A 55,284-nucleotide genomic window follows, 5' to 3' on the forward strand; every position below is an offset into this window, starting at 1 on the left:
GGGGCGGTCTCCTAGAGGCGGTAGGTGCGCTCGGCGGCGCCGCGGAACACGTCGTCCTCGGCGGCGACCGGCCGCGGTTCGAGGGGTGGTGGAGCACCGAGCCGTCGACCCGGTTCGAGATGGCGCCGGAGTCGCGCCCGCCCGCGTCCGCGGACGCCTGGCAGGTCTCGAACCCGCCGATCTTCTCGATGAGCCCGGTCCGGACCTCGCTGGAGCTCTTCGACCGGGTCGGCATGGGCGCGCTGCGCGAGCGCAGTCTGCGGCTGACGGCGTACCTGGAGAAGCTGCTGGCCGGGGTGACGATCGGGCGGGTGATCACGCCGAGCGACCCCACGCGGCGTGGCGCACAGCTGTCGTTGCGGATCAATGCTGCGATGACGGCCGGTGAGCTGGCGAAGCGACTTCGGTTCGAGTACGGCGTGATCGCGGACGCCCGCGAGCCCGACGTGCTGCGGCTGGCCCCGGTGCCGCTGTACTCGACCCACCACGACTGCTGGCGCGCGGCGTCGGCACTGAACCAGGTGGAGCCCGAGTGAAGATCGCGATCGTGGGAGCCGGGCTGACCGGGAGCCTGCTCGCCTGCTTCCTGGCCCGGCGCGGCCTGGAGGTGACGCTGTACGAGCGCCGGCCGGACCCGCGGACCGGCGCACCCGAGCGCGGCCGGTCCATCAACCTGGCCATCTCCGAACGCGGCCTGGATGCGCTGCGCCGGATCGGGCTGGTCGACCAGGTGATGGCGGACGCGCTGCCGATGAAGGGCCGGATGATCCATCCGGTCGACGGGCCGCTGGACTTCCAGCAGTACTCGGCCGACGGCGACCGGGCGATCAACTCGATCAGCCGCGGCGCGCTGAACAACGCGCTGCTGTCGGCGGCCGCGGCCGCTCCCGGGGTGTCGGTGGTCTTCGAGCACCGGCTGGTCGAGCTCGACTCGGCCGCCGGGCGGATGGTGTTCGCGACCCCGTCCGGGAAGGTGGCGGCCGAGGCGGACGTCGTCCTGGGCGCCGACGGCGCCGGCTCGGCGGTCCGCGAGCAGATGCTTGCCGAGGGCATCGTTGCCGAGGACGTGGACTTCCTGGACTACGGCTACAAGGAGCTGTCGATCCCGGCCGCCGGCGGCGACTTCGCGCTGGACCCGGGCGCACTGCACATCTGGCCGCGCGGGACCTCGATGATGATCGCGCTGCCGAACCCGGACAAGTCGTTCACCTGCACGCTGTTCTGGCCGGCCGGCTCCTTCGACGCGCTGACCGACGCCGCGGAGATCGAGGCGCACTTCCGCGAGCACTACCCGGACCTGTTGCCGTTGGCGCCGGATCTGGTCGGCGACTACCTGAACAACCCGGTCGGCGTGCTCGGGACCGTGCACACCCTGCCGTGGCAGGCGCACGGCCGGACCGCGCTGATCGGCGACGCCGCGCACGCGATCGTGCCCTTCTACGGCCAGGGCGCGAACTGCGCCTTCGAGGACGTGGTCGAGCTGGACCGCTGCCTCGGCGACACCGGTGGTTCGTGGGCCCGGGCGCTGCCGCTGTTCGAGGCACGCCGGCGGGAGAACACCGAGGCGATCGCCGACATGGCGCTGGCGAACTTCGTCGAGATGCGCGACAAGGTGGCGTCCCCGGTCTTCCGGCTGACCAAGCGGATCGAGCACGCGCTCGAGCGAGCCTTCCCGGGCCGGTACGTCTCCCGCTACGAGCTGGTGTCGTTCTCCACGACGCCGTACGCCGAGGTCCAGCAGCGGGTGCGGCGTCAGCACCAGGTCCTGGGCGTCGGAGTCGCGTTCGCCGCCGGTCTGCTCGCCGGGCTGGTCAGAAGGAGACGGCGATGAACCTCTGGAGTCCCGATCTGCTGGCCGGGAGGGTGTCGCAGCCCGGATTGTTGCGGAACTTCGTCGACGGCTCGTTTGTCGAGGGTGGATCGACGTTCGCGAAGCTCAGCCCGGTCACCGGCGAGCAGATCTTCGATGTCTGTGAGGCCTCCGAGGAGACCGTGGACGCGGCCGTGCAGGCTGCGCGGGCCGCGTTGCGTGGTCCCTGGGGACGGATGAGCGAGCAGGAGCGGGCCGTCGTCCTGCGCCGGGTCGCGGACGGGCTCGAGCGGCGGTTCGAGGACCTGGTCGCGGCCGAGGTCGGCGACACCGGCAAGTCGATCAGCCAGGCGCGGACGCTCGACATCCCGCGGGGTGCGGCGAACTTCCGGGCCTTCGCCGACTTCGCGACGACTGCGCCGACCGAGTCGTACACGACCGTGCTGCCGGATGGGCGGCGGGCTCTGAACTACGCCGTACGCAAGCCGGTCGGTGTGGTCGCGATCATCGTGCCCTGGAACCTGCCGTTGCTGCTACTCACCTGGAAGGTCGCCCCGGCGCTTGCCTGCGGCAACGCAGTGGTCGTCAAGCCGTCCGAGGAGACGCCGGCCTCGGCGACCGTGCTGGCCGAGGTGATGGCGGAGGCCGGCGTACCGGCCGGGGTGTTCAACCTCGTGCACGGGTTCGGTCCGTCGTCGGCAGGGGAGTACCTCACCCGGCATCCGGGCATCGACGCGATCACCTTCACCGGCGAGTCCGCGACCGGTACGGCGATCGCCAAGGTGGCCGCGGACCGGGTGAAACCGGTGTCGTTCGAGCTCGGCGGGAAGAACGCCGGCCTGATCTTCGCCGACAGTGATCTCGACGCGGCGATCGAGGGATCGGTGCGGTCGGTCTTCACCAACGGCGGCCAGGTATGCCTGTGCACGGAACGCTTGTACGTCGAGCGGCCGGTGTTCGACAGGTTCTGCACCCGGTTGGCGGAGCGGGCGACCGAGCTGACCTACGGCTGGCCCGCCGACGAGGCGACGATGAACATGCCGCTGATCTCGAAGCAGCACCGAGACAAGGTCCTGTCGTACTACGACCTCGCCCGGGCCGAAGGCGCACAGATCCTGACCGGTGGCGGCGTACCGAGCTTCGGCGATGCCCGGGACGGCGGTTGCTACATCCAGCCGACTGTGGTGACCGGGCTGCCGCCCGAGGCCCGGACCAACACCGAGGAGATCTTCGGCCCGATCTGCCATATCGCGCCGTTCGACACCGAGGACGAGGCGTACGCGCTGGCCAACGGCTCCGACTACGGGCTCGCGGCAACCGTCTGGACCCGCGACGTCGGCCGCGCCCACCGCGCCGGCTCGGCCCTGGAGGTCGGCCTGGTCTGGGTCAACACCTGGTTCCTCCGCGACCTCCGCACGCCGTTCGGCGGCATGAAACTCTCCGGCATCGGCCGCGAAGGCGGCCGCCACTCCCTCGATTTCTACTCCGAACCCACCAACGTCTGCGTGGAGCTGTCGTGACCGTCGTACCGGGGAAGGCAGTGCCGCGGGGGCGGTTTCCGCACGTGAAGGTGGCCGGCGGGTTCGCCTACGTCTCGGGTACGTCGAGCCGGCGGCCGGACAACTCGATCGCGGGGGCCTCGGTGGACGAGCTGGGCACCGTGTCGCTGGACATCCGGGAGCAGACGCGGGCCGTGCTGGAGAACATCCGGGACATCCTGGCAGCGGTCGGCGCCGGACTCGAGGACCTGGTGAGCGTCACGACGTACCTGGTGTCGATGAACGACTTCGGAGGGTACAACGAGGTGTACGCCGAGTTCTTCGACGAGTCCGGACCGGCCCGGACGACTGTCGCAGTACATCAGCTGCCGCATCCCCAGCTGCTGATCGAGATATCTGCCGTAGCGGCGATCCCGCAAAGGAGCGAGTGATGGTCAACCTGGAGTCGACGAACTTTCCGCAGTGGATCGAGGAGAACAAGCACCTGCTGAAGCCGCCGGTCGGCAACAAGCAGATGTTCCCGACCGGTGACGACTTCATCACCATGGTGGTCGGCGGGCCGAACCAGCGCACCGACTTCCACGTCGACCCGTACGAGGAGTTCTTCTACCAGATCAAGGGACACCTGCACGTCAACGTGATGACCGAGGACGGGCCGGCCCGGGTCGACATCGACGAGGGCCAGATGTGGGTGCTGCCGCGGAACATGCCGCACTCGCCGCAGCGCGGCCCGGACTCGATCGGCCTGGTGATCGAGCGCGTCCGCGAGCAGGGCACGCTGGAGAAGTTCCGCTGGTACTGCGAGAGCTGCAACGCGATCGTGCACGAGGTCGAGCTCCAGGTGAACGACATCGTCGCCGACCTGCCGCCGGTCTTCAACGCCTTCTACGACAGCGAAGAGGCGCGCACCTGCCCGAAGTGCGGCACGATGCACCCAGGCAAGGGCTGATGGCCGTTGATGTCCACACCCACCTGGTGCCGAAGGGCTGGCCGGATCTCTCGGTAGCGTGCGGCGGCTCCGGCTGGCCGTGGCTGCGGATCGACTCCGAGCGGGCCGCGATGATCATGGTCGGCGAGTCCGAGTTCCGCCCGATCGGCCCGCAGACCTGGGATCCGGCCGTCCGTCGGGCCGATATGGATGCCGACGGCATCGATGTCCAGGTGGTCTCGCCGACCCCGGTGTTCTTCGCCTACGACCGGCCGGCCGGCCAGGCGGTGAAGGTGGCCCGGATCTTCAACGACCTCACCGTGGAGACACTTGCCGGGGACAACCGGTTCGTGCCGTTCTGCCAGGTGCCGTTGCAGGACCCGGACGCCGCGTGCGCCGAGCTGGACCGGTGTCTCGAGGCCGGGCACGTGGGCGTGGAGATCGGCAACCACGTCGGGGACAAGGATCTCGACGACGCCGGGATCGTTGCTTTTCTCAACCACTGTGCCGAGACCGGGACGCCGGTGCTGGTGCATCCGTGGGACATGCCGGGCGGGCCGCGGCTGGACCGCTGGATGGCCCGCTGGCTGACCGGGATGCCGGCCGAGACGCATCTTTCGCTGCTGGCGATGATCCTGGGCGGCGCCTTCGACGTGCTGCCGCCGTCGCTGCGGATCTGTTTCGCCCACGGGGGCGGGAGTTTCGCGTTCTGGCTGGGCCGGGTGGAGAACGCCTGGCACCGGCGCGGAGACATCGTGCGTGGTTGCTCGGAGCATCCACCGTCGTACTACCTGGATCGGTTCTTCGTCGACACGGTGGTGTTCGAATCGGCCCCATTACGGCTACTTGTGGATACCGTGGGGGAAGACCGCGTTCTGGTCGGCAGTGACTATCCCTATCCACTGGGTGAGCGGCCGGTCGGGGAGGTGGTACGGAAGGCCGGCTTCCTGACCGCGGACCAGCAGCACAAGCTGCTGTCCACGAACGCCCTGCGTTATCTCGGGAGGTCTGAATGAGCGAGGACCGATCGGTGCTCACGCGCGAGGCGCGCGAGCCGGACGAGGAACTGCGGTACGGCGACCACGAGGACCAGGTGATCGACTACTGGCACGCCAAGGAGTACCGCCCGCTGGTCGTCTTCGTGCACGGCGGGTTCTGGCGGCCGGAGTACGACCGGATGCACGCCCGCCCGCTCGGCGAGGCGCTCGCCGACCTCGGCTGGCCGGTGCTGTCGCTCGAGTACCGGCGCGAGCCGGGCGATCCCGACGCCACCACCACAGACGTGCGTACGGCGCTGGACAGCCTGCCCGACCTGGTCGACGTGCACGCCGGGTACGTGCTGATCGGCCATTCAGCCGGCGGCCAGCTCGCGCTGTGGGCGGCCGCGACGCTCAACCCGGTCCGGCTGCGCGGGGTGATCGCGCTGGCCCCGGTCGCCGATCTCTTGATGGCGGACCGCCTGGGGCTCGACGAGGGCGCCGTACAGGACTTCATCGGCAGCGGGGTGCGCAACGACCTGGACCCCGTGCACCTGCCGGCCTCGATCGCCCCCGTCAGCCTGATCCACGGCACCGCCGACCTGCGGGTCCCGATCACCGTCACCGAGTCGTACTTCGCCGCCCACCCGACGGCCCATTTCACCCGAGTCGACGGCGCCGGCCACTACGAGCTCATCGATCCCCAGTCCGAAGCGTTCCACGAGGTCACAGCCGAGCTCACCCGCCTCATCGGCTGACGTCCGGGGCGCCTCACGTGATCGCGGTGCCGGCGATGTGGGTGTTGAAGGGCAGGAGCGGCGAGTGGATCCGGTATCGCTGCATGTTCACACTGGCGAAGCCCGCCGACTCGATCGCGCTCGCCAGGTCACGCTCACACGAGCAGCCCTCGAACACCCACGCCCATGGCCGGCGCAGCGCACGCTGTACCCAGCGGGTCGGCGTGTGCTCCCTCGCCACGACGTGTTCGGCGAAGCTGAACCGTCCACCCGGCCGCAGTACGCGCCGCACCTCGGCGAGCACGGCGTCCAGGTCTGCCACGGTGCACAGGACAAGGCTGGAGATGACGGCGTCAGCACTCGCGTCCGGCAGGTCGATGCGCTCAGCGACGACATCGCGGATCTCGAGCTCGAGTCCTTGCCCGGCCGCCGCACGCCGGAGCCGGGCGTGCATGAACGGGTTCGGCTCGATCGCGATGAGTCGCGCCCCCGGAGGCAGGTAGCGCAGGTTCGCGCCCACGCCCGATCCCAGTTCGACCACGGTCTGCGGCAGTCCGGCGAACACCGCCCTCTTCCGCCGGCGCAGGTGCAGGTCGATGTAGCCACCCAGCGCTGCGAAGAACGCTGAGTTGAACCGGCCGCGAACTGGATGCGGGTCGAAACCGTCGACCGCAGCGCGGTGGACCGCGGAACTCGTCATGGCTCGATCCTGACGCCGGCACAGCCGCCGGGTCAGCCGTGGAAATACCGCACTTCAGCCCGTCGGGTGCGCGGCTGCGTACCAGGCCGCGATCTGTGCCCGAGAGCGGAAACCCATCCGCAACCGGATCCGCTCGACATGCGACTCGGCCGAACGTTCGGTGATGACCAACTCCTCGGCGATCTGACGATTCGACAGACCTTGGGCCACGAGCGCCGCGACCTGGCCCTGCCGCGTGGTCAAGGTGGGCCGCGCGGTTCGCCGCAGCCGTGGTAACCCGAGACCGGAGCGGATCTCGTTGACGAGACCTTCCACATCGCCGACGAACGGCAGGTGCGTGCGGCCCGGCAACACTTTCAGGGTCGCGCCGGTGATCCCGTCGGCCAACCGCTTGCCCTCGGCGAGCGGCGCCGCGCGATCATCAGCACGGTGGATCACGGTGGTCCGCGCACGGATGCTGCCGAGATCCTCGCTCACATCGATCTCGTAGCAGGTGGCGAGCAGCCGCCGTGCTGTCGCGGCGGACGCCGACTCGCGTTGATAGGTGGAGAAGACGGCGCGGAAACCGGCGTCGGCGTCGGGCGCGAAGATTTCGGTGAGGACATCCGACGCGAATCCCCAGTGCTGCTCGACGAGCCCGAGCACGTGCTGGCGAACAGCCGGCGCCGCCACCTCGTTGCCCTGCACCCAGCCGCCGTACAGCACCAGCCGGTTGACCGACTCAGGGTGGCGAGCCGCGAATTTCACCGCCAGCGGCGCTCCGAACGAAACACCGATCAGATCGAGCGCGTCGGTGCCGACCGCTTCGGCGACCGCGCGGATCACCTGGACTTCGAGTTCGATGACATCCGGACGGTCCGTGGTCTCCGACAGCCCGACCCCAGGACGGTCGTAACGGACGAGCGTGCGCCCGCTGGCCAGGCCCTCGTAGAACAGTCGCTCCGCGGGTATCGCCCAACCGAGCTCGAGATGTGATACCCACCCCGGCACGCAGAGCGCGAACGGACCCGAGCCGACCACCGCGAACCGGATCGCGGTGCCGTCGTCCAGCCTCGCCGTGCCGAGTCGTTGCTCCACGGTGAGATTGTGGCACCACGCGCCAGGTCGGTGGCCGCGTCTTCCCGCTGCTCCGGGGCGACCTGGGACACCCTCAGCTGAGGCGTTTGGCGGCGGTGAGGAGGCCTTCGGAGGTGGGGAGGAGGGCGGAGACCAGGTCGTCGTCGTCGCGGACGGCGCGGATCAGGTCGCGGAGGGCGGTGGTGTCGGGGTCGCGGTGGGCCGGGTCGGCGACGCGGCCGCCGGCGAGGATGCCGGCGAAGGCGACGACGCCGCCGGGGCGGAGCAGCCGGAGGGCCTCGTGCAGGTACGCCGTGTTCTCGCGCCGGTCGGCGTCACAGAAGACCAGGTCGTAGTGGCCGTCGGTGAGCCGGGTGACCACGTCCAGCCCGGCGCCGGCGATCAGGCGGAACCGGTTCGACGGGACGCCGGCGTCCAGGAACGTCTTGCGGGCCAGCCGCTGGTTCTCGGCGTCGATGTCGACCGTGGTGAGGGTGCCGTCGGTGCGCATGCCGCGCAGCAGCGCCAGCCCGGACACGCCGGTGCCGGTGCCGATCTCGACGACCGCCTTCGCGCCCACGCTGGCGGCCAGCATGCTGAGCGCGGCGGCCGCGCCCGGCCCGATCGCGGCGATCCCGCTGTCCTGGGCGCTCGCCCGCGCACCGGTGACGACTTCGTCCTCACCGGTGTAGTCCTCGGCGTACGCCCAGGACGTCGGGTCGATGCCGGTGGCGATGATGCCCTCCCAAAGATCTGCGGGGTGTTCCGCGGCTGCGCTACTCATCCTGAGACCGAAGCCTAGCGGCACCAGGTCCTGGTTCCGTGTCTCCCACGCAGAGACTGCGCACTCTTGCTCATAAGATGCACCGAAGGATCAGATATGATCGTCTACAGGAGGCAATGCGCGGCCCAGAGAGGGGAGGTACGGCGGGATGTGGTGTGAACCGAACCTGGATTCAGGCCTGGATGACGTCGATGCCGGCTTCCTTGAAGATCGCCAGCTGGGTGTCGTCGGCCTGGGCGTCGGTCACGAGTGTGTCGATCTCGCTCAGCTCGCAGATCCGGGCGAAGGCGCGCTGGCCCAGCTTGGAGGAGTCGGCGACCACCACGACCTTGGCGGCCCGGCTGACGATCAGCTGGTTGATGTTCGCCTCGCCCTCGTGGTGGGCGGTGGCGCCGGTCTCGTCGATCCCGTCGACGCCGATGAACGCGATGTCCAGCGACAGGTCGGACAGGATCCGGTGCGACAGCGGGCCGATCATCTCGTAGGACTGCGGCCGGGCCACGCCGCCGGTGAGCACCATCTTCACGTGCGGCCGGACGATCAGCTCGTTGGCGATGTTCAGCGCGTTGGTGACCAGGGTGAACGCGGGCTCGCCGTGCTCGGCGGACAGCTCCGGCCGGGTCGCCAGCGTGCGCGCCACCTCGGAGATCGTGGTGCCGCCGTTCATGCCGATCACCATGCCGCGCCGGACCAGGGTGGCCGCGGCTTGCGCGATCCGCTGCTTCTCCGAGGCGAAACGCGCAGTCTTGTAGCGCAGCGGCAGGTCGTACGACACCGCGTTGGCGACCGCGCCGCCGCGGGTCCGGGTGAGGAGCTGCTGCTTGCCCAGGTGGTCCAGGTCGCGCCGGATCGTCGCCGCGGACACGTGCAGCTGCTCGGCGAGCTCGTCGACGTCGATGGCGCCCTTCTCGGCGAGCGACTCGAGCAAGGTGTTCAGGCGTTCGTAACGCTTCACCCGGGGCTCCTCCTTCACACAATCGGTCAGCCGGATGGCGGCTGGTTGGACCATTCGATCACGTTTTGAGCAGTTTCGACCATGACAAGTGCGGAGACGACATGACCAACACGCCTTATGTGAGCACTGAGATCGCCACTCAGCCAGACCTCTGGCGGCAGGTCTCGGACGGTTTCGCGCAGTACGGTGGCGCATTGCCCAAGCCCGGTCAACGGGTTGCGGCGGTGGGCTGCGGCACGTCGTGGTTCATGGCGATGGCGTACGCCGCCCTCCGCGAGGACAACGGTCAGGGCGAGACGGACGCGTTCGCCGGTTCGGAGTTCCCGGCCGGCCGTGCGTACGACGTCGTGGTGGTGATCAGCCGGTCCGGTACGACGACCGAGGTGCTGGACCTGATCCGGGCGACCGACCTGCCGACCGTGGCGATCACCGCGACCGCGGGCTCGCCGATCGTCGACCTGGCCGACCACACCATCCTGCTGGACTTCGCCGACGAGCAGTCCGTCGTCCAGACCCGGTTCGCCACGACCACTCTGGCGCTGCTGCGCGCATCGCTGGGGGAGGACCTCCAGCAGGCCGCGGCCGACGCGGAGACCGCGCTCACGGTGGATGTGGACGAGCTGGCGAAGCTGGAGCAGGTCACGTACGTCGGCGCCCGCTGGACCGTCGGCCTGGCGCACGAGGCGGCGCTGAAGCAGCGTGAGGCCGCGTCGGCCTGGACCGAGGCCTACCCGGCGATGGACTACCGGCACGGCCCGATCGCCATCGCCCAGCCCGGGCGCGGCGTCTGGATCTTCGGCGAGTCGCCGGCCGGCCTGCGCGAGGATGTCACCGCCACCGGCGCCACGATCGTCCACCACGCCGACCTCGACCCGATGGCGTCCCTGGTGATCGCCCAGCGGGTCGCAGTCGCCAAGTCCCTCGCGCTGGGCCTCAACCCGGACCAGCCGCGCAGCCTGAGCCGCTCCGTCATCCTCGACTGACCGCAGCGGTCATGAGCGAGCTGAGCGTCCACCCCAGGGCGCTGTAGAGCGCCCGCCCGTCTTCGGTCGCCACCAGTACGCCGGTCCTCGCGCCGGCGTGCTGGGCTGCGGCCGACAGCGCCCCCATCACAGCCCGCCCGAGCCCACGCCGCCGGTGTCCCCGGTCGGTCTCGATCTGGTCGAACACAGCGCAACCGCCCGCGAGCCCCGCCTTCCCGCGAGCAGCCACTGAGTCGTCATCAGCTCTCACGACCACCTGAATCACGCTGCCCTGCAGTGCAGTCTCCAACCGGTACGGGCTGCCCACACGCGCTGCCGCCTGAGTCAGCTCGGTCGTCATCAGGTACTCCGGCGGCTGCACTTGCCACGGCGGATCCAGCGCGACGTCGCCGCAGATCTTCAGCCAGGTGTCCGGCTGATGCGCTCCGCCGACCAGTTCAGCGTCGTACGTCGGCAGCACGTAGCGCACCTGGTGGCCGGGGAGACCGACATCGATGCGATAGCCGCCGCGGAACTCGACCGGTGCAGGGGTGTTGCGGCAGATGGCCCAGCCGTGGACCCAGGTGTCAAGCGGTGTGTGCATGAGCGGGGGCTTTCAGTGAGAGGCGGCCGAGGGTTGCGGCTGTTATGACGGTCAGGGCTATGACGAGCAGGGCTTTGTGGGTGCCGATGAGCGGCACGAGCAGGCCGGCGGTGACTTGGCCCAGTGCTGAGGTGCCGACGCGGAGGCTGGCGGCTGTGGTGCTGACGCGACCCTGCAAAGCGTCCGGGCTGTACTGCTGCCGAGCAGCGAACATCGCCGGCAGCATCGGCCCCTCGGCCAGCCCGGCGAGAACAGCGAGCAGCAGCAGTACGGCGAAGTTGGTCGCGAGCGGCCACGTGGTCATCACCAGGCCGGAGGCGGCTGCGGCAACGATGACGACGTACTCGGGCCGCCAGCGTGTCTGCAGGCGGCCGAGCAGGAGCGCAGTGACGACGCCGCCGATCTCCAGCGCGGTCCAGAGGTAGCCGGCTGCGGACTTCGGCATGCCGACCGAAGCCATGTGCAGCGGCAGCGTGATAAGCAGCAGGCCGGAAGCGCCCAGGACCAGCGTGGTCGTGACTGTGGACGCGCGGAGCCGAGGCGTCCGGAATAGGTGGGTCAGCCCGCCGACAACCGATGGCAGGAAGGGCTCCGCCGCGGCCTGCGTCGGCGGCAGGGAGGGCAACCGGGTGATCGCCAGGATGCTGAGCGCAGTCGCGACGACGATGACCAGCGCCGCAGCCTCGACAGAGACGATGGACGCGATCGTCGCCGCCGCTGCGGGACCGGTGATCGTGGCAGCGCCGAAACTGGCCGCCTCCAGCGAGTTCGCCCGGGCCAGCCGGTCCGCGGGGACCAGGCTGGGCAGCATGCTGGTGAACCCGCCGCTCACCATCGGCAGCGTGGCCCCGGCGACGGCTGCGAGCGCAGGAGTGATCCAGTGCGCGCTGTGCCCAACCACAGCCAGCAGGCTGACCATGACGACGCCGAGCACCGCCTGGTTGAGCGCCAGCGCACTCCGACGGTACGGCGTCCGGTCGAGCCAGGCACCGAGTAGCGGCCCGGTGGCGACTGCAGGCAGTGCGTACGCCGCTCCGGTGATTCCAGCCAGCGCTGGGCTGTCAGTCCGCTCCAGCACCAGCAGGACGAGCGTGAACGCGACCATCTCGTCGGCAAGCCTGGCTAGGGTCGCCGCCAAGTAGTAGCTGGGCACGCAGGCCTCCTGTAACGCGGATCAAGCTGTTACGCGTTACGCTATCAAATACGTTACGAGAGGAGCGGTGTGGAGCTTCAGGCACCGGACCGGCTGGTCCGGCTGGCGGTGGATCTGGTCAACACCCGGACCCGCGACCCCGAGCAGCTGAACGCGCCCGGGGACGTCCGCACGTTCCTGCTCGAGCACGGCGAGTCCGAGCCGATCACGCTGGACGAGGACGACCTGGCCGAGGTGCGGGCCGTCCGGGAGCGGATCCGTCCGGTCTTCCACGCCTCGGCCCGGGACGCCGCGGCCGTCCTCAACGGGTTGCTCGAGGAGTACGCCGTACGGCCGTATCTGTCCGACCACGACGGGTCGCCTTGGCACCTGCATGTGGCCAAGCCGGGCGCTACGTGGAGCGACTGGCTGGCGGCGACCACTGCGCTCGGGCTGGCGAGTTTCGCGGCCGCGCACGGTTTTGACGCCATCGGCACCTGTGCCGCGGTCGACTGCGAGCGGGTGTACGTGAACGCGGCCGAGCGCCGTCCGCGGCGGTTCTGCTCACCGACCTGCGCGAGCCGCACCCGGGTCGCGTCGTACCGGGCCCGCAAGGCCGCGAACCCCAGCGCCTAGGATCGAGGCAGACGTCCGGGACTGAGGAGCGCGAGTTGAGTCACACCGTGGTGGCGGAGCTGGTCGCGAATGTGCTGAAGGTCACCGCCAAGGCAGGCGACACGGTGGGGCCGGAGGACACCCTGGTCATCCTGGAGTCGATGAAGATGGAGATTCCGGTGCTGGCCGAGGTGGCCGGCACCGTCACCGAGCTGAAGGTCACCGAGGGTGAGGTCGTCCGCGACGGCGACCCGATCGCGGTGATCGAGGAGAAATAGGGCTGCAACAAAAGTGGCTGCCAAGGCGTCTGGTCATCGGAAGGCTTCGGCCGGGAACTTCCGGCCGGGGCGCCGCGTTGAGCCGTCGTACCAGAAACTCAGGGTCGAACCCGGGTGTTCCCGACGTGCGCAGAGGACGGTGACCGCGGCACCATGGCCTTCACGCTCATTGCCGAGAGGACCCAGGGAGGCGTTGCGGTGAAGCCGGCCGACACCTCCGTGGCGCCTGCGCCGCAGCCGGTCCCGGACGCGCTGCCGTCCTGGGACGAGATCGTCCGGACGCACTCCGCCCGGGTCTACCGGCTCGCGTACCGGCTCACCGGCAACAAGCACGACGCCGAGGACCTGACCCAGGAGGTCTTCGTCCGGGTCTTCCGCTCGCTGTCGTCGTACACCCCCGGCACCTTCGAGGGCTGGCTGTACCGGATCACCACGAACCTGTTCCTGGACGGCGCCCGGCGCAAGCAGCGGATCCGGTTCGACGGGCTGCCCGAGGACGCGCACGACCGGCTGCCGGCCAAGGGCGAGGGCCCGGCCGAGAAGCTGGACTCCGACCAGTTCGACCACGACGTGCAGGGCGCCCTGGACGCGCTGCCGGAGGACTTCCGCGCCGCCGTGGTGCTCTGCGACATCGAGGGCATGACCTACGACGAGATCGCCGACGTGCTGGACGTCAAGCTCGGCACCGTCCGCAGCCGGATCCACCGGGGCCGCTCGATGTTGCGCAAGCACCTCGAGCACCGCGCGCCGCGGTCCGGCCAGACCAGGGTCGGCGGTCCGCCGACCGACGGGTCGTTCGGCGCCGGAGGTGAGTTCCGGTGACTCTGCAGCACCCCCTGGACAAGCTCAGCGCGGTCGTCGACGGCGCGCTCGACCACGACTCGCGCGACCGGGTCCTGAGCCACCTGGTCGGCTGTGACACCTGCCGGGCCGAGGTGGACGCTCAGCGCCGCCTCAAGGCCCGGATGGCCGCTCTGGAGACCCCGGACCCGTCCACCGACCTGATGCAGCGCCTGATGGGCGTCTCGTCGTTCTCGCCGGAGCCGCGCGAGGAGGTCCGCCCGGTGCTGACGCCGGCCGTGTCGCTCTTCCCGCAGCGCTCCGCCTTCCCAGCCGGCCGCACAGGCGCCAGCCGGCCTGGTGCACCCCGGACCACGCGCTCCCGTCGCCGCACCGGCGTGCTGGGCGCCGCCGGCTCGGCAGCGGCCGTCGCTTCGTTGCTCGGTACGGCGTTCATCGTCGGCGACCCGTCCCGGGAGGAGCAGCCGCCGACGCTGCAGCCGCCGGTGGCGAGCTTCTCGTCCGACCACGCGACCACGTCGGGCGGAGCGCCGTTCACCGACCCGGTGGCGCTGCTGAACTCCTACAACGGGGCTGGGTATGCAGGGCTGAGCCCGACGCTGCAGCCGGTGGCCCTGACAGGACGCTGACCCGTGAGCCTCACCCGGCTCGCCGTACTGGTCAGCACCGCACTGATCGGCTTCGGCCTGCCCGCACCCGCCGTCGCCGCCCCACCGACCTCCTCGCGTGAGGACTCGCCACTGGCGATCAGCTGGCTGGCGCGCGCTGCCACGGCGCCGAACACCGTCTCGTACCACGGCACGCAGATCATCACCTCGTGGGGACCGCAGGGCGCGAGCTCGGCGATGCTGGACATCGTCCACGCGGCCTCACAGGGCTCCGAGATCAGTGTGGTCGGATCGTCGTCGTCACCGGGCGCCAAGGCGTTCGTGCAGCGTGCGACCAACGCCGGCGCCGCAGTCGACGGTGGACCGCTGGCTCTGCTCCGGGCGACGTACCAGCTCGTCTACAAGTGCTGCACGGACACGATCGGACGGGCCGCTGTCCTGGTGGAGGCGCTGCGGGACGACCAGACGCTGGCGGCTCGGTTCTGGATCGACAAGGCGACCGGACTGCTGCTGCAGCGGCAGCTGTTCAGCGTGGACGGCAAGACGATGGTCCGGGCGACGGTGTTCACCGAGCTGGAGATCGAGGAGTCGGAGTTCCTCGGGCACCTGCCGCCGATGGCGCCGAGCGGAGACGAGTCGCTGGGCCTCGGCAAGGTCGACGGGCTGCGCTCGGAGGGCTGGGTGTGCGCACCGGAGCTGCCGGCCTCGCTGAAGCTGTACGACGTCCACCAGGACACCACCAACGGGTCGCTGCAGTTCTCGTACTCCGACGGGCTGTTCAACGTCTCGCTGTTCGAGCAGCGCGGGGCGCTCGACCCGGCCGCCGTCGCGGGCTTCACCACCACCGAGACGCCCGGCGTCTACCTGCGCTACGGGATGCCGTCGTACGTCGTCTGGTCGTCCGGTGGGATCGTGTACACGCTGATCGGCGACCTGCCGCCGGACATGCTCGGCCAGGTGGTCCGCTCGTTCCCCCACGACGTGCCGGTGCAGCTCACCGCGGTCCAGCGGATGGGCGCCGGGCTGGCGAAAATCGCGACGTGGCTCACTCCGATGGGTGCGCTTTCGGGGAAGCTGGGATAATCGATTCCGGTAGTCCCTCCCGAGACCCGGGCGGCGGCCGCCGACCGACGACCACGACCACGTGAGGCGGGCACCGTGACCAGCGACGACGCCGAGCCGACAGTACCGACTCCCAGCGCGGACCCAACCCGCATCCTCCCGGCCGAGTCCCCTGCCGCTTCGCAGACCCCGCCCAGCTCGCCCGACGCCACGACGCCGCTGACGGCCCTCAAACCACCTTCCGTGGATGGCGCCACCGCCCCACTGCCGTCGCCTGGCGTAGATGCGGCGTACCGGCAGTCGAACGGGCCGACCACCAACCAGCGTTCGGTGACGCAGCGCAGTTTCGGGCGGCCGCAGCCGCAGGAGCCGAGCTTCCGGCCGGTGTACCCGGGCCAGGCCTGGCCGACGCAGCGACCGGCGTACCAGCCGTCGTACACGCCGCCCCCGCCGCCGGACTGGCACAACCAGCAGGCCCACGCGTACACGCCGGATCCGCCGCAGAAGGGCAACCGGATCATCGCCATCGCGGCCGCCGTGGCCCTGATCATCGGCATCGTCGCCGGGGCGGGGGCCGCCGCGACCGTCGTCGCGATCGACAACAACAACCCGGTCGCCGAGCAGCCCGGACCGCCGGTCGGCACCGGCGCGGACCCGAAGATCCGCAGCGGATCGGTCTCCGCGGTCGCCTCGACCCTGCTGCCGAGCGTGGTCCAGCTCAAGGTCGAGGGCTCCGACAACACCAACGCGACCGGCTCCGGGTTCGTCATCGACAACGCCGGCCACATCCTGACCAACAACCACGTCGTCGCGTCCGCGGCCCAGGGCGGATCGATCCAGGTGCTCAGCGAGAAGGGCAAGACCCTGACCGCGCGGCTGGTCGGGCGTTCCCCGGTCTACGACCTGGCCGTCGTCCACGTCAGCGGCCTGGAGGCGCCGTCGGTTCAGTTCGGCCGCTCCGACCTGGCCATCGTCGGGCAGGACGTGGTCGCGATCGGGTCGCCGCTCGGCCTGGCCGGCACGGTCACCTCGGGCATCATCTCGGCCAAGAACCGGCCAGTCACGACCGGCGACGAAGCCTCCGGCGAGACCTCGTTCATCAGCGCGCTGCAGACCGATGCGGCGATCAACCCGGGCAACTCCGGTGGTCCGCTGGTCGACATGAACGCGCGCGTGATCGGGGTGAACTCGGCGATCGCCACCGTCCGCGGCAGCGAGCAGAGCGGCAACATCGGGCTCGGCTTCGCGATCCCGATCGACCAGGCCCGGCGGACCGCGCAGCAGCTGATCGCGACCGGCAAAGCGTCGTACCCGGTGATCGGGGCGCAGGTCGACATGCAGTTCGAGGGCGGGGCAAGGGTGAGCCGGGTCGAGCCGGCGTCCCCGGCGCTGCGGGCCGGGCTGCGGGTCGGTGACGTGATCACCTCGATCAACAACCTGGCCGTCGCCAGCGCCGAGGAGCTGATCGTGGCGATCCGGACTCATCAGCCGGGGGAGAGCGTCCGGCTGGTGTACGAGCGCGGCGGCAAGGCGCGGTCCGTGACGGTGACGCTCGGCCAGCAGACCGGCTGAGTTTCTTGGTCCGGCGGGACGCCGCGGGTTGTCCGGAATCGGCTGACCCGGCAGGCGGTATCACCATGGTGCGGCTACGCTGGTCGCCGTCGCAGACGACCTGCAGAGAGGTGGGGACATGTTCGGCATCGGGCCACTCGAGCTGGTGGTGATCGCGATCGTCGCCGTGCTCGTCTTCGGCCCGGATCGGCTGCCGGAGTTCGCCCGGACGGCCGGCCGGTTGCTGCGCCAGGTGCGGCAGATGGTCACCAACGCGCAGAACGACCTGCGCAACGAGCTCGGCCCGGAGTTCGCCGACCTGGAGCTGCAGGACCTGAACCCGCGCAACTTCGTCCGCAAGCACCTGCTCGAGGGCACCGACGACTACGACGACGACAAGCCGGTCAGCAACCCGGATTTCTCCGACGCACCGCAGCGCCTCCCGGCCGGCCAGCGCGCGCCTTTCGACCCCGAGTCCACCTGACCCTGTCTCACTCCAGGGCGCGGGTGTAGCGGGCTGCCAGTTTGCGAACCTCGTCGGCCAGCTCGGGCGCCTCGGCGACGGAGAAGTCCAGGTCGAGCATGCTCAGGTAGCGCAGCAGCATGCCGGGATCGTCGGAGCCGGCGTCGAGGTAGCACGAGGACTCGTCGATCTCGGTCAGCTGTCCTGCGGTCGCGGGCAGCCGGGCCGCGACGACGGCCAGCGGAGCGAACACCCGGATCCGGGCCCGGAACTCCCACATCGCCGTCGACACCCCTTGATCGACGTACGACGCAACGCCCTCGGACGGCAGGTCGCGCGGCTCGAAGCGCGGGCCGGTCGGGATCCTCGGCGTCAGCCGGTCCACGCGGAACGTGCGCCAGTCCGCACGGTCCAGGTCGAACGCGACCAGGTACCACCGGCCACGCAGGTGCGCGAGCCGGTACGGCTCCACGGTCCGCACGGACGCCGTACCCGCGTGCGACGCGTAGTCGAACCGCAGCCGCTCATGGTCGCGGCAGACCGTGGTCAGTGTCGTCAGCACCGACGGATCCACCACCGGTCCCGACCCCGGAACCTGCACCGTGTAGCTGTGCAGAGTGCTGACCCGGTGCCGTAGCCGCGACGGCAGGACCTGCTCTAGCTTCGCCAGCGCTCGCACGGAGGTCTCCTCGATGCCCGCGACCGAGCCGCCCGCCGCCGTACGGAGTCCGACCGCGACCGCCACGGCCTCGTCGTCGTCGAGCAGCAACGGCGGCAGCGCGGCCCCGGCGCCGAGCCGGTAGCCGCCCGCGACGCCGGGAGTCGCCTCCACCGGGTATCCGAGCGACCGCAGCCGTTCGACGTCGTTGCGCACGGTGCGCGTCGTCACGCCCAGCCGCGTCGCCAGCTCCGGGCCGGTCCAGTGCTGGTGCGCCTGCAACAAGGAGAGCAGCCGCAGCAGTCGTGCCGAGGTCTCCAACATTTCTCCAGGATAGTTTCAAACGCGGAACGAACCTTTCCGCATTGGTTCCTAGAGTTGTGGGCATGACGACGAACACAGCAGTGGACAGCCGGATCCGCCCGTTCCGCATCGACGTGCCGCAGGCCGAGCTCGACGACCTCCGCGCGCGGCTCGCGAACACCCGGTGGCCTCGCGAGCTTCCCGGCCTCGGCTGGAGCCGCGGTGTCCCGACCAGCTACCTGCGGCGGATCGCGGAGTACTGGCAGAACACCTACGACTGGCGCAAGGCCGAGGCCCGGCTGAACGAGTTGCCGCAGTTCCTGACCGAGGTCGACGGCCAGCCGGTCCACTTCGTCCACGTCCGGTCGAAGGAGCCGGCTGCCCGGCCGATGCTGATGGTGCACGGCTGGCCGAGCTCGTACACCGAGTTCCTCCGGGTCGTCGGCCCGCTGACCGACCCGGTCGCGCACGGCGGCAAGGCCGAGGACGCCGTCCACCTGGTGCTGCCGTCGATTCCCGGGTACGGCTTCTCGCCCGTCTCCGAAGCCGGCTGGGGCAACCTGTTCCGGGTTGCCGGGGCGTTCGCCGAGATCATGACGCGGCTCGGGTACGAGCGCTTCCTGGCGCAGGGCACCGACGTCGGCTCCGGCATCGTCGGAATGCTCGGCATGGTCGCTCCCGGTCGCGTGATCGCCGCGCACATCAACGGACCGGCGCCGTTCCCGTTCGGCCCCGAGCTCTCGCTGGACGGGCTCGAGGGATCGCAACGCGAGCGCGCCGAGCGGTTCAACGCGTGGCGCGAGGACGGCGTCGGCTACCTGTCCCTGCAGGCGACCCGCCCGCAGACGCTCGCGTACGGGCTCACCGACTCACCGGTCGCCCAGCTCGCCTGGATCATCGAGAAGTTCAAGGAGTGGACCGATCCCGCGCACGAGCTGCCCGAGGACGCGGTCGACCTCGACCAGCTGCTGACCAACGTGAGCATCTACTGGTTCAACCAGGTCGGTGCGTCCGCGGCGCACTCGGTGTACGAGGGCATGCAGGCCTACCGCGAGTTCGCCACGAAGTCGGACGAGCCGTCGGACGGCGGCTGGGAAGCCCCGCCATTGCCGCCGACCGGTGTCGCGGTCTTCGCCGCCGACATGTCAGTCCGCCGCGAGGTCGATCCGTACGGCGCCTACACCTCGTGGAACGAGTACAACGCCGGCGGCCACTTCCCGGCGATGGAGGTCCCCGACGTGCTGGTCGACGACATCCGGGCTTTCTTCCGCGACCACCGCTGACGCGGCGAGCGTCAGCGGCCGACCGGGGAGAGGCCGAGCTGGCGGCCGAGGAGGCCGCGCGGGCGGCCGCCCAGTTTGGCGGCGATCTGGTCGAGGACCTGGGCGGCGGCGGTGTCGGGGGCGGCTTCGGTGAGCGGGGTGCCCAGGTCGCCGCCGCTGCGCAGGCGCTCGTCGAGGGGGATCTCGCCGAGCAGGGGGATCTGGTAGCCCAGGCGGGCGCTCAGGGTCTCGGCCACCCGGGTGCCGCCGCCGGTGCCGAAGATCTCGATCCGGTGCTCGGGGCCGCAGTGCGGACAGGGCAGGAACGACATGTTCTCGATCACCCCGGCGACGCGCTGGTGCACCATCTGCGCCATCGTGCCGGCCCGCTCGGCCACCTCGGCGGCGGCCTCCTGCGGCGTCGTCACGACGATGACCTCGGCGCTGGTCAGCCGCTGGCCGACCGAGATCGCGATGTCACCGGTGCCCGGCGGCAGGTCCAGCAGCAGCACGTCGAGGTCGCCCCAGTACACGTCCGCCAGCATCTGCACCAGCGCGCGGTCCAGGATCGGGCCGCGCCAGGCGACCACCTGGTCGCGCTTCGGCTTCAGCATGCCGATCGAGATCACCTTCACGCCGTGCGCGGGCACCGGCATGATCATGTCGTCCACCGCGGTCGGCCGCTCGTCGGCGACCCCGAACATGGCCGGCACCGAGTGCCCGTAGATGTCCGCGTCCAGGACGCCGACCGACAGCCCCTGCCGGGCCATCGCGACCGCGAGGTTGACCGTCACCGACGACTTGCCGACGCCGCCCTTGCCGGAGGCGATCGCGAACACCTTGGTCAGCGAGTCCGGCCGGGAGAACGGGATCTCCTTCTCTGCCACGCCGCCGCGCAACTGCGTCTGCAGGGCGGCGCGCTGCTCGGCCGACATCACGCCGAGGTCGACCTCGACCCCGGTGACGCCGTCGAGTTTGCTGACCGCTGCTGTGGTGTCGCGCCTGAGCGTGTCCTTCATCGGACAGCCCGCGACGGTCAGCAGGATCCGTACGGCGACCACGCCGTCGTCACGGACGACGACAGACTCGACCATGCCGAGGTCCGTGATCGGCTTCTTGATCTCCGGATCCAGCACACCACCGAGCGCGGCGGTCACCTGGTCAGCAGTGGGAGGCATACCCCAAGGCTACGTGCTCGCCCGAAACCCGCCGACCACGGTCCGTGTGACGTACCTCCGGGAAGGCAACCCTAACTTCTACAGGCCGGGCGCCCCGTAGACCGGGAACCAGCGGGCCAGGTCGGCCTCGAAGCGCAGGTCGGAGCCGACGATGGACTTGATCTGGAGCTCCGTGGCGTTGTCGCGCCGGTCGGCGCCGACCGGGACGAACGGGTACCACGAGCCGCGTTTGTAGAGGTAGACGAGCCCCAGCGACTTGCTGCCGTTGGTGAACGCGACCAGCGTGCACAGCAGCGCCGATCCGAAGCCCGCGTCGACCAGCGAGGTGTTGACCGCGTGCAGGTCGGTGACGAGCCCCTCCAGGTCGTCCGGGGAGGTCTCCCGGACCAGCCAGGTGAAGCCGTAGGAGTCGGTCTGGCTGGTGAACTTGCCGTTGTCCAGGGCGAGCAGCTTGTCGACCTCCTCGCGCAGCGCCGAGAACCCGCCGCCCTCCGCGGCCTTGAAGCAGACCGAACCACTGCCGGTCGCCTTGTACCCGGCCGCGGTGTCCAGGGTGATCGCGGCCGAGGGCAGCGAGAAGAGCTGGTCGAGGTTCGGCGGGACGGCTTTGCTCCGGCCGAGCAGGATGTCGAGAAGGCCCATGGATGTAATCCTGCTCTAAGCCTGCTCGCCCAGCTCGCGGGACAGCACGCCGAGCCGGTCGAGTCGCGTCTCCAAGGTCGGGTGGGTCGAGAACAGCGACGACAAGCTGAAACCCCCGGCGGCCGCCGGGGCGAAGAAGAACGCGTTGAACGCCTCGGCCTGGCGCAGGTCGCGGGACGGGATCCGGGCGATGTCCCCGCTGATCTTCGTCAGCGCGGAAGCCAGCGCCGACGGTCGCCCGGTGAGGATGGCCGCGGCCCGGTCGGCGGCCAACTCGCGGTAGCGCGACAGGGCGCGGGTCAGCAGGAACGAGATCGCGTAGACGGCCATGGAGACCAGGACGATCGTGAGCACCATCAGCGCCGCGTTCTGGTCGCGGTTGCGGCCGAGGCCGCCGTACAGGCCGAAGCGGGTGATGAGTCCGGCCAGGACGCCGAGGAACGACGCGATCGTCATCACGGCCACGTCCCGGTGGGCGACGTGGGACAGCTCGTGCGCGAGCACGCCTTCGAGCTCGTCGGCGTCCAGGCGGCGCAGGATCCCGGTGGTCACGCAGACGACCGCCTTGTCCGGGTTGCGGCCGGTGGCGAACGCGTTCGGCAGGTCGACGTCGGCGATGGCGACCTTCGGCTTCGGCATGTCGGCCAGCGCGCACAGCCGGTCGATCGCGCCGTGCAGCTGCGGCGCCTCCTCGGGGCTGACGATCCGGCCGCGCATCGCGTACAGCGCGATCCGGTCGGAGAACCAGTACTGCGCGAACAGCGCGCCGCCCGCGATCAGGACGGCCACCACGGCGCTCTTCGTCAGCGCGATCAGCAGTGCGACGAATCCGACGTACAGCAGGCCGAGCAGGAAGCTGGTGACCAGCATCCGGCGGCTCAACCCGCGATCGGGTGTGAAGCGAGTCTTCATCGCATCGTCCTTCCTCACCTGCTAGCGAGAGTAGCTCGGCCCGGAAGCACCTCAGACCCGGTCGTCCTCGCGGCGATTCAGGTCCAGGTCGGCCAGCAGCGAGCGCAGTTCGGAGCGCAGGAAGTCGCGGGTGGCGACCTCGCCGACGGCCATCCGCAGCGCGGCCATCTCGCGGGCCAGGAACTCCATGTCCGCACGGGCCCGGGCGTCGACGTCGCGGTCGCGCTCGTACTGCACCCGGTCGCGCGCCTCCTGCCGGTTCTGGGCGAGCAGGATGAGCGGAGCGGCGTACGACGCCTGCAGGCTGAGCGCCAGGGTGAGGAAGATGAACGGGTACTCGTCGAACCGCAGCTGCGGCGGCGCGAAGATGTTCCAGCCGACCCAGAACAGGACCGTCGCGGTCATGTAGACCAGGAACTGGCCGGTGCCGAGGAAGCGGGCGATCCGCTCGGACAGCCGCCCGAACGCGTCGGCGTCGTACGCGGCGCGCCGGACGAGGGTGCGGCGCAGCTCGCGCGGTATGTCCAGCCGGTTGGTGCTCCGAAGCAGTCGGCGGTCATCGGTGCTGCGGTCGTCACGTGGCATGCCGGTCCTCCTCCTGCTGTTCGGACTCTCGCCAATCCTCCGGGAGCAGGTGGTCGAGGACGTCGTCGACGGTCACCGCTCCGAGCAGCCGGCCTTCGTCGTCGAGGACCGGCGCGGCCACCAGGTTGTACGTGGCGAGGTATCTACTCACCGCATGCAGGCTGTCGTCCGGCCGCAGTCCGTCCAGGTCCGTGTCCAGTACGGCGGACACCAGCTCGGACGGTGGTTCGCGCAGCAGCCGCTGGATGTGGCCGACCCCGATGAACCGCCCGGTGGGGGTCTCCAGCGGTGGACGGCAGACGTAGATCATCGCGGCCAGCGCTGGACTCAGCTCAGCGTTCCGCACCTGGGCCAGAGCGTCCGCCACGGTCGCGTCGGCCGGCAGGATCACCGGCTCCGACGTCATCAGTCCGCCGGCTGTGCGCTCCTCGTACGTCAGGAGGCGTCGTACGTCCTCGGCCTCGTCCGGCTCCATCAGCGTCAGCAGGCGCTCGGCCGTGTCGGTGGGCAGCTCGGCGATCAGGTCGGCCGCGTCGTCCGGGGACATCTCCTCGAGCACGTCCGCGGCGCGTTCGGTGTCCAGGCCGGCGAGGATCTCGACCTGGTCGTCCTCGGGCAGCTCCTCCAGGACGTCGGCCAGCCGCTCGTCGTTCAGGGCAGCGGCGATCTCCTTGCGCCGCTTGGGGGACAGGTCCTGCAGTACGCCGGCCAGGTCGGCAGCCTTCATCGAGTCGAACGCGGCCAGGATGTGCGTTGCGCCCTGCCCCTCCTCGACCTGGGCGAAGCCGCTGACGTCGATCCAGTCGAGCACATGGGACTGACCGCGTCGCCGGAACCGCTTGGCGCCCTCCCGGACCGCCACCTTCGACAGCACCCAGTCACGCGTCCGCCACTGTTCCATGGCCATGTCGAACACCACTGCGGTCGCACCGGACTCGCGGATGGTGACCGTGCGGTCGAGCATCTCCCCGAGCACCAGCACCTCGGTCGGCCGCTGCTCGAAGCGCCGCATGTTGACCAGGCCGGTGATGATCACGTGGCCGACGTCGATCGACGTCACCCGGGTCATCGGCAGGAAGATGCGCCGCCGGGTGAACACCTCCACGACCAGACCGAGCACCCGCGGCGGCTGCGTGCCCTGCCGCAGCATCACCACGACGTCGCGGACCTTGCCGACCTGGTCACCGTTCGGGGCGAACACCGGGAGACCAGCCAGCCGGGCGACGTACACGCGCGACGACTGCGAGCCACTCATGTTCGAAGGCTAACCCGCGAGCGTGGACTCTCAGCTCAGGCGCGGGCGGCGGCGGATGCGGCGGTGCAGGGTGACCGGCGGCTTGCCCCTCGTGGTCGCGGGTGTCCCGATCGGCGACTCGGCCCGCGGGCTGTCGTCGTACTGGCCTGTTCGCTCGGTGATCTCGCCGGTGGGCTCCAGAACGAGCAGGTCGGCCTCGGTCTTCCAGCGGTCCAGTTGGGTGTCCAGCCCGGCCGCGTTCAGCCGCTCGGTGCGCAGTACCAGGGCCGCTGCGGTCCACTCCTCGCTGCCGGGCTCCAGTCGGCGCACTGTCGCGGTCCAGCTCGCCAGGCGGTTGGTGGCGGGCTTGGCCGGTACGACGACCTCCGCAGTACCTGCCGTGGCCAGTCCGGGCAGCGGCTGCTCGGCGCTGTCAGCGGCATCCGCCAGTACGACGAACTGCCCGTCGACTGTGACGAACCACGCAGGCGCGGGCCGGCCGCCGTTCCAGGACAGCCAGACCAGGCCGGCCTTCTTCATGACCGCGGCGATCTCGGCAGCAGCGTCCGCAGCGTCATTGATGGTCACGGATCCAAGGGTGTCACACCAAGCTCGCGGATCGCGGCCTGCTGCACCCGCACGTACAGGGCGGTGAATCGGGACACACTCGGAGGGGAAGTGAGCCGGGTCACCGGAGCGTGCGGGGGTTTCGCCGTACGCTGCCGGTGACCGGCGGGTAACCCGAGGAGAGGGACACGGTGATGGCGGAGCAGGTGACCGGGGTGGTGGGGCGGGGAAGGAATCCGGCATTGCGCAGCAGGCGGTCTTGTCTGGCGACTCCGGGGTCGAACCCGCGGTTCCTGGCCAAGGCGAAGGGGCTGGACGCCGACCAGGTGTTCCTCGACCTGGAGGACTCGGTCGCGCCGATCGCCAAGGTGGACGCGCGCAAGAACATCGTCGCCGCGCTGAACGAGGGCGGCTGGGGGACCAAGATCCGCGTGGTCCGGGTGAACGACTGGACCACCGAGTGGACCTACGCCGACGTGATCGAAGTTGTCGGCGGAGCCGGCGCCAATCTCGACTGCATCATGCTGCCGAAGGTGCAGACCGCCGAGCAGGTCGTCGCGCTCGACCTGCTGCTCACCCAGCTGGAGAAGGTGCACGGCCTCGAGCCGGGCCGGATCGGGATCGAGGCGCAGATCGAGAACGCGCTCGGCCTGACCAACGTGAACGCGATCGCGCAGGCGTCGCCGCGGGTGGAGACGATCATCTTCGGCCCGGCCGACTTCATGGCCTCGATCAACATGAAGTCGCTGGTGGTCGGCGAGCAGCCGCCCGGGTACGACGTGGGCGACGCCTACCACTACATCCTGATGCAGATCCTGATGGCCGCGCGGGCGCACGGGAAGCAGGCGATCGACGGGCCGTACCTGCAGATCAAGGACGTCGACGGGTTCCGCCGGGTGGCCGGCCGCTCGGCCGCGCTCGGGTTCGACGGCAAGTGGGTGCTGCACCCGGACCAGATCGCCGCCGCGAACGAGGTGTACTCGCCGCGCCAGGACGACTACGACCACGCCGAGAACATCCTGGACGCCTACGACCACTACACCTCGGCGGCCGGCGGCGCCCGCGGCGCGGTGATGCTCGGTGACGAGATGATCGACGAGGCCTCCCGCAAGATGGCCCTCGTCATCTCCGCCAAGGGCCGCGCGGCCGGCATGACCCGCACGGACATCTGGCAGCCGGCCGACTAGCCGGGCGCCACCTGCGCCATGATCGCCAGCAGCTGACCGTCGGGGTCGGGGAAGAACGCCATCCATTCCTCGACCCCGTTGTCATGCTTGTGGATCAGGTGCGGCGCGTTCTCGAACTCCACGCCCCGCTCGCGCAACTCGTCGTACGCGACCCGGATGTCCTCCACCTGGAAGTACAGGCACGACGCCCCGGCAGGCTCGTCGGAGGCACTCAGGAACAACCGAGTCCCGCCACAGTCGAAGAACGCCAAGTCCCCGAACGTGTAGAGATGCGGCAACCCGAGCACCTTGCCGTAGAACTCCACCGCCTGCTGGATATCGCTCACTGGCCGGGCGATCTGCCCGATCATCCCAAGCTGCACAGCCATCGCCGGGCCTCCCTGTCGTCGCAGTGCACTGTCCGCGGGCACACCACGCCAGGTCCGAAGCTCGGCCCGGCGTTCCAGGCCGAGCTTCAGCAACGCGTTCGCGACGTGGAACTTCACCGCGTCGACGCTGACTCCGCGCCGCCGGGCGATCTCCCGGTTCGGCATCCCGTGCCGCACCATGTCGACCACCTGCCACTCCGCAGGAGTCAGTACGTCGGGATGCCTCGGCCGGCCGCGTGTGCCCACAGCCTCAAGCTAGCGCCGCGGGCCCCGGAATTACCCTCCCCTAGAGCGTCCAGACTTTGTAGATGTGGATGGGCTTGGCCGGCGGGCCGTCCTGGTCCGGGTCGGCGATGCCCGCGGCGACCATCCGGTCGAACGTCGACATGCCGAAGACGACCTGGCCGAGGACGGTGTAGTTCGGGGCGATGTTGGCGTGCGAGTGCACGACGAAGAACTCGCTGCCGTTGGTCCCCGGCCCCTGGTTGCCGTAGGCAACGGTGCCGCGGGGGTAGGTCTCCTGGCCGGTGACCTCGTCCGGGAACTTGTACCCCGGCCCGCCTTCCTCCTGGCGGTAGATGTCGCCGCACTGCAGCACCCCGAGGCGGGCGGAGTTGGTCAGCCGGAAGCACTGGGTGAAGTCGTAGAACCGGCTCTTCACCAGGTGCACGAAGTTGTGCACCCCGCACGGCGCGTTCGACCGGTCCATCCGGACCACGAACGGTCCGTAGTTGGTCACGAAGAACACGTCCACCGTGCCCTTCGCGCGGGCGACCGGCGACGGGATCCGGACCGGCTTGGCGGCCGGGTTCTCCGGCGTCGGGGTGAACTCGCACTTGACCACCGGCTTCGGCGGCTTCGCCGGCACCGTGGTGGTGGCAGGGGCCGCAGCGGCGGTCGTGGTCGTGAGCGTCGTCGCGACCAGAGTGGCCGCGATCAGGGCGGTAATCGATCGCTTCATGCTGCTCACCGTAGTACTCCGATCGCTCTGTGCAGAGGTTGATGAAGGTTTCGGGCCAGAACTCGCCCTTCCGCGCATGCCCCGCCTAAGGTGTTGCGGTCCGCTGCGGAAGGTGTTGTGTGTGAACGGCGAGGTACTGGCAGGGCGTTACCGGTTGCTGACCCTGCTGGGCAGGGGCGGCGCGGGTGAGGTGTGGCAGGCCGAGGACACCGTGCTGGCCCGGCAGGTCGCGGTCAAGCTGCTCCGTCGGCTCGACGGTGACCCGATGGACGCGGTCGAGCGGTTCCGCGCCGAGGCGCAGGCGGCCGCGCGGCTGATGCACCCGAACGTCGTCGCGACGTACGACGTGGGCGCCGCGGGCGAGCACGTGTTCCTGGTGATGGAGCTGGTGTCCGGCCCGGACCTGTCGCAGCTGATGCGCACTTCCGGCCTGCCGAGCGGCAAGCTGGTCGCCGACATCGCCGTCCAGGGAGCACGGGCCCTCGACGCGGCTCACGGGGCCGGCATCGTGCACCGGGACGTGAAGCCCGGCAACCTGATGCTCGCGGCGGACGGCACCCTCAAGATGACCGACTTCGGCATCGCGAAGGGCGCCGGCACGGAGACCACCGGAGTCGGAGTCCTCCTCGGTACGGCGTCGTACGTGGCACCGGAGCAGGTCCGCGGCCAGTCCGCGACCCCGGCCAGCGACTGGTACTCCTTCGGCTGCGTCCTCTACGAGCTTCTGGCCGGTGCGCCGCCCTTCACCGGACCCGACGTGGAATCGGTGATGCGGCAGCACCTGGACGCGGTGCCGCAGCCCATCACCCGGGCCGACGTGGAGCCCGCGCTCGCCAATCTGGTCCTGCAGCTCCTGGCGAAGGACCCCGCGGACCGCCCGTCCTCGGTTGCCGACGTGACCGCCCTGCTGACTGCAGCCCCGAACACGCAGGTGCTGCCGCTGCTCCCCACCAACGACGTTCTAGACGTCGGCACCTGGGAGGAGGAGCCGGAACAACCCGCGACGGCGACCCACCGGGCGCCGACCAAGGGGTTCCCGTTCGCCAAGGTGCTCGTCCCGATGGCCGTCGTACTGGCCGCTGTCATCGGCGGGCTGATGCTGCGCGAGAGCGTGAGCACCAACCCGCCCGCCGCGGCCGGTGGGACGCCGTCAGCGCCGGTGGTGAAGGCAACCAGCGCGCCGAAGACCACACCGAAGCCCACGCCCTCCAGGACGCCGTCGAAGACGCCGTCCGCCAAGCCGAAGGAGACGCCGCAGAACCCGCGAGCGGCGCTGGTGCAGACGCTGCGGACGCTGGCGGCGCAGGTGCGGGCTACCCAGCAGGACAGCCGGAGCAAGGCGCCGCGAGAGGCCGCGAACGACCTCGACCAGGCCGCGGAGGCGCTGGACAACGGGAACACCGACCAGGCGGCCAGGAGGTTCTACGAGGCCCGGCAGCGCCTGTTCGAGGCGCAGCAGCGGCACCGTTGGCAGGCCACGCCGCAGATCGCCGCCCTGTTCCAGGTGGTCGGCCAGAGCCTGCCGCGCCCCGGCGGCGACGGTGGAGACGGCGACCGCGGCGACGAGTGAGGCACGCGACCTTCGGCAGGTGGCCGGTGTCACAGCGGGTGTCGGCCTCGTGCCGGGATGCTGAGAACCGCGATACTCGCGGGTAAGGCGTCCCCCGGAGCGAAGGAGCCGACGATGAGCAGGTTGCAGCAGACCGACGGGCTGACCGACATCCAGGAGGAGATCCTGAAGACGGTCCGCGCGTTCGTCGAGTCGGAGATCCTCCCGGTCGCCACCGAGCTCGAGCACCGCGACGAGTACCCGACCGAGATCGTCGAGGGCCTCAAGGAGCTCGGCCTGTTCGGGCTGATGATCCCGGAGGAGTACGGCGGCCTGGGCGAGTCGCTGCTGACCTACGCGCTGTGCGTCGAGGAGATCGCCCGCGGCTGGATGAGCGTGTCCGGCATCATCAACACGCACTTCATCGTCGCGTACATGCTGCTCCAGCACGGCACCGACGAGCAGAAGCGGAAGTACCTGCCGCGGATGGCCACCGGTGAGGTGCGCGGCGCGTTCTCGATGTCCGAGCCGGGCTGCGGATCCGACGTCGCCGCGATCAAGACCAAGGCGGTCAAGGACGGTGACGCCTACACGATCAACGGCCAGAAGATGTGGCTGACGAACGGCGGCTCGTCGAACCTGGTCGCCGTACTGGTGAAGACCGACGAGGGTGCGGACTCGGTCTACCGGAACATGACCACGTTCCTGGTCGAGAAGGAGCCCGGGTTCGGCGAGGTGGACAAGGGCCTCGTGGTGCCGGGCAAGATCGAGAAGATGGGCTACAAGGGCGTCGACACCACCGAACTGGTCTTCGACGGCTACCGGATCGACGCCGGCCAGATCCTCGGCGGCGTCCCGGGCAAAGGCTTCTACCAGATGATGGACGGCGTCGAGGTCGGCCGGGTGAACGTGGCCGCCCGCGGCTGCGGGGTGGCCCGGCGCGCGTTCGAGCTGGGCATCGCCTACGCGCAGCAGCGGGAGACGTTCGGCAAGAAGATCGCCGACCACCAGGCGGTGCTGTTCCGGCTGGCCGACATGGCGGTGAAGGTCGAGGCCGCGCACGAGCTGATGGTGAAGGCGGCCCGGAAGAAGGACGCCGGCTCCCGCAACGACTTCGAGGCCGGGGTGGCGAAGTACCTGGCCAGCGAGTACTGCCACCAGGTGGTGGAGGACTCGTTCCGGATCCACGGCGGCTACGGGTTCTCCAAGGAGTACGAGATCGAGCGGCTCTACCGGGAGGCCCCGATGCTGCTGATCGGCGAGGGGACGGCGGACATCCAGCGGATGATCATCGGCCGCCGGCTGCTGGAGGACTACAAGCTCTGACCGGCCGGCGTGCTGGGTCGACGGGCGGGGCGGTGCCAGTCGGCCCAAGCACGCGGCGGGGCAGGGTCCATGGGGCGCTAAGCGGTGAGACGAGATGGGGACGTGGCTGCGGGCAGGCGCGGGTTGCCGGAGCCGTGGCCGGACAGCAGCCAGATGCCGAGCTGAGTGATCTCGTGGCGCACGGACGCACCGGCCCGGCGCGTGGTGATCAGCCCGGCTTCGCGTAGCACCGTGGCCTGATGGCTGGCGGCGGCCGGTGAGATCTTGCAGCGTTTCGCCAGCTCGGTCGTCGTACAACCGACGACGGCGGCCTCCAGTGCGGCGGCCCGGGTGGAGCCGAGCAGCGAGCTCAGCGCGTCACTCGACGGGCAGTCGTCCGTCGAGTGCTGCCGCAGCATGCCCGGCGCGTGGTGGATCGGGTACACCAGGATCGGCTTCAGGTCCGGGTCACGCAGCTTCGTCGGCACCTGCCAGCAGAACGCCGACGGCTGCAGCTCGATCCCGCGCCCGTCCAGGTAGAGATCGCGGTCGTGCATGTCCAGCACCTGCAGCACCGGCGCCACCCACTTGACCCGCGGGTGCAGCGTCGACAGCAGCCGGTCCACCCCGTGCCGCGACAGCGCCTCGCCGCGATGCGCGTGGTCGGCCGACACGTGCGTCCCGATCGACTTCCAGTACGGCGCGATCGCCGCGTCGTGGTAGGTCCGGATGGCCCGGCCGAGCTTGTTCAGCGAGCTCCGCTCGCCCCGCGCCAGCTCCCGCGTCCACGGCGACACCGGGCGGTACTTGCTGAGCAGCTCCAGCTGCTCGCGGATCTCCTGGCGTGGTGTGGCCAGCGCCAGCTCCAGCGTGGTCTCGAAGTCCGGCGGGGCCTCGGCCGGAGTGAGGAAGTCGGGGGAGTAGCCCTTCGGCGGCGTCAGCTCCAGCAGCAGCCGCATCTGGTCCGGGGCGACCTTGGCCCGTACGTACCGGCGCCAGTCGTCGAAGATCAGCCGGCCGTCGGTCTGCTGCAGCATGTGCAGGCTGAGCAGCACCTCCCACAGCGGGGCGGGAGTGGCGGCGACCGTGACGCGAGCGAGATCACGTGGCGTGAAATGGATGCGGAGCACGGCGGGCCCTCCCTGGTACTGACGTGTCACGGCATCCCCCGATGCCGTCGGTCGCAGAATGTGGTTGATCGCTGACCGAAAGCGATGGCGGCATTCAATCAAGGCGCTCGAACACGGCACAACCGTTTGAACATTCCAAACAGTCGGGACTGGCGGCCATGGCAGAAGGCTGCCAAGTCAGCGACTACGCAGCGCTCAAAGCCAGTGGTTGCGCTTGAACAGCCGGTAAAGCACGGTGCACGCGGTGGCCATCACCGCGAGAACGACGAAGTACGCGTACTTCAGCCGCAACTCCGGCATGTAGTCGAAGTTCATCCCGTAGATCCCGGCGATCATCGTCGGCACCGCCAGGATCGCGACGTAGGCTGCGATCCGCCGCATGTCCTCGTTCTCCGACACCTGCACCTGGGCCAGGCCCGCCTGCAGGATCGAGCTGAGCAGCTCGTCGAACGAGATCACCTGCTCCTTCACCCGCAGCAGGTGGTCGTCGACGTCGCGGAAGTAGTTCCGGGTCTCGTCGCTGATCAGCGGGTGCCGCAGCGTCGACAGGGCCCGCATCGGCCCGGTCAGCGGCGCCACCGCCCGCTTCAGCTCCAGCACCTCGCGCTTGAGCTGGTAGACCCGGTCGATCTTGCGCCAGCCGCGCGGGGTGAACATCTCGCTCTCGATCAGGTCGATGTCGGCCTGGACCGCGTCCGCGACCTCCAGGTACCGGTCGACCACGTGGTCGGCGATCGCGTGCAGTACGGCGCCCGGACCGGCCGCCAGCCGCTCCGGCTCCTGCTCCAGCCCGTGCCGCAGGCCGGTCAACTCGCTGTGATCGCCGTGCCGCACGGTGACGACGAACCCGGCGCCGCAGAACACCATCACCTCACCGGTCGCCACCACCTCGCTGGTGGCGGTCAGATCCCCGTGCGGCACGTAGGTGACGGTCTTCAGTACGGCGAACAGCGTGTCGTCGTACCGCTCGAGCTTGGGCCGCTGGTGCGCCTCGGTGGCGTCCTCCAGCGCCAGCGGGTGCAGGCCGAACTCGTCGCCGATGACGGCCAGCTGCCGCTCGTTGGGCTGGAACAGGCCGATCCAGACGAAACCCAGCCCGCGCCGGGCCCGGCTGAGCGCCTCGGTGTAGGAGTTGACCTTGGTGTCCCGGCGGCCGTCACGGTAGAACGCCCAGTCGACCAGAGCGCCGTCCAGCTTGCCGCTGGCGACCAGGTCGACCGGCTCCGGGACGCCCGGAGAACGCCGGGCGAAGACGCGTCCCATCCGGCGTGTCGCACCCATGTCCCACCGTCGCCCGGTCATCACCGGCGAGGCTATCAAGGCGCGGTAACCAGCCGTCGGCAATGATGGGGGTGGAAGCACGTGGAGAGGAACGACGATGACCACGCAGGGCATGCCCTCGATGGACCCCCGGCCGAGCGGCCTGACGATCGGGACCTATGACACCTACCGGGAGGCGCAGCGAGCTGTCGACTACCTCTCGGACGAGAAGTTCCCGGTCGAGCACACGACCATCGTCGGCAACAACCTGCGCCAGGTGGAGAAGATCACCGGCCGGCTCACCTGGGGCAAGGCGCTGACCGCCGGCCTGGCCAGCGGCGCCTGGTTCGGCCTGTTCGTGGGTCTGCTGCTGGGACTGTTCACCAACGGCAACTGGCTGGCCGCCGTGGTGACCGGCGTCGTCCTCGGCGCCTTCTTCGGCCTGGTGTTCGGCGGCCTCGGCTACGCGCAGTCGGCCGGGCGACGGGACTTCACCTCGCGAACCGCGGTGGTGGCGACGACGTACGACGTACTGTGCGACTTCAAGTACGCCGAGGAGGCCCGCAACCACCTGGCCAAGCTGGCTCTCAAGGGCGAGGTCAACCCGCGGATCGCCGAGCAGCCGATCCAGAACCAGTCGCCGCTGCAGCAGCCGCACGAGTGACGCTCGAGTGACGCCCGAGTGACGAAGGTCTCGCGTGGGTGAGAGGTAGGCCACGCTCGGGCTACTGCCCAGTCACGCCGAGTTTCGGCAGCATGGGGTCCGGGGATACCGGAAGGAGCCGAGGGCATGCAGTTCGGGCGTAGCTACGAGGAGTTCGAGGTCGGCGCGGTCTACAAGCACTGGCCGGGCAAGACCGTGACCGAGTACGACGACCACCTGTTCTGCCTGCTCACGATGAACCACCACCCGCTGCACCTGGACGCGCACTACGCGGAAGAGACCACTCAGTTCGGCAAGAACGTTGTGGTGGGCAACTACATCTACTCGATCCTGCTCGGGATGTCCGTCCCGGACGTGAGCGGCAAGGCGATCGCCAACCTGGAGATCGAGTCGCTGCGGCACGTCGCCCCGACCTTCCACGGCGACACCGTGTACGGCGAGACCGTGGTGCTGGACAAGTGGGAGTCGAAGTCGAAGGACGACCGCGGCGTCGTCTACGTCGAGACCAAGGGCTACAAGCAGGACGGCACCGTCGTCTGCCTGTTCCGCCGCAAGGTGATGGTCCCCAAGAACAACTACCTGGAAGCCCGGGGCGGGGAACAGCCCGGCCGCCCCACCCCGGCTTCCTAGACAGCCTCAGCTCAGGAAGATCTCGATCACCGGGACCAGGACGTCCGGGCGCTGGATCGGGAGCTTGAGGGTGAGGGTGTCGGCGGACACGCCGCCCATCCGGGTGTTCTGGGCGGTCTGGTGCGGGTCGTTGACGATCCGCTTGATCTCCGAGGCGTCGTTCAGGAGCTGGGCGTACTTCACCTTGCCGGCCAGGCCGGGCAGGTGGATGTGGCCCATCGGCCAGGAGAACAGGTGCAGGTAGAGCCGGTCACCCTTCTGGGTGAAGCGGCAGTCGGCCGGTGCGGTGAGCTCGCTCGGCCGGGCGCCGCGGACCGACCGCTCGTGCAGCCGCATCCACTCGCCGATCGTCGCCAGCGTGGCCAGCGCCCGCGGGTCGAACTCGCCGCGCCCGGTCGGGCCTACGTTCAGCAGCAGGTTGCCGTCCTTGGAGACCGAGTCGACCAGCATCTTCACCAGCGTCTCGGGTGACTTCCAGTCCAGGTTGTCCCGGTCGTAACCCCAGCTGCCGTTGAGGGTCTGGCAGGCCTCCCACAGCACCGGCTCGCCGTCGCGCATCATCGGCCCGTCCGGCTGGTACTGCTCCGGCGTGACGAAGTCGCCGGGGATGTCCAGCCGGTCGTTGATCAGGATGTCCGGCTGCAGCTCCCGGCACATCGCCATCAGTTCCTCGGACCGCCACTCGTCGCGGCCCTTGCCGTTGCCCGGACCCGGCTGCCCGTCCTCGCGGTTGCGGTTCGGGTACGAGAAGTCGAACCACATGATGTCGATCGGCCCGTAGTTCGTCAGCAGTTCGCGCGTCTGCGCGTGCAGGTAGTCGGCGTACACCTGGACGTCCCGGCCGGCCGCCTTCGCCCAGGCCTTCTCGTCGTACCGCTGCGGGTGCACGACGTCGATCGGGAACTCCTTGTGGTGCCAGTCGATCAGCGAGTGGTAGAACCCGACACCGAGCCCCTCCTCCCGGCACGCCTCGACGAACGGGCCGACCAGGTCCTTGCCCCACGGTGTCTTCGCGACCGTGTAGTCGGACACCGCCGAGTCCCACAGGCAGAAGCCCTCGTGGTGCTTGGTGGTCAGTACGGCGTACCGCATGCCGGCCTCGCGGGCGGCGCGGGCCCACTTGCGCGGGTCGTACAGGTCGGGCTCGAAGTGGTCGAAGTACGGCTGGTAGTCCTCGTCGGTCAGCCGCTCGCGGTTCTTCACCCACTCGTGCCGGGCCGGCAGGGCGTACAGGCCCCAGTGGACGAACAGGCCGAACCGCCAGTCGCGGAACTTCTCGACGGAGGCCGCGGGGGGCGCGTCGGTCATGTCAGCACTCCTTGGAGTCGAAGGTTCATTAACGGCCACCCAGCCCCGTGACGAGGAGGCCGCGGACAAGGTGCTTCTGCAGCAGGATGACGAGCAGGACGGTGGGCAGCATGGCCAGCACGGAGGCCGCCATCATCAGGTTCCACTGGGTGCCCTGCTGGCCGATGAACTGGGCCAGGCCGAGCGGGACGGTGCCCTTGTCCGCGACGCTGTTGATGATGATCAGCGGCCACAGGAAGCTGCCCCAGAAGCTGATGAAGGTGAAGACGGTCAGTACGGCGATGGCCGGCCGAGCCAGCGGCAGCATGATCCGCAGGAACGTGCCGAACGGCCCGCACCCGTCCACCCGGGCCGCCTCCTCGAGCTCGGCCGGGACGGTCAGGAAGAACTGCCGGAGCAGGAACGTGCCGAACGCGGTGAACGCCCACGGCAGGATCAGCGCCCAGTAGCTGTCCACCCAGCCGAGGGACTGCATCAGCCAGTACATCGGCACGATCAGCACCTCCTGCGGCACCATCAGGGTGCCCAGGAACAGCACGAACAGTTGCTCACGGCCCCTGAACTTCAGCCGGGCGAACGCGTACGCCGACATGCTCGAGGCGATCACCACGACCAGGGTGCCGATGATCGCGACGAACAGGCTGTTCAGGAAGTACCGGCCGAACGGCGCGAACGTGAACGCGTCGGCGTAGTTCTGCCAGCGGATCTCGGACCCGAACAGCTCCGGCGTCGGCGTGAACACCTCGTCCGCGGGTTTCAGCGAGGTGGACACGGCGTACACCAGCGGCACGAGGAACAGGATCGCGACGATCAGCAGCAGGACGTGCGACACCCCGTTGCGGACGCGGCGCCCGACGAGGGAGGTGGTCTCAGACGTCATAGTTCACCCACTTGCGCTGGCCCAGGAACTGGATCGCGGTGATGCCCATGATGATCACGAACAGCACCCAGCCGGCCGCCGACGCCAGCCCCATGGTGAGGAACTGCCAGCCCTGGTTGTAGACGTACATGACGATCGTCTGGGTGGACACGCCCGGACCGCCCTGGGTCAGGATGAACGGCTGGGCGAACACCTGGAACGAGGTGATCAGCGTCATCGTGGTGGCGAAGAAGATCGACGGCGTGATCATCGGCCAGGTGACGTACCGGAACCGCTGCCACACCCCGGCGCCGTCGATCTGCGCCGACTCCAGCTGCGACTGCGGCACCTGGTCGAGCGCGGCGGAGAAGACCAGGAAGTTGTAGCCGAAGCCCTGCCAGACCGACATCGCGACGATCGCCGGCATCGCCCAGTTCGACGAGCCGAGGAAGTTCGGCGCGCTCACTCCGAACCAGGTCTGCATCGCGCTGTCGATCAGCCCGCCGGGCTGGAACAGCAGCCGCCAGACCATCACGTTCGCCACCATCGGCGTCATCACCGGAATGAAGAACAGCACCCGGAACGCCTGCCGGCCCTTGATCCTCGGCCCGAGCCAGAGCGCCAGCCCGAGCGAGACGACGACGTTGAGCGGGACGTACAGCACCACGAACAGCGCGGTGTTCAGCACCACCCGGCGGAACACCGGGTCGTTCATCAGGTGGGTGTAGTTCTCGATCCCGAGGAACTCGCGCTCGCCGAACACCGGCCAGTCGAACAGGCTGATCGCAAGCGCCATCGCGGTCGGGAACAGCGTGAACAGGGCCAGGCCGCCGAGGCTCGGGGCCAGGAAGACACTGGCGTGCCGTCCGTCCCGCCGCAGCGCGGGCCGCCGCCCCGCCCGGTCCGTCCGGGACGGCGGGCTGGGCGGTGCGGCGGTCGTGGTGTCGACGCCGGCCATCAGGATCCGGCGCCCGCCTGGTCCTGGATGGTCTTCAGCGCCTGGTCCGGCGGGATCTCGCCGTTCAGCGCCTGGGTGCCGAACCGGTTGAGCAGGTCGGAGACCTGGACCCAGTTCTTCGAGGTGACCAGGGCGACGGAGTTCTCCGAGGCGTAGTCGATGGTCTCCTTCGCACCGTCGATCTTCGCGGCGGCGAACCAGGCGTCGTGCGCGGCGGTCCGGGCCGGGTACGCGCGGCCGGCCGCGGCCAGCGTGGTCAGCGGCTTCTCACTGGTCATCGACATGATCGCCTGGAACGCGGCGTCCGGCGTCTTGCAGGACCGGGAGATGCCGAAACCGGATCCGGCGGTGTAGGTCTTGGACCCGTCCGGCCCGGCCGGGATCGGAGCGATGCCGAGCTGGAACTTGACCTTGCCCTTGGTGTCGATCAGCGACCACGGCCCGTTCAGCTGCATCGCGGCCTTGCCGGCGGCGAACTGCTGGGCCTCGAAGTCGGGGTTGCCGGACGGCACCTGCGGCGCGATCTTGTCGGTCTTGACGAAGTCGGCGTACTGCGAGAACCCGTCGACGAACTTCTGGTCGGTGAGCGCGAGCTTGCCGTCGGCGAGCGGCTCCGCGCCGGTGAACGTCCGCACCCAGGACGTGACGCCGAGGTCGCCGGGGGCCGTCACCAGGCCGGTCCGCCCGGCGGCGGTGAGCTTCTTCGCGGCCGCCTCGAACTCGTCCACCGTCCAGCCCGGCTTCGGCTCGGCCACGCCGGCCGCCTTGAACAGGTCGCGGTTGTAGAAGATCACCATCGGGCCGGAGTCGTACGGGATCGCGATCTGCTTCCCGTCGACCTTGAGGCCGTCCATGATCGGCTTGTCGAAGTCCTCGGCCTTCAGGCCGTACTTGCTCATCAGGTCGTCCAGCGGCAGCATCGCGCCGGCGTACGACGCGGTCCGCAGGCTCTGCATGCCGATGATGCAGGGCGCCTTGCCGCCGGCCAGCAGGGTGCCGATCTTGGCCCAGTAGTTGTTCCAGTCGGTGCCCTGGAGCTTGACGGTGATGCCGGGGTGGTCGGTCGTGGCCTGGTCGGCGACCTTCTGCCAGGCCGCCTGGTCCTCGGTGCCACCGATCCAGAACGACCAGGTCAGGTCGGCCTTGTCGGCAGATCCGGAACTGTCACCGCCTCCACTGCCGTCATTGCCCCCGCACGCAGCCACCGCCGTGAGGGCGAGGGCCGAGAGGGTGGCGATCGCCCAGCGGCGCACCCGCGCTGGTGTTCGGTTCATCCTGACCTCCAGGGGAACTGGTACATCGACCAACGAGTTGATTCATCCGATCTATATGTCGTCCTCTTGACATGAGTCAACAGTTCGTGTCCTTAATTCAGGGCGAAACCTAGCGCTGAGCATGAAAATATCGCTTAGACATCCGATGTGTGCGAGGCTGACATCGGATGTTTGGCGCCGTCGCTGCGGAGGAGGTGGGTGTGCGGGTCACCGACGAGGCGATCGACCGGATCAAGCAGATGATCGTGACCGGCGAGCTGCGACCCGGCGATCGGCTGCCGCGCGAGCCGGACCTGGCCGCGCGGCTCGGCCTGTCCCGCAACTCGCTGCGCGAGGCGGTCAAGGCGCTCGCGCTGATCCGCGTGCTCGAGGTGCGTCAGGGTGACGGCACGTTCGTGACGAGCCTCGACCCGGCGCTGCTGATGGAGACGATGGGCTTCGTCCTCGACCTGCACCAGGACGCGTCGGTGCTGGAGTTCTTCGAGGTACGGCGGATCCTCGAGCCGGCCGCCGCCGCGCGGGCCGCACTGCGGATGGCGGACGCGGACATCGCCACGCTGCGCAAGCTGCTCGACGACCTCGGCCCGGAGCCGTCCGTGGAGGACCTGCTCGCCAGCGACGTCGAGTTCCACCGGCTGCTCGCGGTCGGCAGCGGCAACCGCGCGCTCGCCTCGATCATCGACAGCCTGCGCCAGCCCACCTACCGGGCCCGGATCTGGCGCGGCCTGACCCAGAACGACGCCGTCGCCCGGACGCTGGCCGAACACCGGGCGATCCTCGACGCGATCGAGGGGCGCGAACCGGAGGTGGCCAGGTCCTGGGCGACGGTGCACATCGCGGGTGTCGAACGCTGGATCCAGGAAGCCGTCAACCTCGACGGGGAGGACGAAGCTCCACCAGGACCGCGGAAGGCATCGGGAGGGTCAGTTCGGCTGCTGCGCCGGTCAACTCCAGCGGAGTACTGACCAGCTTGCTGCGCTCGGCCAACTCGGCGAGCTGCTCGTCGGTCGGCCAGTCCTCGATGCCCAGCTCGGCCGCGGCCGCGGCGACATCGCCGACGCCGATCCCGAGCGTGGTCGCGGTCGCCTCCCAGGACGGATCGACGCCGGGCAGTTCGAGGCGGACCGTCCTCGACAACTCCGGAGCACCGCCCGCCTTGGTCTGATCGAGGGTGAGGTTCCACAGCAGTACGGCGATCCGCTCGTCGTCCCGGGACGCCCAGGCCTCCACCAGGCTGCCGCCGCCGTCCCCGGTCAGCGTGACCGGCAGCTCGACCGGACCGAGCCGGCTGAGCAGGCTCATCGCGTGGTACCGCGGCTTCGCCAGCCCGCCCACGGTCTGCAGGCCGAATCCGCCGTGCAGGAGCCGTGGCGGGCGGCCCAGCTCCTCGAAGTGGTCCGACGCGACCCAGTAGGCCAGCGCGTCCACCCGCCCGGCCGCCGACTTCATGCCGCGGAGCAGGAACACCCCGGAGAACACCGAGTCGTTGATCGGGTTGAAATGCGTCGGCGTCACGCCCCACTCGGTCCACAGGATCCGCGCGTCGCTGAACCCGTGCCGGTCCAGCGAGGCCTGGACGTCGAGCGGCGGGCTCCCGTACGTGTGCGTCGACACGAAGTCCACCGGCGTGCCGTGAGCAGCGGCGTGCGCGAGGAGATCGTCGACCCATCCGGCCGCGGCCGACGACGGTCCACCGATCGCGAGCCGGGTGTCCACCGACTTCACGGCCGCCGCGGTCACGTCGTACAGGTGCAGCCACTCGGTCTTCGTGCCGGACCAGAACACCTCGAGGTTGGCCTCGTTCCAGACCTCGAAGTCCCAGGTCAGCACCTCGTCGAGTCCGTAGCGCTGCACGAGGTGCTCGACGAGGGCACGGACCAGGTCGTACCAGGCGTCGTACGACGCCGGCGGTGAGATGATCGCGCCGTACTCGAAGACCGTCTTGGTGGGATCGCGCGCGAGCTCCCGGGGCATGAAGCCGAGCTCGACCACCGGCCGCAGGCCGATCCCGAGCAGCTTGTCGTAGATCGCGTCCACGACCGAGAAGTCGTAGCCTGACGCGCCGACCACGTGCGTGTCGTCGTGGAAGATCGCGTGCGCCCGGACCGTCCGGACCCCGATCTCGTCATGCATCCGGCGGAGCGCCTGCTCCAGTTCGGCGCCGATCTCCCGGCCGCCGCTGCGGTCCGTGCAGAGCAGCTGGCTGAGCCGCTCGCTGCCGATCATCGGCACCCACGGCTTCGCCAACTCGGTGCCCTCGGCAACCGCGTCGACGGTCACGGTCACCACCGGCACCTCGTTGCCGGCGACCAGCGGCGTCGCGCCGACGACCTGGCCGGCCCGACCGGTCACGGTCACCTCGGGAACGCTCGCCACCGCGTAGCGGTACGGCGTCCCCGGGGTGCAGGTGGTGTCGACGTACGGCGGCGCCGGGACCGACAGGACGTCACCGCTGTGGTGGTCGACCGGCTCGAGTGGGCCGTGGTCGCCGGTGCCGCGCAGGATCAGGTATCCCGCCGCGCCGTCGACCGGGGACCAGTCGATGGTGACCTGACCGACCCCGCCGACCGCGGTGACCTCCTTGGGCGGGTCGAGGTCGGGGAAACTGAACTCCCGCTCCTCGTCGCTGCGGATCGCGATCCGCGCGTCCCAGTCGGCCTTGGCGTCGTCGTGCTGCATAGAGAATCTCCTGTGGGTTCTACTCGAGGCCGGACTCGAACTGCTCCATCGCGATCAACGGCCGGATCCGCTGCTCGACCTGCCGGGTGCTGAAGTTCCGCCGGATCACGTCGCCGGCGAAGACGTTGCCGATGGCGCCCATCACCATGGCCTGGTCCAGCGACAGGTAGCGCCGGGCGATCGTCCCGGATCGGACCGCGACCGAGTCGAAGAAGCCGCCACCGCCGTACGCCTTCAGGTTCTTCTCGATCCGGGCCAGGTTGTCGATCGCCTGCCGCGGGGCGTACTGCATCGCGAGGAACGCGGCGTGCGGGGTGACCACGCCGTCGCCGAACGTCGGGTTCGGGTTGACGCCCTCCCGGCAGCCCTCGAAGCCGGCGTCGTAGTTGGTCGCCTCCAGGTCGGACGGGTAGCCGCCGGGATCCATGCCGATCGCGTCGACGCCGTACACGGAGTAGCCGCCCTTGGGGTTCGAGGCGGGGGAGAAGCCCCAGTAGCCGTACTTCGCGTCGTCCATGCCGTGCTCGATGTGCGCGCGCACCGTGAGCGGGTGGTTGACACCCCAGCTCCGCGGCGCCCACTTCGACTCCGGGATGAACAGGTCGGGCATCAGCGACTCGAACATGTCGCCGCCCCACGACGGGACCAGCCGCATCCCGCGGTACGAGTACGTGCCCTCGAAGACGTCCAGGCCGAGGTAGGTCCGGTGCACACCCTTCGGGCGCTGCTCCACCCAGGACCAGTCGCACGAGTCCGGGAACGTCCGGTACGTGGCGAAGTACTGCGTGTGCGGGACCTGCCCGAGCGCGAACCCTATGTACGGCGCGATCCGGGCCTCGGTGTTGCAGGTGTCGTAGTGGAACTTGCGGTAGTACACGTCCGGACCGGTGCCGGCGTGGTTGCCCTTGTCGGTCTCCTCGTCCGGCGGCGGGGTCTCGAAGAAGCCGCCGCGCATCAGACCGCCGGGCCGGGCCGCGGGGTTGTAGTAGTAGGCGAAGTTCATCTTGCTCAGCAGGGACTCCGCGAGCCTGCGGGCGCGTGGCTCGGCGTTGCGCACCACCATCAGCGCGGCCGCGAACCAGCCGTTGTCGACACTGGAGACGAACGGCGTGATCGGCCGGGTCCCGTCCGGATCGGTGTACAGCACCTCACCGGTCGACTCGTCGTACCAGTTGAAGTACATGCCGCTCGGCTCGTGGTGGTCGACCTTGGTCATCGTGGTCAGGGTCTGCGTGATCCTGCGGTACGACTCCTGCGGCGAGATCAAGCCGAGTTGCCGGGCGACGACCGTGCTCCACAGGTAGCCGCCGATGTTGGTGGGCGAGGTGTAGCGGCTGCGGACCGGGTTCGTCACGGACTCGCCGATGTTGTCGGCGGGCAGCCCGGTCTTCTCGTCGGTCATCGCGACCAGACTGCGCCAGGTGTCCCGGGCCCAGCGCCCGACCAGAGCTTTGTCTGCGGTGCTCGGCGTCCAGCCACCTTTCAGAAGCTCTGCAGGTGAAGGCGTTCCACCGAAGGCAGGTGTGGCGGTCGCGGCCAGGGCGGTGGCGCCGGTGGCGGCTAACAGGGTGCGGCGACTGATGTTGGCGGTCATCTGTCTCTCCAGAGAAGGGGTCTACTTGAGTCCGGTGATCGCTATGCCCTTGGTGACGTGGCGCTGGAAGATCAGGAACATCACCAGCACCGGTATGACGACCACGACCGCGCCGGCCATCAGCAGGCCGTAGTTCTGCGCGTTCTGGCCCTTCGAATACAGCGCCAGGGCGACCGGGAGGGTGTACTTGTCCTGGGTCTGGGCGATCACCAGCGGCCAGAGGAAGTTGTTCCAGGACCCGAGGAAGGTGAGGATGCCGAGCGTGGCCAGGGCCGGCTTGGTCAGCGGCAGCATGATCCGGGCGAAGATGCCCAGTTCACTGGTGCCGTCCACCCGGCCCGCGTCCATCAGGTCGTCCGGCAGCCCGAGGAAGAACTGCCGCATCAGGAACACGCCGAACGGCGAGACCAGGAACGGCAGGATCAGGCCCGGGTAGCTGTTCGCCAGGCCCACGTTGGTGACCAGCACGAACAGCGGCACGAACGTGACCATGCCGGGGATCATCAGGGTGGCCATCACCAGCACGAACAGCGCGTTGCGGCCCTTGAACCGCAGCTTGGCGAGCGCGTAGCCGATCATCGAGCAGAACGTCAGGTTCCCGGCTGTCACCACCAGCGCGACGACGGTCGAGTTGAGGAAGTACTGCGGGAAGCTCTCCTTGCGGAATAGGTCCACGTAGTTCTGCGTGGTGGGCTGCTCCGGGAACCAGGTCGGCGGGACCCGGAGCAGCTCGCCCTGGGTCTTGAAGCTGCCGAACGCCATCCAGACGAACGGCGCCGCGACGACGACCAGGCCGAGCAGCCCGATCAGGTAGATCCACCAGGTACGGCGCATCACTTCTCCCTCAGCAGCCGGAACTGGATGAACGTGACTACCGCGATGACGACGAACAGCAGGTACGCCATCGACGTGGCCAGGCCGTAGTTGCCGAAGCCGAACTGCTCGTAGGCGTACATCGACACCGACAGCGTGCTGTTCAGCGGGCCGCCGTCGGTCATCACGAACGGCTCCTCGAAGAACTGCAGGTAGCCGATGCCGGTGGTCACGCAGTTGAACAGGATGGTCAGCCGGAGCAACGGCAGGATCAGGTACCGGAACCGTTGCCACGGGCCCGCGCCGTCGATCTGGCCGGCCTCCTCGACCGACTGCGGGATGCCCTGCAGGCCGGCCAGGAAGATGATCATCGCGGACCCGAAGTTCCGCCACGCCGCCATCGCGATCAGCGACGGCATCGCCCAGGTCTGCGACGCCAGCCAGTTCGGCCCGTCGATGCCGAACCAGCCGAGCACGATGTTCACCAGGCCGGAGTCCGGGGCCAGGACGAAGCGCCAGATCACCGCGATCGCGACGATCGACGTCACCACCGGGAGGTAGAAGCCGACCTTGAACAGCGCCTGGAACCGCTTGATCCCACGATCCAGCAGCACCGCGGCGGCGAGCGCGACGACCAGCGTCAGCGGTAGGCCGACGATCACGAAGTACGCGGTGTTGAACGCGGCCTTCCGGAACGTCTCGTCCTGAAAAGCCTTCACGTAGTTGTCGAACCCGACCGGGTTCACCGCGAACGGCGTCCGCAGATCCCGCTGCCGCATGTCGGTGAAACTGGTCAGCAACGACCCAACCACCGGCCCCGCCGTAAACGCCAGGAACAGAACAGCAAACGGCAACACCAAGATCCACGCGGTGGCGGTCTGATGGTCGAGGCGGCCACGGCGAGGTCGCTTGGTGGCGGTCCCCGGCGGCGATCGGCGTACACCTTGCCGGCTTCCCGCCGGATCGCGGCGCGACCCGGCGGGAGCAGTCTTCTGGCTCATCGGGATCAGCTACCAGTGCCGATCGACGAAGCCTGGGTCTGGATGGCCTTGGCGGTGTCGGCGGGGGACTGGCCGGCCTTGGCCATCTTCTCCACCTCGGTGTCGAAGACGGTCGCCACCTGCTCCCAGTTCACGATCGCCGGCGGCGCCTTCGCGGACTCCAGCTGCTTGCCGAACACCGGCAGCAGCGGGTCGCCGGAGATGCTCGGGTCTTCCCACGCGCTCTTCACCGCGGGCAGGTCGGACGACATCTTGAACCAGTTCGCCTGCGTCTTCGGGTCGGACAGGAACTTGACCAGCTTCCACGCGCTGTCCTTGTTCTTCGAGGTCTTGAACACCACGAAGTTCGACCCGCCGACGAACGACGTCGAGGTCTTGTTCTTCGGGATCTCGAAGACCCCGATGTTCGGCTTGATCGCGTCCCCGCCGAGCTTGGCCACGGAGCCCGCCATCCACGGACCGGAGATGAACATCGGCACCTGCCCGCTGACGAACTGCGCCTCGGTCTGGTTCGGCGGCAGGTCGGTGCCGGCCAGCTTCTCGGTGAAGAAGCTCTGGTAGTACTTCAGCCCCTCCTGCATCTCCGGCGTGTCGAAGGTGAACTCCTTCTGGTCGTCACCGGTGATGTTCGCGCCGGCGGACCAGGCGAACGGCATCACCGTCTGCCAGGATCCGTTGCCACCCGGCTGCAGGTTGATGCCGTACTTCGCGCCGGCCTTCTCCTGCATCGCCTTCGCCATCGCCTTCAGGCCGTCCCAGTCGGTCGGCGGCGTGGTGATCCCGGCCTTGGCGGCCAGGTCCTTGCGGTAGTACACCAACCGCGTCTCGACGTACCAGGGAACGCCGTACTGCGTCCCGCCGACCTTCGTGGTGTCCAGGGCGCCGGGGTAGAAGCCCTCGTTGTCGAAGCCCTCCGGGGTCGGGTCGAGCGCGCCGAGGTCGGCGAACTCGCCCATCCAGGTGGTGCCGACCATCGCGGCGTCCGGCAGCGTCTGCGCGGTGATCGCGGTGGTGAACTTGTTGTGCGCGGCGTCCCACGGGATCGGCGTGACGGTGACCTTCACGCCCGGGTTGGCCTGCTGGAACTGCTGCATCAGCTTGGGCAGGTTCTCGCCTTCGGTGCCCATCGCCCAGACGGTCAGGTTGCCGGTGGCAGGTCCTTCGCTGACCGTGGTCGTCGGCTGCGCGCCCCCGCTGGGGGTGTCCTCCGACCTGCCACACCCTGTCAGCGCAAGGGCTGTGGCGGTGATCGCAGCGCTGCCGATCACCAGCCGGCGGCGGATGCTGTGGGTGATCATCTGTGTCTCCTCACTCGGTTACATCCCCCGTCCCGTGCCGCAGCTGTCCCGCAGCACGAGTTGTGTTGCCAGTACGTCGTTGCGCGCCCGGGTCCGCTCTCCGGTCACCCGCTCGTGCAGTCGCTGTGCCGCCAGCCGCCCGAGCTCGGTCATCGGCTGCCGCACCGTCGTCAACCCCGGCGACACGTATCGAGCCGCCATCACGTCGTCCCACCCCGTCACCACGATCTCGTCAGGTACGGCGACGCCCGCAGCAAGCAACGTCTTCATCGCAGCCAGCGCGAGCTCGTCGTTGGCGCAGACCAGTCCATCGGGACGCTTCTTTGCCGTCAGCAACTTCGTGGCGACCGTCGTGCCGGCCTCTTCGGTCATCGGCACGCGCTCTGGTTTCGGCACGTTCACCCCGCGACCGCGGAGAGCTCTGGCGAACCCCGCGTACCGTTCCCCGACGTCGTACCCGCTGTCGGGATCGCCGACGAAGAGCAGCCCGGTGCGGCCGTGGTCCAACAGTCTTGTGGTGAGCTGTTCGGCGCTCGCCGCGCTCTCGCTGCGGACCGAGTCGCAGCCCGTCACCGGCGGATGCGCGATCAGCACCAGCGGCACACCGGCCTTGCGCAGGCCCTGGATGGCCGGCAGGTCCAGTGCGTTGCCGTGGACAACTATCCCGTCGACCCGCCCGGCCAGGTCGCGGACGGTGCGGTTCGGGTCGGGGTTGCCGTGGGTGACCGTGATGATGACGCTCTGGCCGTGCTCGCCGGCCCAGCGCTCGTACCCCATCAGCAGGTCGCCGTAGAACGGGCCGGCCAGGTCGGGCAGCACCAGCCCGTGCGCCTCGTGACGTTGTACCGCCAGGCTGCGGGCGGCGCGCAGCGGTACGTAGTTGAGCTCGCGTGCCGCCTGGTCGACCCGGGCCTTCGCCTTCTCCGACACCGGCCCGGTCCCTTGCAGGACACGCGAAACGGTCGCGATCGACAGCTTCGCGTGCGCCGCGACGTCGTAGATCGTCGCCGGCCTGCCGGTGGGTCCGGGTGCCACGTGCTCGCTCCTGGGAGGTCGGAGTGGAAGCGCTTACAGTTTTCGACCCTGCCTTGTCCGGGGGCGGTTGGTCAAGAGGTCGAGATCGATCTGCGACCATGAAATCGTGACCACACACGAAAGACAGGACCAGTTGTTCCTGATCCGGCACGGCGAGACCGAGTGGAGCAAGTCGGGCAAGCACACGTCGGTGACGGACCTTCCGCTGACCGCGGAAGGTGAGCGCGTGGCCGCCTCGCTGAAGTCGCGGCTGGCCGGCGAGACCTTCGAGCTGGTGCTGACCTCACCGCGGGAACGGGCCCGCCGTACGGCGGAGCTCGCGGGCTTCCCGGAGGCCGAGGTCGAGGAAGACCTGGTCGAGTGGGACTACGGGGACTACGAAGGCATCACCACCGCGGAGATCCGCAAGACCGTGCCGGGATGGACGGTCTGGTCGCATCCGGTACCCAACGGCGAAACACCCGCCCAGGTCGCGGCCCGGCTCGACCGCGTGAACGCCCGGATCGCCGCCGTACCCGGTGACGTCCTCGTCTTCGGTCACTCACACGCCCTGCGCGGCCTCACCGCCCGCTGGCTCGAGCTCGACGTCACCGAGGGTCGTCACTTCGTCCTCAACACCGCCACCATCTCGACCCTCGGCTGGGAGCGCGGCTCACCCGCGGTCCACCGCTGGAACAACGAATAGCTCGATCGTGCACCGCTGGCGGAAGCCGAGGCTTTCGTAGACGGACTTCCCGGCGGACGACGAGCCGAGCACGGCGTACTCGACGCCGTGTACCTGTCGTAGCGCGCCGTACGTGATCGCGGCTCCGATGCCGCGGCGGCGAGCCTCTGGCACGGTCATCACGAAGTAGACGCCGGCCACCCCGGCGCCGAGGAAGATCGTGGTGGTCGCCACCGGCTCGCCGTCGAGGAAGCCGAGGTAGTGCCGCCAGGGATCGCCGTACCCGAGCCGCCGGTACACCTCGGCGACCCAGCGCGCTTCCTTCTCGCCCTCCCCGAAGCCACGGCCGAGCGTTGCCTCCCAGGTCGCGAGCGCCTCGTCGGTCGTGAACCGGGTGAGCTCGAAGCCCGGGACATCCTTCGGCTTCCGCAGTTCGGACAGCTTCACGGCCATCCCGGGCTCGCCGCCGTCGTCGGAGAACCCTGCCGCTCGCAGTCGGTCGCCGAGATCGGCCGGCCGCATGGACGGCCCGACATGCCAGGTCCCTGGTACGCCGTACTGCCGCATCAGCTCCCGTGATTCGGCGATGGCGCCGTCGACGTCCGCAGCCGACAGGTCGGCCGCCACCACTGCGTTATGGGCGTCGAGCGGCGAGCCGCCGATCGTCCAGCGAACGGCGCCGTCGTCCCGTTGCACCCCACCGCCGGCAGCTCCCATCGCCATCAGCAACTCGGCGGCGTTCTCCTCGATCGCCCGAACCACGGACCCGTCATCCATGCAGCCAGTGTCAAGCACCACCCGGCCCCAGCGCGATCGGTTTCCGGCTGCCACCATGAGGTCATGGGCCCCGCGGACACGCTCGGCGGGTTGTTGGCAGCATGGCGGCACGAGCTCTTCGTGGGCCGCGCGGCCGAGCTCGACCTGTTCCGGGCCGCCCTGGGCGCAGAGGAACCGTCCTTCCGGATGCTGTTTCTGGTCGGCCCTGGGGGAGTCGGAAAGACGACATTGCTCGACGCGTACGCCGCGCTTGTCGACGAGGCGGTCACCTGCGTCGTCCGCATCGACGGCCGGGACGTCGTCGGCACTCCCGCCGGCGTGACCGAGGCGCTCGCGGGCACTGTCGACATCCCGTCAGGCGACGCCGCGATCCGCTTGCCGTACGGCGAGCGGCTGGTCCTGCTCGTCGACGGCTGGGAACGGCTCGGCCCGGTCGAGAACTGGGTGCGGGAGCGACTGTTGCCCCGGCTGCCCGCGTCGACGATCGTGGTCGTCGCGGGCCGCGAGCCACCAGGACCGGAGTGGCGGGCCGATCCGGCCTGGTCCGAGCTGCTGCGCATCGTCTCGCTACGGAATCTCGAGCAAGCCGACGTCCGCCGGTACCTGGATCGGCGCGGCGTCCGCGCGGACCGGCACGCCGACGTACTCACCCTCACCTACGGTCATCCGCTGGCGCTGTCACTGCTCGCTGACCGGCTCCGGCGGGACCCGGACGCCGACCTGACCACGTTGCCGATGGACGTGGTCACCGGGTTGCTCCAGTGGCTCGTCGCCGACGTACCGTCGGTTGCCCACCAGCGAGCCCTCCAGGTGTCCGCTGTCGCGCGTACGACGAGCGAAGGCCTGCTGCACGCCGTGGTTGGCGAGACGGGCGACCCGCACCTCGTGTTCCAGTGGCTGGCCGGGCTTTCCGTCACCGAGCTCCGGACCGGCGGCCTGGTGCCGCACGATCTCGTCCGCGACGTGCTCGACGCCGACTTGCGCCGGCGTGATCCGGACGGCTACCGCGAGGTGTTCCGCGCGGTGCGGGCCGACACCCTGGCCCGGATCCGCGGCAGCGAGGGCCGGGCACAGCAACACGCGATCGCGGACCTGAAGTTCCTGTTCCGCAACCTGCGCAGTGTGCTCGCGCCGGTGGAGTGGCAGACCTGGGGAGACGAGTATCCCGATCGGGCCTGGCCGGCCGATCACCAGGCGATCGAAGACCTCGTCCGTACCGGAGAGGGCGCCGACTCGGCAGCGCTGGTCAGGCGGTGGCTGGACCGTCAGCCGGACGGGTTCCACGTGATCCGGGGCCTGGATGGGACCGTCCGCGGCGTCGTCGCGTTGCTCGATCTCACCGTCGCGGCGCCGGCGGACCGCGATGCCGATCCCGGCACGGCGGCGGCCTGGCGCTTTGCCGCGAGTATGGCGCCGGTGCGGGCCGGTGAGTCGGTCGGGCATTGCCGTTTCATCGTCGACTCCCAGCAGTACCAAGGCCCGTCCGCCACGCTGAACGCCGTACCGGTGCTCACCTTGCAGCGACAGTTGGCCACTCCACACCTGGCCTGGGACTTCGTCACCCTGGCCGAGCCGGACCGGTGGAACGAGTACTTCGCCGCCGCGGACATGCCGCGGGCGGTGGGCGCGGACTTCGTGGTGGGCGGCCGTCGCTACGGGCTGTTCGGCCACGACTTCCGGCGGGTCCCGGTCGAGCTGATGACCGAACGCTGGACCGAGCGTGCTCTGGCCGACGACGCCCTGCTGCTGCCGGCCGCGGCCCCGGAGCCTGAGTTGCTCGTGCTCGCCCGCGGCGACTTCGCCGATGCCGTCAAGCAGGCACTGCGAGACCTGCACCGCCCCGACCTGCTGCTGCGCAATCCGTTGCTGCGCACCCGTTGTGTCGCCGGCCACGAGGATCCCGACGGACTGGTGAAGCTGCTGCACGCCGCCGTTGCCACGTTGACCGACGATCCGCGCGACGACCGGCTGTATCGCGCGCTCCAGACGACGTACGTCCGGGCTTCTCGCACCCAGGAGGCAGCGGCCGCGGCGCTCGGCCTGCCGTTCAGCACCTACCGTCGCCACCTGCGCCAAGGGCATGACCGCGTCGTCGCCTGGCTGTGGCGTCGAGAGCTCGGCACCGGGTGAGCACAGGTGAACAGTCTTTGACCTGGTGACCGGACCGCGAAAGTCAGCACCCTCGCCACAGGAGGCTGCCATGACATCGACCGATCGGGACCGCGCCATCATCCTCGGGGGCAGCATCGCCGGCTTGCTCGCGGCGAGAGCCCTCTCCGAGACGTACGCCGAGGTCGTGCTCATCGACCGTGACGAGCTCGGCCCCGAGCCGGCGCCACGCCGCGGTACGCCGCAGTCGCGGCACCTGCACGGCTTGCTCTCCCGCGGCCACGCCCTGCTGGAGGATCTCTTTCCCGGGCTGACCGCCGACCTGACCGCGGACGGCGCACGGGTCGGCGACATGCTCGCGGACACCCGTCTGTGCTTCGGCGGGCATCGTTTCCGGCGGGGAGTCTCGGGCCTGCCCGCGATCTGCGTGAGCCGCCCGGCCCTGGAGGCGGCGGTACGGCGTCGCGTCCTGGCGCTGCCGTCCGTCCGGGTGCTCGGACGGCACGACGTGGCCGGTGTGATCGCCGACGGCCGGCGGATCGTGGGGGCCCGGGTGGTCGGCCGGGCCGACGGCAGCGCGCCGGAGGAACTGCCCGGCGACCTCGTCGTCGACGCGACCGGCCGCGGATCGCGGCTTCCGGTCTGGCTCGAGGCACTCGGCTTCCCGGCGCCGAGGCAGGACCGGCTCGCGGTCGGCGTCGGCTACGCCAGCCGGCGCTACCGGCTGCGTCCTGGTGCCCTGGGCAACGACCTGGTGGTGATCTCCGCTCCCTGCCCGGCGCGGCCGCGAGGCGGCGGCCTGTCGCGGATCGAGGACGGGACCTGTCTCGTCACGCTGATGGGCGTGCTCGGCGATCACCCACCGACCGATCCGGACGGCTTCACCCGGTTCGCCGCCGACCTCGCGCTGCCGGACCTGTCCCGGATCCTGGCGACAGCCGAACCCCTGGACGATCCGGTCGCCTACCGGTACCCGGCGTCGCGATGGCTTCGCTACGACCGGCTGGACCGCTTTCCGAGCGGCCTGGCCGTCCTGGGCGACGCCATCTGCACGCTCAACCCCGTCTACGGACAGGGAATGACGGTCGCGGCGCTCGAGGCCGACGCGCTCCGCCGGCAGCCGGCCGACGGCCGCCCGCTCCTCGGCTACCTTCGCGAGACCGGCCGGATCGCAGGCGCCGCCTGGGCCTTGGCGAGAGGCGCCGACCTGTCGTTCCCCGAGATCCCGGGCCGGCGGACGACCGCCGACCGCTTCTTCGGCCGGTACGTCGGAATGCTGCAGGCCGGCGCCGCCCGCGACGAGCACCTCGGACGAGCGTTCCTCCGGGTGACCAGCCTGGTCGATCCGCCGACGGCCCTGCTCCGTCCCGCGGTCGTGGCCCGGGCCTTGGCGGCAGCTAGCCCGGTAGGGCGTTCCACTGCTCGAGCGTCGAGGCCAGGAGCGTCGTCGTCGGCAGGGTCAGGAACTCCGCGCGGGTGACGAACTTCGCATCGGAGGCGTCGTCACCCGGCGTGAGGCTGCCACCGACGGCCGTCGCCTCGTAGTCGCGGATCACGTAGAGCGTGCCCATCGGGCCGTCGCGTTCGACCTCGCCGACCAGGTCGCCGACCTCGACCGTCAGACCGGTTTCCTCCGCGACCTCCCGCGCCACAGCGGTCGGGTCGTCCTCTCCCGGCTCGACCCGCCCGCCCGGGATCGACCAGAGCCCACGGCCGGGCTCATTCGCTCTCCGGACCACGAGCAGCCGGTGCTGGTCGTCGTACACGAGGGCCCCGACACAGTCGACGCGGTGCGCATCCATGCCACCCCACGATAGGGGCACCCTGGGGACAACCGGCCGGAACTGGGGGCGGACGCGGATAGCATCAGCCGTGACAGTTGTCCATGGAAGGGATCCGGCCCCGCTCGTGCGTATCGACCTGCACACCCATTCGAACCGCTCGGACGGCACCGACCCGGTGGACGTCCTGATGGCACACGCCAAGCGGGCCGGTCTGGACGTGATCGCGCTCACGGATCACGACACCGCCGACGGGTGGGCCGACGGCCGGGTCGCCGCGGAGCAGCTCGGGATCGGGTTCGTGCCCGGCCTGGAGATCTCCTGCAAGCTGCGCGGGATCAGCGTGCACCTGCTCGGCTACCTGCCCGACCCGTCGTACCCGGCGCTGGCCGAGGAGCTGCGGATCGTCCGCGACGGCCGTACCGACCGGATCCCGTCCATCGTCGCCCGGCTGAACAGCGTCGGCGTCGCGCTGACCGTCGACGAGGTCCTCGCCCAGGCGACCGGTACGCCGTCGGTCGGCCGGCCGCACGTGGCCGACGCGCTGGTCGCGAACGGGACGGTCGCCAACCGCAGCGAGGCGTTCGACCGGTTCCTGGCCGACGGGAAACCCGGCCACGTGTCGCACTACGCGATCGAGCCCGGGCGAGCGATTGAGCTGGTCCGCGAGGCCGGCGGGGTGCCGATCATCGCCCACCCGTGGGGCCGGTCCAGCTACAAGGTGATGACCGCGGACACCATCGCCCGCCTGGTCGACGACCACGGGCTGGCCGGGATCGAGGTCGACCACCAGGACCACTCCGCGGAGTCCCGGACGGCGCTGCGCGGGATCGCCCAGGATCTGGGCATCATCTACACCGGTTCCAGCGACCACCACGGGGTCGGGAAGATCGACCACGACCTGGGCGTGAACTCGACCGAGCCGGAGCAGTTCGAGCGGCTCCTCGAGGTCGCGAAGGGCAACGCCGCCGCCACCGACGCTCAGGTGCCTGAGGCCTACCTGCCGTGAACAGTGTCATCAACCTGGGGTTGCTCAGCGAGGTCGTGGTGACGTTGTTCGTGATCATGGACCCGCCGGGCACGGTGCCGGTGTTCATCTCGCTGACCGCCGGCCAGTCCCGCGCGGTCCGGAAGAAGGCCGCCTGGCAGGCGGTGCTGGTCGCGTTCGGCGTGATCGTCGTGTTCGCCGCCTTCGGCCAGCAGATCCTGCACAACCTCGGCATCACGCTGCCCGCCCTGCAGGCCGCGGGCGGTCTGCTGCTTCTCCTGATCGCGCTGCAGCTCCTGACCGACACCGCCGAGGATCCGGTCCAGACCAAGAACGTGAACATCGCCTTCGTCCCGCTCGGCACGCCACTGCTCGCCGGGCCCGGTGCGATCGTGGCCACGATGGTGTTCGTGCAGCGGGCGGACGGCGCGCTGCCGGACGTGGTGGCGATCTCGGTCGGCATCGTCCTGATCCACCTGGTGATGTGGCTGACGCTGCGGTTCTCCGGCGTGATCATGAGGATCCTCGGCGAGAACGGCGTGCTCCTGGTCACCCGGATTGCCGGTCTGCTGCTGAGCGCGATCGCCGTGCAGCTGGTCGCGGACGCGGTCACGGACTTCATCAAGGCGGGCTGACATGAGTGACGACATGCTGCCCGGGATGCCGACGCGGTTGTTCGTCGCGACGCCGACGAAACTGCTCACCTTCGCAGACTGCAAGCGGAAGTACCGCTACACCTACCTCGAGACGCCACGCCCGTCGAAGGGCCCGCCGTGGGCGCACAACACGGTCGGAGCGGTCGTCCACGAGGTGCTCGCCGACTTCTTCGGTCGCTGGCCGGCCTCCCGCCGTACTCCGGACGAAGTGGTCGCCAAGATGCGGTCGAGCTGGCGCAGCGAGGGCTTCCGGGACCAGGTGCAGTCGCTCGACTGGCGAGAGCGGTCGACGTCGATGGTGCTGGGGTACCTGCGGGATTCCGATCCGTACTACGCGCCGCGGGGAGTGGAGCGTACGGTCGCCTTCACGACCGAGCGGGCGTCGCTGCGCGGCCGGATCGACCGGATCGACGAGCGGCCGGCACGTGACGGGAGCGGTGGGACCGAGCTGGTGATCGTCGACTACAAGACCGGGCGTCGGCCGTTGACGACGGATGACGCGCGGTCGTCCCTGGCGATGGCGCTCTATGTGCTGGGTGCGCGGCGGGTGCTGCACAAACCGTGTACGCGGGTTGAGCTGCATCACTTGCCGACGAACACGGTCGCTGCCGCTGATCACGACGATGCTTCGCTGGCCCGGCATCAGCGGCGGGCTGAGTCGATAGCCGATGACGCGGCGGCGGCTGAGGCTCGGTGGCATGAGGGGCTGACTCCGGCCGAGGCTGATGAAGCGTTTCCGCCGGAGCCTTCGGCGCTGTGCGGGTGGTGCGATTTCGTGCGGATCTGCCCGGAGGGGCGCCGGGTCGCGCCGCCGCGGGAGTCGTGGGCCGGGCTGGACGACAGCGTGCCGGTCGCGATGGAGGACGCCAGCTGACTTGGGCCCGCTTTCGCGTTCGTGCCAGCGCTGTGTGCGTGGGGTGCCAGCGGGCGGGTGGAGGCTGAGGGCAACTGAGAGGGGTTGCCTGATGAGCGCGAAAACTGTGAACAAGCTGCCGGTGCCGGGTGCGACGCTGCACTACGAGGTGACCGGATCCGGGCCGGTGCTGCTGCTGATTCCCGGTGGCGGTTCGGACGCCGGGATCTTCAGCGGCATCGTCGGCCAGCTCTCCGCCGACTACACAGTGGTGGCGTACGACCCGCGCGGCAACTCCAGGAGCCGGTACGACGGTGAGCCCGTGGACCGGCGCCACTCCGAGGCCGCGGACGAGACCGTGGCGCAGGCGGCTGCGGACGCGCTGGCTGTGCTCGACGCGGTCGCCGGTGACTCACCGGCGTACGTGTTCGGCAGCAGCTCGGGCGCGATCACGGGGCTCGAACTGATCACCCGCCACCCCGATCGGGTGCGGATGCTGGTCGCCCACGAGCCGCCGTGCGTGGAGGTCCTGCCGGATGCGGCCGACGCCGCCGCGTTCTTCCAGGACGTGTACGACACCTATCGGCGGGACGGGCTCGACGCGGCGGACGTGCTGTTCGCGATCGGCACCGGGATGGACCAGGACGAGCTGCCGCCGCCGGAGGACCTGCTGCCGGAGTACCAGGCGCTGTTCCGGAGGATGCGGGCCAACGCGGCCGG

Annotated in this window: 58 protein-coding genes (1 of these 58 only partly in view); 29 read left to right on the top strand and 29 right to left on the bottom strand. The window is 69.6% G+C overall.

The features are described from left to right. From ACWCOV_RS21335 to ACWCOV_RS21365, 7 genes are all read left to right on the top strand, one after another. Positions 1-536: kynureninase/PvdN C-terminal domain-containing protein (locus ACWCOV_RS21335; protein ID WP_449831026.1), on the top strand; the 536-nt coding region annotated here is incomplete at its 5' end. Next, the gene (locus ACWCOV_RS21340; RefSeq protein WP_449831027.1) at positions 533-1,831 is read left to right on the top strand and encodes an FAD-dependent oxidoreductase; all 1,299 of its coding nucleotides are present in this window, start codon (positions 533-535) and stop codon (positions 1,829-1,831) included. The genes ACWCOV_RS21335 and ACWCOV_RS21340, both read left to right, overlap by 4 nt. After that, positions 1,828-3,330, top strand: a complete 1,503-nt coding sequence (locus tag ACWCOV_RS21345) for a 2-hydroxymuconic semialdehyde dehydrogenase (RefSeq protein WP_449831028.1) — start codon at positions 1,828-1,830, stop codon at positions 3,328-3,330. The genes ACWCOV_RS21340 and ACWCOV_RS21345 overlap by 4 nt, the downstream gene beginning before the upstream one ends. Next, positions 3,327-3,740 (top strand): RidA family protein, encoded by a 414-nt coding sequence (locus tag ACWCOV_RS21350; protein ID WP_449831029.1) that lies wholly within the window; start codon positions 3,327-3,329, stop codon positions 3,738-3,740. Before ACWCOV_RS21345 ends, ACWCOV_RS21350 begins: the two co-directional genes overlap by 4 nt. Next, positions 3,740-4,258 carry a 3-hydroxyanthranilate 3,4-dioxygenase gene (locus tag ACWCOV_RS21355; protein WP_449831030.1) on the top strand — a complete coding sequence of 173 codons (519 nt, stop codon included), beginning with the start codon at positions 3,740-3,742 and terminating at the stop codon, positions 4,256-4,258. The genes ACWCOV_RS21350 and ACWCOV_RS21355 overlap by 1 nt, the downstream gene beginning before the upstream one ends. Continuing rightward, positions 4,258-5,253 (top strand): amidohydrolase family protein, encoded by a 996-nt coding sequence (locus tag ACWCOV_RS21360; RefSeq protein WP_449831031.1) that lies wholly within the window; start codon positions 4,258-4,260, stop codon positions 5,251-5,253. The genes ACWCOV_RS21355 and ACWCOV_RS21360 overlap by 1 nt, the downstream gene beginning before the upstream one ends. Further along, the gene (locus ACWCOV_RS21365; protein ID WP_449831032.1) at positions 5,250-5,972 is read left to right on the top strand and encodes an alpha/beta hydrolase family protein; all 723 of its coding nucleotides are present in this window, start codon (positions 5,250-5,252) and stop codon (positions 5,970-5,972) included. Before ACWCOV_RS21360 ends, ACWCOV_RS21365 begins: the two co-directional genes overlap by 4 nt. Positions 5,973-5,985: 13 nt before the next feature. Here the strand turns inward: ACWCOV_RS21365 and ACWCOV_RS21370 are convergent, their stop codons facing one another. The 4 genes from ACWCOV_RS21370 to ACWCOV_RS21385 all read right to left on the bottom strand — a co-directional run bounded on the left by ACWCOV_RS21370 (position 5,986) and on the right by ACWCOV_RS21385 (position 9,446). Continuing rightward, positions 5,986-6,651 carry a class I SAM-dependent methyltransferase gene (locus ACWCOV_RS21370; RefSeq protein WP_449831033.1) on the bottom strand — a complete coding sequence of 222 codons (666 nt, stop codon included), beginning with the start codon at positions 6,649-6,651 and terminating at the stop codon, positions 5,986-5,988. 54 nt (positions 6,652-6,705) lie between these two features. After that, positions 6,706-7,671, bottom strand: a complete 966-nt coding sequence (locus ACWCOV_RS21375; protein WP_449831034.1) for an alpha/beta fold hydrolase — start codon at positions 7,669-7,671, stop codon at positions 6,706-6,708. 130 nt (positions 7,672-7,801) lie between these two features. Then, entirely contained in the window at positions 7,802-8,491 is a 690-nt protein-coding gene (locus tag ACWCOV_RS21380) for an O-methyltransferase (protein WP_449831035.1), read from the bottom strand. Positions 8,492-8,663: 172 nt separating this feature from the next. Further along, positions 8,664-9,446 (bottom strand): DeoR/GlpR family DNA-binding transcription regulator, encoded by a 783-nt coding sequence (locus ACWCOV_RS21385; protein ID WP_360523300.1) that lies wholly within the window; start codon positions 9,444-9,446, stop codon positions 8,664-8,666. 101 nt (positions 9,447-9,547) lie between these two features. Between ACWCOV_RS21385 and ACWCOV_RS21390 the strand changes: the two genes are divergently transcribed. Then, complete coding sequence (locus ACWCOV_RS21390) at positions 9,548-10,429, top strand: SIS domain-containing protein (protein WP_449831036.1); 882 nt, start codon at positions 9,548-9,550, stop codon at positions 10,427-10,429. On the opposite strand, the gene ACWCOV_RS21395 is transcribed toward ACWCOV_RS21390, so the two are convergent. Continuing rightward, positions 10,416-11,012, bottom strand: coding sequence for a GNAT family N-acetyltransferase (locus tag ACWCOV_RS21395; RefSeq protein ID WP_449831037.1), 597 nt, complete (start codon positions 11,010-11,012; stop codon positions 10,416-10,418). The two genes, ACWCOV_RS21390 and ACWCOV_RS21395, sit on opposite strands and share 14 nt — an antisense overlap. Beyond that, the gene (locus ACWCOV_RS21400) at positions 10,996-12,165 is read right to left on the bottom strand and encodes an MFS transporter (protein ID WP_449831038.1); all 1,170 of its coding nucleotides are present in this window, start codon (positions 12,163-12,165) and stop codon (positions 10,996-10,998) included. Before ACWCOV_RS21400 ends, ACWCOV_RS21395 begins: the two co-directional genes overlap by 17 nt. 69 nt (positions 12,166-12,234) lie before the next feature. Between ACWCOV_RS21400 and ACWCOV_RS21405 the strand changes: the two genes are divergently transcribed. The 7 genes from ACWCOV_RS21405 (at position 12,235) to ACWCOV_RS21435 (ending at position 17,543) form a co-directional block, all read left to right on the top strand. After that, positions 12,235-12,780: a CGNR zinc finger domain-containing protein gene (locus ACWCOV_RS21405; RefSeq protein ID WP_449831039.1), complete on the top strand. Its 546-nt coding sequence runs from the start codon at positions 12,235-12,237 to the stop codon at positions 12,778-12,780. A 35-nt stretch (positions 12,781-12,815) separates the two neighbouring features. Continuing rightward, positions 12,816-13,037: a biotin/lipoyl-binding carrier protein gene (locus ACWCOV_RS21410; RefSeq protein WP_449831040.1), complete on the top strand. Its 222-nt coding sequence runs from the start codon at positions 12,816-12,818 to the stop codon at positions 13,035-13,037. Positions 13,038-13,190: 153 nt separating this feature from the next. Beyond that, complete coding sequence (sigE, locus tag ACWCOV_RS21415; RefSeq protein WP_449831041.1) at positions 13,191-13,859, top strand: RNA polymerase sigma factor SigE; 669 nt, start codon at positions 13,191-13,193, stop codon at positions 13,857-13,859. Next, complete coding sequence (locus ACWCOV_RS21420; protein ID WP_449831042.1) at positions 13,856-14,467, top strand: anti-sigma factor family protein; 612 nt, start codon at positions 13,856-13,858, stop codon at positions 14,465-14,467. Before sigE ends, ACWCOV_RS21420 begins: the two co-directional genes overlap by 4 nt. 3 nt (positions 14,468-14,470) lie before the next feature. After that, positions 14,471-15,529 (top strand): sigma-E factor regulatory protein RseB domain-containing protein, encoded by a 1,059-nt coding sequence (locus ACWCOV_RS21425; protein ID WP_449831043.1) that lies wholly within the window; start codon positions 14,471-14,473, stop codon positions 15,527-15,529. Positions 15,530-15,604: 75 nt separating this feature from the next. Beyond that, the gene (locus ACWCOV_RS21430; protein ID WP_449831044.1) at positions 15,605-17,080 is read left to right on the top strand and encodes a trypsin-like peptidase domain-containing protein; all 1,476 of its coding nucleotides are present in this window, start codon (positions 15,605-15,607) and stop codon (positions 17,078-17,080) included. A 118-nt stretch (positions 17,081-17,198) separates the two neighbouring features. Then, on the top strand, positions 17,199-17,543 hold the full coding sequence (locus ACWCOV_RS21435) for a sec-independent translocase (RefSeq protein WP_449831045.1): 345 nt from the start codon (positions 17,199-17,201) through the stop codon (positions 17,541-17,543). Positions 17,544-17,550: 7 nt separating this feature from the next. Here ACWCOV_RS21435 and ACWCOV_RS21440 read toward each other — a convergent pair whose 3' ends face one another. Beyond that, positions 17,551-18,504: a helix-turn-helix transcriptional regulator gene (locus ACWCOV_RS21440; RefSeq protein ID WP_449831046.1), complete on the bottom strand. Its 954-nt coding sequence runs from the start codon at positions 18,502-18,504 to the stop codon at positions 17,551-17,553. Positions 18,505-18,566: 62 nt separating this feature from the next. Between ACWCOV_RS21440 and ACWCOV_RS21445 the strand changes: the two genes are divergently transcribed. Further along, positions 18,567-19,766 (top strand): epoxide hydrolase family protein, encoded by a 1,200-nt coding sequence (locus ACWCOV_RS21445; RefSeq protein WP_449831047.1) that lies wholly within the window; start codon positions 18,567-18,569, stop codon positions 19,764-19,766. An 11-nt stretch (positions 19,767-19,777) separates the two neighbouring features. Here ACWCOV_RS21445 and ACWCOV_RS21450 read toward each other — a convergent pair whose 3' ends face one another. From ACWCOV_RS21450 to ACWCOV_RS21475, 6 genes are all read right to left on the bottom strand, one after another. Beyond that, the gene (locus ACWCOV_RS21450) at positions 19,778-20,923 is read right to left on the bottom strand and encodes an Mrp/NBP35 family ATP-binding protein (protein WP_449831048.1); all 1,146 of its coding nucleotides are present in this window, start codon (positions 20,921-20,923) and stop codon (positions 19,778-19,780) included. Positions 20,924-21,001: 78 nt separating this feature from the next. Next, complete coding sequence (gene pspAB, locus ACWCOV_RS21455; protein WP_449831049.1) at positions 21,002-21,565, bottom strand: PspA-associated protein PspAB; 564 nt, start codon at positions 21,563-21,565, stop codon at positions 21,002-21,004. A 15-nt stretch (positions 21,566-21,580) separates the two neighbouring features. Further along, on the bottom strand, positions 21,581-22,477 hold the full coding sequence (gene htpX / locus ACWCOV_RS21460) for a zinc metalloprotease HtpX (protein ID WP_449831050.1): 897 nt from the start codon (positions 22,475-22,477) through the stop codon (positions 21,581-21,583). 51 nt (positions 22,478-22,528) lie between these two features. Beyond that, positions 22,529-23,062 (bottom strand): DUF1003 domain-containing protein, encoded by a 534-nt coding sequence (locus ACWCOV_RS21465; RefSeq protein WP_449831051.1) that lies wholly within the window; start codon positions 23,060-23,062, stop codon positions 22,529-22,531. Beyond that, positions 23,052-24,317, bottom strand: coding sequence for a magnesium transporter MgtE N-terminal domain-containing protein (locus ACWCOV_RS21470; protein ID WP_449831052.1), 1,266 nt, complete (start codon positions 24,315-24,317; stop codon positions 23,052-23,054). Before ACWCOV_RS21470 ends, ACWCOV_RS21465 begins: the two co-directional genes overlap by 11 nt. Positions 24,318-24,347: 30 nt before the next feature. Then, positions 24,348-24,884 carry a hypothetical protein gene (locus ACWCOV_RS21475; RefSeq protein ID WP_449831053.1) on the bottom strand — a complete coding sequence of 179 codons (537 nt, stop codon included), beginning with the start codon at positions 24,882-24,884 and terminating at the stop codon, positions 24,348-24,350. A 173-nt stretch (positions 24,885-25,057) separates the two neighbouring features. Here ACWCOV_RS21475 and ACWCOV_RS21480 point away from each other — a divergent pair, with 173 nt between their 5' ends. Beyond that, positions 25,058-26,050 (top strand): HpcH/HpaI aldolase/citrate lyase family protein, encoded by a 993-nt coding sequence (locus tag ACWCOV_RS21480; RefSeq protein ID WP_449831054.1) that lies wholly within the window; start codon positions 25,058-25,060, stop codon positions 26,048-26,050. On the opposite strand, the gene ACWCOV_RS21485 is transcribed toward ACWCOV_RS21480, so the two are convergent. Then, positions 26,047-26,664: a VOC family protein gene (locus tag ACWCOV_RS21485; protein ID WP_449831055.1), complete on the bottom strand. Its 618-nt coding sequence runs from the start codon at positions 26,662-26,664 to the stop codon at positions 26,047-26,049. The genes ACWCOV_RS21480 and ACWCOV_RS21485 overlap by 4 nt on opposite strands. Before the next feature lie 40 nt (positions 26,665-26,704). Further along, positions 26,705-27,379, bottom strand: a complete 675-nt coding sequence (locus ACWCOV_RS21490) for a peptidylprolyl isomerase (RefSeq protein ID WP_449831056.1) — start codon at positions 27,377-27,379, stop codon at positions 26,705-26,707. 121 nt (positions 27,380-27,500) lie between these two features. Between ACWCOV_RS21490 and ACWCOV_RS21495 the strand changes: the two genes are divergently transcribed. Next, positions 27,501-28,949, top strand: coding sequence for a protein kinase domain-containing protein (locus ACWCOV_RS21495; protein ID WP_449831057.1), 1,449 nt, complete (start codon positions 27,501-27,503; stop codon positions 28,947-28,949). Between the two features lie 114 nt (positions 28,950-29,063). Continuing rightward, positions 29,064-30,254, top strand: a complete 1,191-nt coding sequence (locus tag ACWCOV_RS21500) for an acyl-CoA dehydrogenase family protein (RefSeq protein WP_449831058.1) — start codon at positions 29,064-29,066, stop codon at positions 30,252-30,254. Between the two features lie 77 nt (positions 30,255-30,331). Here ACWCOV_RS21500 and ACWCOV_RS21505 read toward each other — a convergent pair whose 3' ends face one another. Both ACWCOV_RS21505 and ACWCOV_RS21510 read right to left on the bottom strand, forming a co-directional pair. Beyond that, positions 30,332-31,363: an ArsR/SmtB family transcription factor gene (locus tag ACWCOV_RS21505; RefSeq protein ID WP_449831059.1), complete on the bottom strand. Its 1,032-nt coding sequence runs from the start codon at positions 31,361-31,363 to the stop codon at positions 30,332-30,334. 195 nt (positions 31,364-31,558) lie between these two features. Further along, entirely contained in the window at positions 31,559-32,665 is a 1,107-nt protein-coding gene (locus ACWCOV_RS21510; protein ID WP_449831060.1) for a magnesium and cobalt transport protein CorA, read from the bottom strand. Between the two features lie 76 nt (positions 32,666-32,741). Here ACWCOV_RS21510 and ACWCOV_RS21515 point away from each other — a divergent pair, with 76 nt between their 5' ends. Both ACWCOV_RS21515 and ACWCOV_RS21520 read left to right on the top strand, forming a co-directional pair. Next, on the top strand, positions 32,742-33,287 hold the full coding sequence (locus tag ACWCOV_RS21515; protein ID WP_449831061.1) for a general stress protein: 546 nt from the start codon (positions 32,742-32,744) through the stop codon (positions 33,285-33,287). Positions 33,288-33,413: 126 nt separating this feature from the next. Beyond that, positions 33,414-33,917, top strand: a complete 504-nt coding sequence (locus tag ACWCOV_RS21520; RefSeq protein WP_449831062.1) for a MaoC family dehydratase — start codon at positions 33,414-33,416, stop codon at positions 33,915-33,917. Positions 33,918-33,923: 6 nt separating this feature from the next. Here ACWCOV_RS21520 and ACWCOV_RS21525 read toward each other — a convergent pair whose 3' ends face one another. From ACWCOV_RS21525 to ACWCOV_RS21540, 4 genes are read right to left on the bottom strand one after another with little or no spacing between them, the layout of a single operon-like run. After that, positions 33,924-35,225 (bottom strand): alpha-L-fucosidase, encoded by a 1,302-nt coding sequence (locus ACWCOV_RS21525; protein ID WP_449831063.1) that lies wholly within the window; start codon positions 35,223-35,225, stop codon positions 33,924-33,926. Positions 35,226-35,253: 28 nt separating this feature from the next. Continuing rightward, on the bottom strand, positions 35,254-36,105 hold the full coding sequence (locus ACWCOV_RS21530) for a carbohydrate ABC transporter permease (RefSeq protein ID WP_449831064.1): 852 nt from the start codon (positions 36,103-36,105) through the stop codon (positions 35,254-35,256). Continuing rightward, positions 36,095-37,042: a carbohydrate ABC transporter permease gene (locus ACWCOV_RS21535; RefSeq protein WP_449831065.1), complete on the bottom strand. Its 948-nt coding sequence runs from the start codon at positions 37,040-37,042 to the stop codon at positions 36,095-36,097. Before ACWCOV_RS21535 ends, ACWCOV_RS21530 begins: the two co-directional genes overlap by 11 nt. Next, positions 37,042-38,316, bottom strand: a complete 1,275-nt coding sequence (locus ACWCOV_RS21540; protein WP_449831066.1) for an ABC transporter substrate-binding protein — start codon at positions 38,314-38,316, stop codon at positions 37,042-37,044. Before ACWCOV_RS21540 ends, ACWCOV_RS21535 begins: the two co-directional genes overlap by 1 nt. Positions 38,317-38,516: 200 nt before the next feature. Between ACWCOV_RS21540 and ACWCOV_RS21545 the strand changes: the two genes are divergently transcribed. Beyond that, entirely contained in the window at positions 38,517-39,281 is a 765-nt protein-coding gene (locus tag ACWCOV_RS21545) for a FadR/GntR family transcriptional regulator (protein ID WP_449831067.1), read from the top strand. On the opposite strand, the gene ACWCOV_RS21550 is transcribed toward ACWCOV_RS21545, so the two are convergent. The 6 genes from ACWCOV_RS21550 to ACWCOV_RS21575 form a co-directional block, all read right to left on the bottom strand. Further along, positions 39,184-40,995: a GH39 family glycosyl hydrolase gene (locus ACWCOV_RS21550; RefSeq protein ID WP_449831068.1), complete on the bottom strand. Its 1,812-nt coding sequence runs from the start codon at positions 40,993-40,995 to the stop codon at positions 39,184-39,186. The two genes, ACWCOV_RS21545 and ACWCOV_RS21550, sit on opposite strands and share 98 nt — an antisense overlap. 19 nt (positions 40,996-41,014) lie before the next feature. Next, complete coding sequence (locus ACWCOV_RS21555; protein ID WP_449831069.1) at positions 41,015-42,589, bottom strand: glucoamylase family protein; 1,575 nt, start codon at positions 42,587-42,589, stop codon at positions 41,015-41,017. Positions 42,590-42,610: 21 nt separating this feature from the next. Next, positions 42,611-43,423, bottom strand: coding sequence for a carbohydrate ABC transporter permease (locus ACWCOV_RS21560; RefSeq protein ID WP_449831070.1), 813 nt, complete (start codon positions 43,421-43,423; stop codon positions 42,611-42,613). After that, positions 43,423-44,259, bottom strand: coding sequence for a carbohydrate ABC transporter permease (locus ACWCOV_RS21565; RefSeq protein WP_449831134.1), 837 nt, complete (start codon positions 44,257-44,259; stop codon positions 43,423-43,425). Before ACWCOV_RS21565 ends, ACWCOV_RS21560 begins: the two co-directional genes overlap by 1 nt. A gap of 149 nt (positions 44,260-44,408) precedes the next feature. Next, positions 44,409-45,701 (bottom strand): sugar ABC transporter substrate-binding protein, encoded by a 1,293-nt coding sequence (locus tag ACWCOV_RS21570; RefSeq protein WP_449831071.1) that lies wholly within the window; start codon positions 45,699-45,701, stop codon positions 44,409-44,411. An 18-nt stretch (positions 45,702-45,719) separates the two neighbouring features. Then, entirely contained in the window at positions 45,720-46,736 is a 1,017-nt protein-coding gene (locus ACWCOV_RS21575) for a LacI family DNA-binding transcriptional regulator (protein WP_449831072.1), read from the bottom strand. Between the two features lie 106 nt (positions 46,737-46,842). On the opposite strand from ACWCOV_RS21575, the gene ACWCOV_RS21580 reads away from it, so the two are divergent. Further along, complete coding sequence (locus ACWCOV_RS21580) at positions 46,843-47,421, top strand: histidine phosphatase family protein (RefSeq protein WP_449831073.1); 579 nt, start codon at positions 46,843-46,845, stop codon at positions 47,419-47,421. On the opposite strand, the gene ACWCOV_RS21585 is transcribed toward ACWCOV_RS21580, so the two are convergent. Next, positions 47,389-48,177, bottom strand: a complete 789-nt coding sequence (locus tag ACWCOV_RS21585) for a GNAT family N-acetyltransferase (protein ID WP_449831074.1) — start codon at positions 48,175-48,177, stop codon at positions 47,389-47,391. The two genes, ACWCOV_RS21580 and ACWCOV_RS21585, sit on opposite strands and share 33 nt — an antisense overlap. Positions 48,178-48,240: 63 nt before the next feature. On the opposite strand from ACWCOV_RS21585, the gene ACWCOV_RS21590 reads away from it, so the two are divergent. Both ACWCOV_RS21590 and ACWCOV_RS21595 read left to right on the top strand, forming a co-directional pair. Continuing rightward, positions 48,241-50,307 (top strand): AAA family ATPase, encoded by a 2,067-nt coding sequence (locus tag ACWCOV_RS21590; RefSeq protein ID WP_449831075.1) that lies wholly within the window; start codon positions 48,241-48,243, stop codon positions 50,305-50,307. Positions 50,308-50,377: 70 nt separating this feature from the next. Further along, positions 50,378-51,766 carry an FAD-dependent oxidoreductase gene (locus ACWCOV_RS21595; protein ID WP_449831076.1) on the top strand — a complete coding sequence of 463 codons (1,389 nt, stop codon included), beginning with the start codon at positions 50,378-50,380 and terminating at the stop codon, positions 51,764-51,766. Here the strand turns inward: ACWCOV_RS21595 and ACWCOV_RS21600 are convergent. Continuing rightward, complete coding sequence (locus ACWCOV_RS21600; protein WP_449831077.1) at positions 51,684-52,088, bottom strand: NUDIX domain-containing protein; 405 nt, start codon at positions 52,086-52,088, stop codon at positions 51,684-51,686. The genes ACWCOV_RS21595 and ACWCOV_RS21600 overlap by 83 nt on opposite strands. A gap of 106 nt (positions 52,089-52,194) precedes the next feature. On the opposite strand from ACWCOV_RS21600, the gene ACWCOV_RS21605 reads away from it, so the two are divergent. From ACWCOV_RS21605 to ACWCOV_RS21620, 4 genes are all read left to right on the top strand, one after another. After that, positions 52,195-53,076 carry a PHP domain-containing protein gene (locus ACWCOV_RS21605; protein WP_449831078.1) on the top strand — a complete coding sequence of 294 codons (882 nt, stop codon included), beginning with the start codon at positions 52,195-52,197 and terminating at the stop codon, positions 53,074-53,076. Continuing rightward, positions 53,073-53,690 (top strand): MarC family protein, encoded by a 618-nt coding sequence (locus ACWCOV_RS21610; RefSeq protein WP_449831079.1) that lies wholly within the window; start codon positions 53,073-53,075, stop codon positions 53,688-53,690. Before ACWCOV_RS21605 ends, ACWCOV_RS21610 begins: the two co-directional genes overlap by 4 nt. A 1-nt stretch (position 53,691) precedes the next feature. Next, positions 53,692-54,585, top strand: a complete 894-nt coding sequence (locus tag ACWCOV_RS21615; RefSeq protein ID WP_449831080.1) for a RecB family exonuclease — start codon at positions 53,692-53,694, stop codon at positions 54,583-54,585. A gap of 91 nt (positions 54,586-54,676) precedes the next feature. After that, positions 54,677-55,284, top strand: the 5' portion of a protein-coding gene (locus ACWCOV_RS21620) for an alpha/beta fold hydrolase (protein WP_449831081.1). The gene runs 256 nt beyond the window's last position; 608 of the gene's 864 nt are visible here — the first part of the coding sequence; it begins with the start codon at positions 54,677-54,679; its stop codon lies beyond the right edge, outside the window.

It is taken from the genome of Kribbella sp. NPDC002412 (genome assembly GCF_053592935.1).

What these genes read in the sequence shown, in the direction of transcription:
- ACWCOV_RS21615 (WP_449831080.1), top strand. Translation starts at nt 53,692, where the DNA reads ATGAGTGACGACATGCTGCCCGGGATGCCGACGCGGTTGTTCGTCGCG.
- ACWCOV_RS21440 (WP_449831046.1), bottom strand. Translation starts at nt 18,504, where the DNA reads ATGTTGGAGACCTCGGCACGACTGCTGCGGCTGCTCTCCTTGTTGCAG.
- ACWCOV_RS21510 (WP_449831060.1), bottom strand. Translation starts at nt 32,665, where the DNA reads ATGACCGGGCGACGGTGGGACATGGGTGCGACACGCCGGATGGGACGC.
- ACWCOV_RS21445 (WP_449831047.1), top strand. Translation starts at nt 18,567, where the DNA reads ATGACGACGAACACAGCAGTGGACAGCCGGATCCGCCCGTTCCGCATC.
- ACWCOV_RS21540 (WP_449831066.1), bottom strand. Translation starts at nt 38,316, where the DNA reads ATGAACCGAACACCAGCGCGGGTGCGCCGCTGGGCGATCGCCACCCTC.
- ACWCOV_RS21535 (WP_449831065.1), bottom strand. Translation starts at nt 37,042, where the DNA reads ATGGCCGGCGTCGACACCACGACCGCCGCACCGCCCAGCCCGCCGTCC.
- ACWCOV_RS21515 (WP_449831061.1), top strand. Translation starts at nt 32,742, where the DNA reads ATGACCACGCAGGGCATGCCCTCGATGGACCCCCGGCCGAGCGGCCTG.
- ACWCOV_RS21395 (WP_449831037.1), bottom strand. Translation starts at nt 11,012, where the DNA reads ATGCACACACCGCTTGACACCTGGGTCCACGGCTGGGCCATCTGCCGC.
- ACWCOV_RS21450 (WP_449831048.1), bottom strand. Translation starts at nt 20,923, where the DNA reads ATGCCTCCCACTGCTGACCAGGTGACCGCCGCGCTCGGTGGTGTGCTG.
- ACWCOV_RS21585 (WP_449831074.1), bottom strand. Translation starts at nt 48,177, where the DNA reads ATGGATGACGGGTCCGTGGTTCGGGCGATCGAGGAGAACGCCGCCGAG.
- ACWCOV_RS21600 (WP_449831077.1), bottom strand. Translation starts at nt 52,088, where the DNA reads ATGGATGCGCACCGCGTCGACTGTGTCGGGGCCCTCGTGTACGACGAC.
- ACWCOV_RS21500 (WP_449831058.1), top strand. Translation starts at nt 29,064, where the DNA reads ATGAGCAGGTTGCAGCAGACCGACGGGCTGACCGACATCCAGGAGGAG.
- ACWCOV_RS21380 (WP_449831035.1), bottom strand. Translation starts at nt 8,491, where the DNA reads ATGAGTAGCGCAGCCGCGGAACACCCCGCAGATCTTTGGGAGGGCATC.
- ACWCOV_RS21555 (WP_449831069.1), bottom strand. Translation starts at nt 42,589, where the DNA reads ATGACCGCCAACATCAGTCGCCGCACCCTGTTAGCCGCCACCGGCGCC.
- sigE (WP_449831041.1), top strand. Translation starts at nt 13,191, where the DNA reads ATGGCCTTCACGCTCATTGCCGAGAGGACCCAGGGAGGCGTTGCGGTG.
- ACWCOV_RS21365 (WP_449831032.1), top strand. Translation starts at nt 5,250, where the DNA reads ATGAGCGAGGACCGATCGGTGCTCACGCGCGAGGCGCGCGAGCCGGAC.
- ACWCOV_RS21560 (WP_449831070.1), bottom strand. Translation starts at nt 43,423, where the DNA reads ATGCGCCGTACCTGGTGGATCTACCTGATCGGGCTGCTCGGCCTGGTC.
- ACWCOV_RS21360 (WP_449831031.1), top strand. Translation starts at nt 4,258, where the DNA reads ATGGCCGTTGATGTCCACACCCACCTGGTGCCGAAGGGCTGGCCGGAT.
- ACWCOV_RS21570 (WP_449831071.1), bottom strand. Translation starts at nt 45,701, where the DNA reads ATGATCACCCACAGCATCCGCCGCCGGCTGGTGATCGGCAGCGCTGCG.
- htpX (WP_449831050.1), bottom strand. Translation starts at nt 22,477, where the DNA reads ATGAAGACTCGCTTCACACCCGATCGCGGGTTGAGCCGCCGGATGCTG.
- ACWCOV_RS21590 (WP_449831075.1), top strand. Translation starts at nt 48,241, where the DNA reads ATGGGCCCCGCGGACACGCTCGGCGGGTTGTTGGCAGCATGGCGGCAC.
- ACWCOV_RS21465 (WP_449831051.1), bottom strand. Translation starts at nt 23,062, where the DNA reads ATGCCACGTGACGACCGCAGCACCGATGACCGCCGACTGCTTCGGAGC.
- ACWCOV_RS21525 (WP_449831063.1), bottom strand. Translation starts at nt 35,225, where the DNA reads ATGACCGACGCGCCCCCCGCGGCCTCCGTCGAGAAGTTCCGCGACTGG.
- ACWCOV_RS21520 (WP_449831062.1), top strand. Translation starts at nt 33,414, where the DNA reads ATGCAGTTCGGGCGTAGCTACGAGGAGTTCGAGGTCGGCGCGGTCTAC.
- ACWCOV_RS21595 (WP_449831076.1), top strand. Translation starts at nt 50,378, where the DNA reads ATGACATCGACCGATCGGGACCGCGCCATCATCCTCGGGGGCAGCATC.
- ACWCOV_RS21550 (WP_449831068.1), bottom strand. Translation starts at nt 40,995, where the DNA reads ATGCAGCACGACGACGCCAAGGCCGACTGGGACGCGCGGATCGCGATC.
- ACWCOV_RS21490 (WP_449831056.1), bottom strand. Translation starts at nt 27,379, where the DNA reads ATGAAGCGATCGATTACCGCCCTGATCGCGGCCACTCTGGTCGCGACG.
- ACWCOV_RS21530 (WP_449831064.1), bottom strand. Translation starts at nt 36,105, where the DNA reads ATGACGTCTGAGACCACCTCCCTCGTCGGGCGCCGCGTCCGCAACGGG.
- pspAB (WP_449831049.1), bottom strand. Translation starts at nt 21,565, where the DNA reads ATGGGCCTTCTCGACATCCTGCTCGGCCGGAGCAAAGCCGTCCCGCCG.
- ACWCOV_RS21390 (WP_449831036.1), top strand. Translation starts at nt 9,548, where the DNA reads ATGACCAACACGCCTTATGTGAGCACTGAGATCGCCACTCAGCCAGAC.
- ACWCOV_RS21355 (WP_449831030.1), top strand. Translation starts at nt 3,740, where the DNA reads ATGGTCAACCTGGAGTCGACGAACTTTCCGCAGTGGATCGAGGAGAAC.
- ACWCOV_RS21435 (WP_449831045.1), top strand. Translation starts at nt 17,199, where the DNA reads ATGTTCGGCATCGGGCCACTCGAGCTGGTGGTGATCGCGATCGTCGCC.
- ACWCOV_RS21345 (WP_449831028.1), top strand. Translation starts at nt 1,828, where the DNA reads ATGAACCTCTGGAGTCCCGATCTGCTGGCCGGGAGGGTGTCGCAGCCC.
- ACWCOV_RS21480 (WP_449831054.1), top strand. Translation starts at nt 25,058, where the DNA reads ATGGCGGAGCAGGTGACCGGGGTGGTGGGGCGGGGAAGGAATCCGGCA.
- ACWCOV_RS21470 (WP_449831052.1), bottom strand. Translation starts at nt 24,317, where the DNA reads ATGAGTGGCTCGCAGTCGTCGCGCGTGTACGTCGCCCGGCTGGCTGGT.
- ACWCOV_RS21370 (WP_449831033.1), bottom strand. Translation starts at nt 6,651, where the DNA reads ATGACGAGTTCCGCGGTCCACCGCGCTGCGGTCGACGGTTTCGACCCG.